This is a genomic window from Streptomyces sp. NPDC059787 (assembly GCF_042732315.1).
In the GTDB taxonomy this organism is placed as follows: Bacteria; Actinomycetota; Actinomycetes; order Streptomycetales; family Streptomycetaceae; genus Streptomyces; species Streptomyces atrovirens.
Map to the genome: position 1 here is coordinate 260,231 of NZ_JBHWHX010000002.1, position 43,003 is coordinate 303,233.

The 43,003-nt window shown below is 72.7% G+C and carries 37 protein-coding genes and 2 pseudogenes (1 of these 39 only partly in view); 15 read left to right on the forward strand and 24 right to left on the reverse strand.

Annotated features, from left to right (window positions below; translation table 11 throughout):
• On the forward strand, positions 1-993 hold the 3' portion of the coding sequence (aspS, locus tag ACFV5H_RS03165; RefSeq protein ID WP_385192472.1) for an aspartate--tRNA ligase. It extends 771 nt beyond the left edge of the window; only the last 993 of its 1,764 coding nucleotides appear in the window; its start codon lies off the left edge, out of view; it ends in the stop codon at positions 991-993.
• Between the two features lie 140 nt (positions 994-1,133).
• On the opposite strand, the gene ACFV5H_RS03170 is transcribed toward aspS, so the two are convergent.
• Both ACFV5H_RS03170 and ACFV5H_RS03175 read right to left on the reverse strand, forming a co-directional pair.
• On the reverse strand, positions 1,134-1,499 hold the full coding sequence (locus ACFV5H_RS03170; protein WP_085572288.1) for a PH domain-containing protein: 366 nt from the start codon (positions 1,497-1,499) through the stop codon (positions 1,134-1,136).
• A 123-nt stretch (positions 1,500-1,622) separates the two neighbouring features.
• Complete coding sequence (locus ACFV5H_RS03175; protein WP_385052481.1) at positions 1,623-1,763, reverse strand: hypothetical protein; 141 nt, start codon at positions 1,761-1,763, stop codon at positions 1,623-1,625.
• 315 nt (positions 1,764-2,078) lie between these two features.
• Here ACFV5H_RS03175 and ACFV5H_RS03180 point away from each other — a divergent pair, with 315 nt between their 5' ends.
• Positions 2,079-3,422: a polysaccharide lyase family 1 protein gene (locus ACFV5H_RS03180; protein ID WP_385192475.1), complete on the forward strand. Its 1,344-nt coding sequence runs from the start codon at positions 2,079-2,081 to the stop codon at positions 3,420-3,422.
• 191 nt (positions 3,423-3,613) lie between these two features.
• On the opposite strand, the gene ACFV5H_RS03185 is transcribed toward ACFV5H_RS03180, so the two are convergent.
• The 4 genes and pseudogenes from ACFV5H_RS03185 to ACFV5H_RS03200 form a co-directional block, all read right to left on the reverse strand.
• The gene (locus ACFV5H_RS03185; RefSeq protein WP_385052475.1) at positions 3,614-4,510 is read right to left on the reverse strand and encodes a hypothetical protein; all 897 of its coding nucleotides are present in this window, start codon (positions 4,508-4,510) and stop codon (positions 3,614-3,616) included.
• Between the two features lie 179 nt (positions 4,511-4,689).
• Positions 4,690-5,274 (reverse strand): annotated as a pseudogene (locus tag ACFV5H_RS03190) (helix-turn-helix domain-containing protein); the annotation flags it as partial.
• Positions 5,275-5,322: 48 nt separating this feature from the next.
• Positions 5,323-6,939, reverse strand: coding sequence for a methionine--tRNA ligase (metG, locus tag ACFV5H_RS03195; protein ID WP_385192477.1), 1,617 nt, complete (start codon positions 6,937-6,939; stop codon positions 5,323-5,325).
• A 99-nt stretch (positions 6,940-7,038) separates the two neighbouring features.
• Positions 7,039-8,757, reverse strand: a complete 1,719-nt coding sequence (locus tag ACFV5H_RS03200) for a VWA domain-containing protein (protein WP_385192479.1) — start codon at positions 8,755-8,757, stop codon at positions 7,039-7,041.
• A gap of 253 nt (positions 8,758-9,010) precedes the next feature.
• On the opposite strand from ACFV5H_RS03200, the gene ACFV5H_RS03205 reads away from it, so the two are divergent.
• On the forward strand, positions 9,011-11,080 hold the full coding sequence (locus ACFV5H_RS03205; protein ID WP_385192482.1) for a PhoX family protein: 2,070 nt from the start codon (positions 9,011-9,013) through the stop codon (positions 11,078-11,080).
• A 24-nt stretch (positions 11,081-11,104) separates the two neighbouring features.
• Here ACFV5H_RS03205 and ACFV5H_RS03210 read toward each other — a convergent pair whose 3' ends face one another.
• Positions 11,105-12,031 (reverse strand): LysR substrate-binding domain-containing protein, encoded by a 927-nt coding sequence (locus tag ACFV5H_RS03210; protein WP_385052464.1) that lies wholly within the window; start codon positions 12,029-12,031, stop codon positions 11,105-11,107.
• Between the two features lie 203 nt (positions 12,032-12,234).
• On the opposite strand from ACFV5H_RS03210, the gene snpA reads away from it, so the two are divergent.
• Positions 12,235-12,921, forward strand: a complete 687-nt coding sequence (gene snpA / locus ACFV5H_RS03215) for a snapalysin (RefSeq protein WP_385192485.1) — start codon at positions 12,235-12,237, stop codon at positions 12,919-12,921.
• A gap of 174 nt (positions 12,922-13,095) precedes the next feature.
• On the opposite strand, the gene ACFV5H_RS03220 is transcribed toward snpA, so the two are convergent.
• The 3 genes from ACFV5H_RS03220 to ACFV5H_RS03230 all read right to left on the reverse strand — a co-directional run bounded on the left by ACFV5H_RS03220 (position 13,096) and on the right by ACFV5H_RS03230 (position 15,821).
• The gene (locus tag ACFV5H_RS03220) at positions 13,096-14,094 is read right to left on the reverse strand and encodes an endonuclease/exonuclease/phosphatase family protein (protein WP_385192487.1); all 999 of its coding nucleotides are present in this window, start codon (positions 14,092-14,094) and stop codon (positions 13,096-13,098) included.
• Entirely contained in the window at positions 13,986-15,047 is a 1,062-nt protein-coding gene (locus tag ACFV5H_RS03225) for a hypothetical protein (RefSeq protein WP_385192490.1), read from the reverse strand. Before ACFV5H_RS03225 ends, ACFV5H_RS03220 begins: the two co-directional genes overlap by 109 nt.
• Positions 15,048-15,374: 327 nt before the next feature.
• Positions 15,375-15,821, reverse strand: a complete 447-nt coding sequence (locus tag ACFV5H_RS03230) for a hypothetical protein (protein ID WP_385052454.1) — start codon at positions 15,819-15,821, stop codon at positions 15,375-15,377.
• Between the two features lie 108 nt (positions 15,822-15,929).
• Between ACFV5H_RS03230 and ACFV5H_RS03235 the strand changes: the two genes are divergently transcribed.
• Both ACFV5H_RS03235 and ACFV5H_RS03240 read left to right on the forward strand, forming a co-directional pair.
• Positions 15,930-17,132: a PP2C family protein-serine/threonine phosphatase gene (locus ACFV5H_RS03235; protein WP_385192492.1), complete on the forward strand. Its 1,203-nt coding sequence runs from the start codon at positions 15,930-15,932 to the stop codon at positions 17,130-17,132.
• 63 nt (positions 17,133-17,195) lie between these two features.
• The gene (locus ACFV5H_RS03240; RefSeq protein ID WP_385052449.1) at positions 17,196-18,278 is read left to right on the forward strand and encodes a hypothetical protein; all 1,083 of its coding nucleotides are present in this window, start codon (positions 17,196-17,198) and stop codon (positions 18,276-18,278) included.
• A 192-nt stretch (positions 18,279-18,470) separates the two neighbouring features.
• Here the strand turns inward: ACFV5H_RS03240 and ACFV5H_RS03245 are convergent, their stop codons facing one another.
• Positions 18,471-18,635, reverse strand: coding sequence for a hypothetical protein (locus ACFV5H_RS03245; RefSeq protein WP_385052446.1), 165 nt, complete (start codon positions 18,633-18,635; stop codon positions 18,471-18,473).
• Between the two features lie 97 nt (positions 18,636-18,732).
• Here ACFV5H_RS03245 and ACFV5H_RS03250 point away from each other — a divergent pair, with 97 nt between their 5' ends.
• From ACFV5H_RS03250 to ACFV5H_RS03260, 3 genes are all read left to right on the forward strand, one after another.
• Positions 18,733-20,076, forward strand: a complete 1,344-nt coding sequence (locus ACFV5H_RS03250; protein ID WP_385052445.1) for a tetratricopeptide repeat protein — start codon at positions 18,733-18,735, stop codon at positions 20,074-20,076.
• 67 nt (positions 20,077-20,143) lie between these two features.
• Entirely contained in the window at positions 20,144-20,887 is a 744-nt protein-coding gene (locus ACFV5H_RS03255; protein WP_385052442.1) for a GAF and ANTAR domain-containing protein, read from the forward strand.
• Between the two features lie 27 nt (positions 20,888-20,914).
• Positions 20,915-21,190 (forward strand): hypothetical protein, encoded by a 276-nt coding sequence (locus ACFV5H_RS03260; RefSeq protein WP_385052440.1) that lies wholly within the window; start codon positions 20,915-20,917, stop codon positions 21,188-21,190.
• A 30-nt stretch (positions 21,191-21,220) separates the two neighbouring features.
• Here the strand turns inward: ACFV5H_RS03260 and ACFV5H_RS03265 are convergent, their stop codons facing one another.
• Positions 21,221-22,033 carry a hypothetical protein gene (locus tag ACFV5H_RS03265; protein WP_385192495.1) on the reverse strand — a complete coding sequence of 271 codons (813 nt, stop codon included), beginning with the start codon at positions 22,031-22,033 and terminating at the stop codon, positions 21,221-21,223.
• Positions 22,034-22,330: 297 nt separating this feature from the next.
• Between ACFV5H_RS03265 and thrS the strand changes: the two are divergent.
• Both thrS and ACFV5H_RS03275 read left to right on the forward strand, forming a co-directional pair.
• Positions 22,331-23,554: pseudogene (thrS, locus tag ACFV5H_RS03270) on the forward strand (threonine--tRNA ligase); the annotation flags it as partial.
• Positions 23,555-23,800: 246 nt separating this feature from the next.
• Positions 23,801-25,504 (forward strand): glycoside hydrolase family 13 protein, encoded by a 1,704-nt coding sequence (locus ACFV5H_RS03275; RefSeq protein ID WP_385192497.1) that lies wholly within the window; start codon positions 23,801-23,803, stop codon positions 25,502-25,504.
• Between the two features lie 42 nt (positions 25,505-25,546).
• Here ACFV5H_RS03275 and ACFV5H_RS03280 read toward each other — a convergent pair whose 3' ends face one another.
• Positions 25,547-25,933, reverse strand: a complete 387-nt coding sequence (locus ACFV5H_RS03280; RefSeq protein WP_385052433.1) for a hypothetical protein — start codon at positions 25,931-25,933, stop codon at positions 25,547-25,549.
• 188 nt (positions 25,934-26,121) lie between these two features.
• Here ACFV5H_RS03280 and ACFV5H_RS03285 point away from each other — a divergent pair, with 188 nt between their 5' ends.
• Positions 26,122-26,886 (forward strand): carboxypeptidase regulatory-like domain-containing protein, encoded by a 765-nt coding sequence (locus ACFV5H_RS03285; protein WP_385192500.1) that lies wholly within the window; start codon positions 26,122-26,124, stop codon positions 26,884-26,886.
• Between the two features lie 2 nt (positions 26,887-26,888).
• On the opposite strand, the gene ACFV5H_RS03290 is transcribed toward ACFV5H_RS03285, so the two are convergent.
• Positions 26,889-27,260: a DUF6479 family protein gene (locus tag ACFV5H_RS03290; RefSeq protein ID WP_385052428.1), complete on the reverse strand. Its 372-nt coding sequence runs from the start codon at positions 27,258-27,260 to the stop codon at positions 26,889-26,891.
• Positions 27,261-27,996: 736 nt separating this feature from the next.
• Here ACFV5H_RS03290 and ACFV5H_RS03295 point away from each other — a divergent pair.
• Both ACFV5H_RS03295 and ACFV5H_RS03300 read left to right on the forward strand, forming a co-directional pair.
• A complete protein-coding gene (locus ACFV5H_RS03295; protein WP_385052425.1) occupies positions 27,997-28,377 on the forward strand; it encodes a MerR family transcriptional regulator in 381 nt (126 codons plus the stop codon).
• 241 nt (positions 28,378-28,618) lie between these two features.
• The gene (locus ACFV5H_RS03300; protein ID WP_003969786.1) at positions 28,619-28,822 is read left to right on the forward strand and encodes a cold-shock protein; all 204 of its coding nucleotides are present in this window, start codon (positions 28,619-28,621) and stop codon (positions 28,820-28,822) included.
• 143 nt (positions 28,823-28,965) lie between these two features.
• On the opposite strand, the gene ACFV5H_RS03305 is transcribed toward ACFV5H_RS03300, so the two are convergent.
• Complete coding sequence (locus ACFV5H_RS03305; RefSeq protein WP_385052423.1) at positions 28,966-29,286, reverse strand: antibiotic biosynthesis monooxygenase family protein; 321 nt, start codon at positions 29,284-29,286, stop codon at positions 28,966-28,968.
• Positions 29,287-29,364: 78 nt separating this feature from the next.
• Positions 29,365-30,174, reverse strand: coding sequence for a hypothetical protein (locus ACFV5H_RS03310; RefSeq protein WP_385192502.1), 810 nt, complete (start codon positions 30,172-30,174; stop codon positions 29,365-29,367).
• A 234-nt stretch (positions 30,175-30,408) separates the two neighbouring features.
• On the opposite strand from ACFV5H_RS03310, the gene ACFV5H_RS03315 reads away from it, so the two are divergent.
• Positions 30,409-31,554, forward strand: a complete 1,146-nt coding sequence (locus ACFV5H_RS03315; RefSeq protein ID WP_385192505.1) for a sugar ABC transporter substrate-binding protein — start codon at positions 30,409-30,411, stop codon at positions 31,552-31,554.
• A gap of 66 nt (positions 31,555-31,620) precedes the next feature.
• On the opposite strand, the gene ACFV5H_RS03320 is transcribed toward ACFV5H_RS03315, so the two are convergent.
• The 8 genes from ACFV5H_RS03320 to ACFV5H_RS03355 form a co-directional block, all read right to left on the reverse strand.
• The gene (locus ACFV5H_RS03320) at positions 31,621-33,198 is read right to left on the reverse strand and encodes a carbohydrate-binding protein (protein ID WP_385192508.1); all 1,578 of its coding nucleotides are present in this window, start codon (positions 33,196-33,198) and stop codon (positions 31,621-31,623) included.
• Positions 33,199-33,433: 235 nt separating this feature from the next.
• Complete coding sequence (locus ACFV5H_RS03325) at positions 33,434-34,639, reverse strand: acyltransferase family protein (protein WP_385052412.1); 1,206 nt, start codon at positions 34,637-34,639, stop codon at positions 33,434-33,436.
• A gap of 365 nt (positions 34,640-35,004) precedes the next feature.
• On the reverse strand, positions 35,005-36,384 hold the full coding sequence (locus ACFV5H_RS03330) for a UDP-glucose dehydrogenase family protein (protein ID WP_385192510.1): 1,380 nt from the start codon (positions 36,382-36,384) through the stop codon (positions 35,005-35,007).
• Positions 36,385-36,519: 135 nt separating this feature from the next.
• Positions 36,520-37,692: a nitrous oxide reductase family maturation protein NosD gene (locus ACFV5H_RS03335; RefSeq protein ID WP_385052406.1), complete on the reverse strand. Its 1,173-nt coding sequence runs from the start codon at positions 37,690-37,692 to the stop codon at positions 36,520-36,522.
• On the reverse strand, positions 37,689-39,593 hold the full coding sequence (locus ACFV5H_RS03340) for a right-handed parallel beta-helix repeat-containing protein (protein WP_385192513.1): 1,905 nt from the start codon (positions 39,591-39,593) through the stop codon (positions 37,689-37,691). The genes ACFV5H_RS03335 and ACFV5H_RS03340 overlap by 4 nt, the downstream gene beginning before the upstream one ends.
• A 23-nt stretch (positions 39,594-39,616) precedes the next feature.
• The gene (locus tag ACFV5H_RS03345; protein ID WP_385052400.1) at positions 39,617-40,999 is read right to left on the reverse strand and encodes a glycosyltransferase family 2 protein; all 1,383 of its coding nucleotides are present in this window, start codon (positions 40,997-40,999) and stop codon (positions 39,617-39,619) included.
• A gap of 285 nt (positions 41,000-41,284) precedes the next feature.
• Entirely contained in the window at positions 41,285-42,418 is a 1,134-nt protein-coding gene (locus tag ACFV5H_RS03350; protein WP_385192515.1) for a hypothetical protein, read from the reverse strand.
• Entirely contained in the window at positions 42,415-42,828 is a 414-nt protein-coding gene (locus ACFV5H_RS03355; RefSeq protein WP_385052394.1) for a hypothetical protein, read from the reverse strand. The genes ACFV5H_RS03350 and ACFV5H_RS03355 overlap by 4 nt, the downstream gene beginning before the upstream one ends.
• Between the last annotated feature and the right edge of the window lie 175 nt (positions 42,829-43,003).

The window sequence follows — 43,003 nt, forward strand, 5'->3', positions numbered from 1 at the left end:
ACCGAGCTGTTCGAGGAGTTCGGCAACGGCCGTCATGTGACGTCCCCGTTCCCGCGCATCCCGTTCCGCGAGGCGATGCTGAAGTACGGCTCCGACAAGCCGGACCTGCGCGCCAAGCTGGAGCTCGTCGACATCACCGACATCTTCGAGGGCTCGGAGTTCAAGGCCTTCGCGGGCAAGCACGTACGTGCCCTGCCGGTGCCGGACGTCTCCGGCCAGCCCCGCAAGTTCTTCGACCAGCTCGGTGACTACGCGGTCTCCCAGGGCGCGAAGGGCCTGGCGTGGGTGCGCGTCGGCGAGGACGGCGCGCTGTCCGGCCCGATCGCGAAGTTCCTCACCGAGGAGAACGTCGCGGAGCTGACCAAGCGGCTCTCCCTGGCCCCCGGCCACGCGGTGTTCTTCGGCGCGGGCGAGTTCGACGAGGTCTCCAAGATCATGGGCGCGGTGCGGGTCGAGGCCGCCAAGCGCGCCGGCCAGTTCGAGGAGAACGTCTTCCGCTTCTGCTGGATCGTCGACTTCCCGATGTACGAGAAGGACGAGGAGACCGGCGCGATCGACTTCTCGCACAACCCGTTCTCGATGCCGCAGGGCGGTCGGGAGGCCCTGGAGACCCAGGACCCGCTGTCCATCCTCGGCTGGCAGTACGACATCGTCTGCAACGGCGTCGAGCTGTCCTCGGGCGCGATCCGGAACCACGAGCCGGAGATCATGCTCAAGGCGTTCGAGATCGCGGGCTACGACCGTGAGACGGTCGAGGAGAAGTTCGCCGGCATGCTCCGCGCGTTCCGCTTCGGCGCCCCGCCGCACGGTGGCATCGCGCCCGGCGTGGACCGCATCGTCATGCTCCTCGCCGACGAGCCCAACATCCGCGAGACCATCGCCTTCCCGCTCAACGGCAACGCCCAGGACCTGATGATGGGCGCGCCGACGGAGCTGGAGGAGGCCCGCCTGAAGGAGCTCCACCTGACGGTGCGCAAGCCTCAGCCGAAGTAACCCCGGCAGTGGTGAAGGGGCCCGGAACCGACTCGGTTCCGGGCCCCTTCCACGTGCAGGGGTCCGCAGGCCGCCGGCCCCTCCGGGGTGAAGAGGCCGAGGGCCTCCCGACGCTCTTGTGAGGCGTTCACCCGGTCGGGTCAGCGGGCCACGAACTGGGTGAGGATCGCCTGGACCTCGTAGATGTCGACGCCCTTGGTGAAGGTCTTCTCGATGGGGGCCGGGGTGCCGGATATCCAGATCTTCAGTTCGGCGTCGAGGTCGAAGGTGCCGGCCGTCTCCACCGCGAAGTGGGTGATGCTGCGGTACGGGACGGAGTGGTACTCCACCTTCTTGCCGGTGATGCCCTGCTTGTCGACCATGATCAGGCGGCGGTCGGTGAACAGGATGGTGTCGCGGATCAGCAGGAACGCGGCGTGCACCTGCTCGCCGTGGCCCAGCAGACGGGCGTAGTCCTGCTGCGCCTGGGCCGGGTCGACGGTGTGCGCGTTGCCGAAGAGTGCCATGGAACGAGTCCCCCCACGTGAGTGGTGACGGCCGGACCTCGGCCGTCTTCACATGATCTTCGCAAAACGCGGGGCCCGGGAGAAGGTCCCGTCGTCCCCCGGGCCCCGGCTGTAGCGAGCGTGTTACGCGGTCGGCTTCTCTTCGAGACGCGGGAGGAGGACCGCGCCCTCGGTGACCGTCGAGCCGGCGGGCAGGTCGCCCCGGGCGCCGGCCTCCTGGACCTTCTGGCCGGCGAGCGCGCCCGGTGGGGACCACGTCGTCATGCTCCTCGCCGGTATGGCGACCGCCCACGGGCCTTGGCTGTGAAGGACGGCCCGAGTGCCTCCGCGCCACCGTCGGCGTCGTGGGGCGGCGCACCGGGGCGCGCGAGCACGTCACCGTCTCCGGCAGCGCACCGCACCCGCCACCCGCGGTGAGCTGGAGGTGAGCGGAACCGGGTGGGGCGTCGTGGAGGCGGACTCGGACGACATCGCGTGGCGGGAAAGGCGGGCAGGAAAAATCTCCGCACGCGGCAACCCTTCACCGCGCGGCGGCCACTGACAGGGCGTAACCCCGCTCCTCCCCCGTAAGGAAGCCTCGTGGCTGCTCGTTCCCACCGCCGGTCCCTCCGCTCCCGTCGTGCCGCAGTCGTCTGCGCGGCCGTCGTGGCCGCGGGCGCCGGCGCCGGTGTCCTCGTGATGAACGCCAACGCCGGGACCGTCGACCTGTACCACCAGACGCTCGCCGCGAAGGACGGCTGGGCGTCCTCCGGTACGGGCACCACCGGCGGCACGAAGGCCGACGCCGCCCACACCTTCACCGTCTCCACCCGCGCGCAGCTCGTGAAGGCGCTGGGCTCGGCGTCCGACACCACGCCCCGCATCATCAAGGTCAACGGCATGATCGACGCCAACACCGACGACAGCGGCAAGAAGCTGACCTGTGCCGACTACGCCTCCGGCACCGGCTACTCGCTGTCGGCCTACCTCAAGGCCTACGACCCGGCCACCTACGGCCGCTCCAAGCTGCCCTCCGGCACCCAGGAGACGGCGCGCGCCGCCGCGCAGGCCAAGCAGGGCAAGAACATCGTCCTCAAGGTCCCCGCCAACACGACGGTCGTGGGAGTCCCCGGCACGAACGCGGGCCTCACCGGGGCCATGCTCCAGATCCAGAACGTGGACAACGTCATCGTCCGCAACCTGACCTTCGCCGCCACCGAGGACTGCTTCCCGCAGTGGGACCCGACCGACGGCGACGACGGCAACTGGAACTCCAACTACGACTCGGTGTCCCTGCGCGGCGCGACCCATGTGTGGGCGGACCACAACACGTTCACCGACGCGCCGCACTTCGACAGCGCCAACCCGGAGTACTTCGGCCGCGAGTACCAGATCCACGACGGCGCCCTCGACATCACCAAGGGCTCCGACCTGGTGACCGTCTCGCGCAACCAGTTCACCAACCACGACAAGACGATGCTGATCGGCAGCAGCGACACCGACAGCGTCGGCAAGCTGCGCGTCTCCCTCCACCACAACGTGTGGAAGGGCATCATGCAGCGCGCCCCGCTGGCCCGCATCGGCCAGATCCACATCTACAACAACTACTACGACGTCACGCCCCTCAACGGGTACACGCCGCAGTACAGCATCAACTCCCGCGCCAAGGCCCAGGTCGTCGCGGAGAACAACTACTGGAAGCTGCCGTCCGGCGCGAAGGCCGCCAAGCTCCTCAGCGGTGACGGCACCGGCTCGGTCAAGGGCTCCGGCAACCTCGTCAACGGCACGGTGACCGACCTCGTCGCCGCCTACAACGCCGCCTCGTCCAAGGACCTGAAGACCACGGTCAACTGGACCCCGGCCCTCACGGCGGGTCTGGAGGCCTCGGCGGGCAGCCTGCCGACGTCGCTGGCGACGACGACGGGGGCGGGCGTGCTCCAGTAGCACCCGAGACGCGCGAGGGCCGGGAGACCACGAGCCCCCGGCCCTCGCGCACCCATGTCGCGCGGTCCGCCGCGCCACGGACCGTGAGGGGCCCGGGACGCGTTCCCGGGCCCCTCACGGCGTCCGCCGGGCGGTCCGAGGACGCGCAATCCCCGGCGGGCAGCGCGGGGAGGCCCCTCCGACAGCCGTGACTACTCGTCCTCGAAGATCTCTGCGGCCGTCGGGACCGTGACGGCACGCCGGTGCCAGTGGCGCAGGATTTCGGGGTCGCCACAGTCGGTGATGCGTTCCCGGACCGCTTCGGGGACGTCGATGCCGCGCACTTCCAGGATGTCCAGGACGTCCTCGGCGGCGCGGCGCGCCTCGCCCTCGGCCCGGCCTTCGGCCCGGCCTTCGTCTCGGATTTCCTCGGAGAGGGGTGACTTGTAAAAGGAGAGGTCCACGGCCACCAGTTTCCTCCACAGTTGTGCGGCCGGGTGCTTGCCCAGGCCTTGTGCGATGAGCTCGATGATCGGGTCGGCGATGCTCTGCGGTGTGTCCCGCAGAACGGTCGTCATTGACTTGAGTATGGCCCCGGCGTCCGGATGCGTGGCGTGCGTGATCGCGGACAGCGTGGCGAGGGCGAGGTCCTTGCGGACTTCGGCCGGGTCGGTGATCACCGGCATGTTGTGCGGTCCCGCGACCAGCGGCCGCAGGGTCAGCAGGGGCCACTGACGGGGACCGAAGCTGACCTCGCGCGCGGCCCATTCCGCGGTGGCGCGGTCCTGGCAGACGACCAGCAGGAGTGGCTGCAGCCGGTACTTCGTGAGCAGGTACGAGGTGTAGTACGCCCAGCTGGCAGGCTTCTGGGGGTCCTTCCCGCCCTGGGCCTCGACCGCGAGGAGCAGCGGCTCGCCGTCCTCCGCGTCCAGCCGCAGGAGCGTGTCCACGCGGCGTTCGACGGGGCTGGTCTCGGTGAGGTCGTTGGGCAGGACGGTGACCGAGGTGGGTGGGGGGAAGTCGATGCCGAGTACCTCGGAAACCCCGGAGAAGAGGCCCGGATGTTCCTGGAAGATGCGGTGCATCGCCTCGTGGGGCGAGCTGACCATACGGATTCCTGTGAGAGTGAGATGGCGAGAGAATTGCCTCTAGCACATGCCAATACGTGTTCCGCATGGAGCGTAGGTCTGTAACCAGGGCCTGCTGGAGCGCAGTTGATGATGTTCACCTGGACGGGTGAAGGCGGCTACGAGCCGATTTCCGGCGGGCGCCGGGTCTGGCCGGCTCGTCAGGCGACCGTGGGCGGCGGTTGCCGGAGGGCGAGGCAGCCCTGGCAGTGGTGGAGGTCGGGGCCGCGGTAGGCGTGGTCGCAGGTGTCGCAGGTGTCGCAGGTGTCGCAGGTGTCGCAGGTGCGCAGGGGGTACCGGACGGGCGCGGGCGGTTCGGGGGCGTGGTACGGCGGGAGGGGCGGGAGTTTGGCTGTCAGGCGGTGGGCCAGGAAGGCGGCGGGCCGGATCAGGGGCTCCTGGGGCAGGTCGTCGGCCAGGGCCTTGCGTATGGCGGTGGGGGTGAGGTCCCGTTCCAGCCAGGCGACGACGCCGGGGGCGAGATGTTCGGCGTCGGTGGCGGAGAGCAGCAGGCGGGGGTCCTCGCGACGGAGGCCGGCGAGGACCTCGGTGGCCGCCCGGAGGAGGTCGGGGGAGGTGTACGCGGGCTTCGGTACGGCGGGGAGGGCGCGGCGGCGCGGCGGTTCCTGTTTCGGGGCGGTGGCCGCGCGACGGGCTGGGAGCTTGGGCGCTTCGTTCGGTGCGGACGGGGCGTCGCGTCGGCCGGGCTGGTTGCAGGAGACGGTGCGGGTGACGATGCGGCCGGAGGCCCGGAAACGTGACGTTTCCGGGCCTCTGGACGTACGTCGTGCGTTCTACGCGGTCGGCTTCTCCTCGAGGCGCGGGAAGAGGACCGCGCCCTTGGTGACCGTCGAGCCGGCGGGCAGGACGCCCCAGGTGCCGGCCTCCTGGACCTTCTGGTCGGCGAGCGCGCCGAGGCCGGGCTCCGCGCCGAGGGAGTCCCAGAGCTTGGCGGAGGTCTCCGGCATGATCGGGTTGAGCAGGACCGCCACCGCGCGGAGGGACTCCGCGGCCGTGTAGAGGATCGTCGCCAGGCGGGCCCTGCCCTCGTCGGACGTGTCCTTCGCGACCTTCCAGGGCTCCTGTTCCGTGATGTAGCCGTTGACCTGCTTCACGAAGTCGAACACCGCCAGGATGCCGCCCTGGAAGTCCAGCTCCTCGCCGATACGGCGGTCCGCCTCCGTGACGGCCTTCGCCAGGCCGTCGTGGATCGCCCGCTCCGCCTCGCCGTCGGCCGTCGCCGCCGGCAGCTCGCCGCCGAAGTACTTGCCGACCATCGCGGCCACGCGGGACGCCAGGTTGCCGTAGTCGTTCGCCAGCTCGCTGGTGTAGCGGGCGGAGAAGTCCTCCCAGGAGAAGCTGCCGTCCTGGCCGAAGGCGATCGCCCGCAGGAAGTACCAGCGGTACGCGTCCACGCCGAAGTGCGAGGTCAGGTCCTGCGGCTTGATGCCGGTCAGGTTGGACTTGCTCATCTTCTCGCCGCCGACCATCAGCCAGCCGTTCGCGGCGACCTTCCCCGGCAGGGGGAGGCCCTGCGCCATCAGCATGGCCGGCCAGATGATCGCGTGGAAGCGGAGGATGTCCTTGCCGACCAGGTGCACGTCGGCGGGGAAGGTGGCCCCGAACTTCTCCGGGTTCTCGTTGTAGCCGACCGCCGTGGCGTAGTTCAGCAGCGCGTCGACCCACACGTAGATGACGTGCTTGTCGTCCCAGGGGATCGGGATGCCCCAGTCGAACGTCGAGCGGGAGATGGACAGGTCCTGCAGGCCCTGGCGGACGAAGTTCACGACCTCGTTGCGCGCGGACTCCGGCTGGATGAAGCCCGGGTTGGCCTCGTAGTGGGCGAGGAGCTTCTCGCCGTACTCGCTGAGCTTGAAGAAGTAGTTCTCCTCGCTGAGGATCTCCACCGGCTTCTTGTGGATCGGGCACAGCTTCTGGCCCGCGTACTCGCCCTCGCCGTCGAGCAGCTCGCCGGGGAGCTTGTACTCCTCGCAGCCCACGCAGTACGGGCCCTCGTAGCCGCCCTTGTAGATCTCGCCCTTGTCGTACAGGTCCTGCACGAACTCCTGGACGCGGTCGGTGTGCCGCTTCTGCGTGGTGCGGATGAAGTCGTCGTTCGCGATGTCGAGGTGCTCCCACAGGGGCTTCCAGGACTCCGTGACGAGCTTGTCGGCCCAGGCCTGCGGGGTGACCCCGTTCGCCTCGGCCGTGCGCATGATCTTCTGACCGTGCTCGTCCGTGCCGGTGAGGTACCACACCTTCTCGCCGCGCTGGCGGTGCCAGCGGGTGAGCACGTCGCCTGCGACGGTCGTATAGGCGTGGCCCAGGTGAGGAGCGTCGTTGACGTAGTAGATGGGGGTCGAGACGTAGTACGCCTTCGCCCCCTGCTTCTCGGATCCAGTGGCCGCCATGGTCGAAATCCTACTGGCCCCGGAGAGGTCGGCTCACACGCGTTTCGGGGGGCGGACGGGATGCCCGTCCGCCCCCCGGGGGAGGGTGAGGAGGCGCGGCTACGGGCGCCAGGCCGCCAGGACGCCCTCGTAGAGCTCCTTGTCGGTGAGCTCGCGGGGGGCGGGGCCCGCGTGGAAGAAGGAGGTGTTCCCCGTCTTCAGCTTGCGGAGGTAGTCGAAGGCCTTGTTGTCGTGCTCACCGAAGGCGACGAAGGAGAAGAAGACGGTGGGGTGGTTCTTCGCCGCGTCGGTGAGGGACCGGGTGGCGGGGGTCTTGGCGTCGGGGGCGCCGTCCGTCTGGAAGACCACCAGGGCGGGGGTGCCGGCCGGCTCCTCGGCGTGCTTCGCGAGGACGGCCTCGACGGCCGCGTGGTAGCTGGTACGGCCCATGCGGCCGAGGCCGGCGTGCAGCTCGTCGATCTTGTTCTCGTGGTCGGTAAGGGTCAGCTCGCCGGTGCCGTCCAGTTCGGTGGAGAAGAACGTGACGTGGAGGGTGGCCCCGGTGTCGACGTGGGCGGCGAGGGCGAGGGTCTGCTCGGCGAGGGCCTGGGCGGAGCCGTCCTTGTAGTACGGGCGCATGCTCGCGGAGCGGTCGAGGACGAGGTAGACCTTGGCACGGGTGCCGGTGAGGTCGTGCTTCTCGAGGGTGGCGCCGGCTGCTTTGTAGGCGGTGGTGAGGGTGGTGTCGCGGAGCTCTGTGGGGGGTGTGGCGGGGGTCGGCTTCGCGGTGGGCTGCTCGGCCTCGCCTTCGGCTTCAGCCTCGGTTTCGTTCCCACCCGCACCGCCCGTGCTGCTCTCGTCGTCGGGTGCGGGTGGCCCCTGTGGGGCGTCCTCGCCGTCGGCGGCCGCAGGCTCGGTGACAGCCTCGGCCTCCGGCTCGGCCTCAGTGGTGGCCTCGGGCTTCGCCTCGGCCTCTGCCGTCGGCTCGGCTTCCGGCTCGGGTGCGGCCTCGGCTTCGCCTTCGGCCTCGGTTTCGTTCCCACCCGCACCGCCCGTGCTGCTCTCGTCGTCGGGTGCGGGTGGCCCCTGTGGGGCGTCCTCGCCGCCGGCGGCCGCAGGCTCGGTGACAACCTCGGGCTTCTCTTCTGCCTCGGCCTCAGGCTCTGCCTTGGCCGTCGGTTCCGGCTCGACCTCGGGCTCCGCCTCGACCTCGGGCTCCGCCTCGGCCTCGGGCTCCGCCTCGGCCTCAGGCTCCGGCTCGACCTCGGGCTCCGCCTTGGCCTCAGGCTCTGCCTTGGCCGTCGGTTCCGGCTCGGCCTCAGTGGTGGCCTCGGGCTTCGCCTCGGCCTCTGCCGTCGGCCCGGGTTCCGGCTCGGCCTCGGGCTTTGTCTTGGCAGCCGGGTCCGACTCGGGTTCCGGCTCGGCCTCGGGTTCCGGCTTGGCGGTCGGCTCAGGCTCGGGTTCCTGCTTGGCTTCCGGCTCGGGCTTCGGTTCGGGGGCCGGGGGCGCCTTGGCTTCCTGGGTGGGGGCCGGGGGGTCGTCCGAGCGGGTGGGGCCGGGGACCGTGATGTTGTCGAAGGCCGCGGAGACCAGGTCGTGTTCCTCGCGGGGTTCCGGGACCGAGGCCGTGCGGGGTGCGGGGGTGGGCTCGGGGGACGGGGACGGGACCTTCGGGGCCGCGGGTGCCTCCGCGGCGGGCTCCGGGGCCGGCTCCGTCGGGGCGGGCGATGACGGGGACGTGCTCGCCGTCTCGGCGGCGTCCGCCGCACCCTCCGCTTCGGCGGACCTCGCTTTGCGTGACCGGCCGAACGCGTTCCGCAGGAGAGTGAGAATGCCCATGTGCGCAACCCTTCGCGTGAGTTGATGCCCGTCAATCCCTGGCCAGGACGGACACGTAAGGTTAGCGGCCCGCAAGGGCGATCTTGGGCAGGGTTGGGTTTGCGGAATCGTATATGTCAAGGGTGCGATTCGGCCCGGTGCGACTTCCCAGATGCTGCCGCAGGTTCACGCACCGTTCACCCGGCCGCCCGGCTACCGCACGTATGTACTCCTACGGTCACGCTGACACCACGGGTACCCAAGGAGAGAGAACGTGCGAAAGCTGCTGCCGTTGATCGGAACGCCGTCCGGTTCCCACCCCGGCGGCCGGTCCGCCATGACCTGCCGCTTCCGGTGTGGTGACGCCTGCTTCCACGAGGTGCCCAACACCAGCTCCAACGAGTACGTCGGTGACGTCATCGCCGGCGCCCTCAGCCGCCGGTCCATGATGCGCGCCGCCGCCGTCGTGACGGTGGCCGCCGCCGGTGCCGGGGCGGTCGGCGTCGCCGCCGCCCCCGAGGCGCAGGCGGCGCCCGCCGCGAAAAGCCACGGCCACAAGGCCAAGGGCGCCCGCGGTCTGCGGTTCACGCCCGTCGCGCCGAACACCGACGACGCCGTGACCGTGCCGGAGGGCTACCGGCAGAACGTCGTCATCCGCTGGGGCGAGCCCATCCTGCGCGGCGCGCCCGCCTTCGACGGGGACAGGCAGAGCGCCGAGGCGCAGGCCGGGCAGTTCGGGTACAACTGCGACTTCCTCTCGCTGCTGCCCCTGCGCGGCGAGCGCGACCGGCAGCTCCTCGTCGCCAACCACGAGTACACCGACGAGATCCTCATGTTCCGGGACTACGACCCGGAGAACCCCACCCGTGAGCAGGTGGAGATCGCCTGGGCCGCGCACGGGCTCGCCGTCGTCGCGGTGGAGGAGGAGCGGCGGAGCGGCAAGCTGACGCCCGTCACCCGGCACCGGCTCAACCGGCGGCTCACCGCCACCTCCGAGTTCCGGCTCACCGGCCCCGTCGTTGGGTCCGACCTGGTGAAGACCTCCGCCGACCCGCGCGGCACCAAGGTGCTCGGCACCCTCAACAACTGCTCCGGCGGCACCACCCCGTGGGGCACGACCCTGCACGGCGAGGAGAACTTCAACCAGTACTTCGCCAACGGCGGCAGCGCGACCGACAAGCGGTACGGCATCGGCACCGGCGCCACCGAGCGCAAGTGGGAGCGGTTCGACAAGCGGTTCGACCTCGCCCAGGAGCCCAACGAGGTGCACCGCTTCGGCTACGTCGTCGAGCTCGACCCGTACGACCCCGACTCCACCCCGCGCAAGCACACCGCGCTCGGCCGGTTCAAGCACGAGGCCGCGACCGTGCGGCTGACGCACGACGGGCGTCCGGTCGTCTACACCGGCGACGACGAGCGGTTCGACTACTTCTACAAGTTCGTCGGCAGCAAGAAGATGCGGCACGGCAACAGCCGCTCCGCCCGCGAGCACAACCTCTCCCTGCTCGACGAGGGCACGCTGTACGTCGCCAAGCTCACCGGTGACTCGCCCGCCATCGAGATCGACGGCACCGGCAAGCTCCCGAAGGACGGCGAGTTCGACGGCAGCGGACAGTGGATCCCGCTGGCCACCGCCACCGCCGACGGCGCCGTCTCGCACGTCGAGGGCATGACCGCCGAGGAGGTCTTCGTCTTCACCCGCCTCGCCGGTGACAAGGTCGGCGCCACCAAGATGGACCGGCCCGAGGACATCGAGCCCAACCCGGTCACCGGCAAGGTGTACGTCGCCCTCACCAACAACTCCAACCGCGGCAAGACGGGTTACGCCGCCGCCGACGAGGCCAACCCGCGCAACTCCAACAAGCACGGTCACGTGCTTGAACTGACCGAGCGCTGGAACCGGCCGGAGAGCACCCGCTTCGCCTGGTCGCTGTTCCTGGTCGCGGGCGACCCGGAGGACCCGGCGACGTACTTCGCCGGGTTCCCGAAGGACTCCGTCAGCCCGATCTCCTGCCCGGACAACGTCGCCTTCGACGACCACGGCAACCTGTGGATCTCCACCGACGGCAGCGCCCTCGGCTCCCACGACGGCCTCTTCGGCGTCGCCACGCGCGGTGACCGGCGCGGTGAGCTGAAGCAGTTCCTCACCGTGCCCAACGGTGCGGAGACCTGCGGCCCGGTCATCCAGGACCGGCGGGTGCTGGTCGCCGTGCAGCACCCGGGCGAGGTGGACGGGGCGACCGTGGACCAGCCGGCCAGCGCCTGGCCCGACGGGCCCGGCACGTACGTCCGCCCGGCCGTCGTCGCGGTGTGGCGCGCGGACGGCCGTGACATCGGCGTCTGACGTGCCCCTTCGGGGGTGGCCGGATCAGGGACCCGGAACCAGGTCCTGATCCAGCCACTCCCGGTACGCCGGTGCCTGCCGCGCCACCTCCCGGTACGCCTCGGCCAGATCGGGATAGACGCCCTCCAGCTCCGACTCCGTGCGCGCCGCCAGCAGCAGCCGTACGCCCAGCGGGTCGCCGTGCAGCCGGCGGACCGCCGTCTCGGGGCGGGAGGGCGAGGTCGGCTGGCACACGGTGACGACCTCGCCGATGGCGACCAGGGACGCGGCCGTGTGGTAGTCGCCGTGCAGCACGCGCGGGCTGATCCCGGCGGCGTGCAGGACCCGTCGTACGGCGTCCCACTCGCCGTCGACCGCCGGGTCGATCATCCAGCGGTCGCCGGCCAGGTCGGACAGGTGGACCACCGGGCGCGCGGCGGCCGGATGGTCGGCCGGGAGCGACACGCACTGCGGTTCGCGCTCGACGAGGACCCGGGTGCGCAGACCGTCGGGTACGCGCAGCGGGAAGCCCTCGACCTCGTGCACGAACGCCACGTCCAGCTGGCCGTCGGCGACCATGCGCAGCAGGGCGTTGGCGGAGACGTCCATGTGCAGGGTGGGTTCCTGCCAGTGCCGGCGCAGCCGTCGCAGCCAGCCGGCCAGGGCCCGGCTGGCGGTGGAGCCGATGCGCAGCTGCCGGCCGCCGACGGCGGCGGCGCGGGCCTCGGTGACCAGCGAGCGCAGTTCGGTGACGAGTGGGCGGGCGCGGCTGAGCACCAGCCGGCCCAGCGGGGTGGGACGGCAGCCGGTACGCGTGCGTACGAACAGGGCACCGCCCAGCTCCTGTTCGATGCGCCGCAACTGCGTGCTCAACGAGGGCTGGGCCACGCCGAGTTGGCGTGCGGCGCGGTGCAGACTGCCGGTGTCGGCGATCGCGCACAGCGCCCTGAGGTGCCTGACCTCAAGCTCCATGCCCTGGGAGGGTAAGGCGGAAGTTCAGGTTTCACCAGACACACAAACCCCGTCCGTTCAGGCGGAGTCGGGCGCGCGCGGCCGGGTGGCCGGAGTCGGGCGATAGGGCCGTCCTATCACCGGTTGCCATCATCACAGCCGCCGCACAGGCGCACACACTCCTCGGTGACATGTGACTCGACCCCCACCGCAAGGAGTCATCGATGCGTATGCGCATGCCCATGTCCGTGCTCACCGCCGCCGGTCTGAGCCTCACGGCTCTCGGCCTCGGCATCACCCCGGCGACGGCGGCTCCCGCGCCCGTCGACACCGGTTCGTCCGCCTCGTACGCCGCCTACGACGGGTCGTCGGAGGAAGCGGCGGCCAACAGGGCCTTCTTCGAGGCCGTGCTGAAGTCGGCGGCCGAGAAGCGGGCCGCGAACCCGACGAGCGCGGCCGCCGTCACCGTCGTCTACAACGCCTCCCGGGCGCCGTCGTTCGCCACGCAGATAGCCCGCAGCGCGCAGATCTGGAACAGCTCGGTGTCCAACGTGAGACTCCAGGCCGGCACGTCGGGTGCGGACTTCTCGTACTACGAGGGCAACGACTCGCGCGGGTCGTACGCGTCCACCGACGGGCACGGGCGGGGGTACATCTTCCTCGACTACCGGCAGAACCAGACGTACAACTCGACGCGGGTGACCGCGCACGAGACGGGGCACGTGCTGGGTCTTCCGGACCACTACTCGGGGCCGTGCAGTGAGCTGATGTCCGGGGGCGGGCCCGGGACGTCGTGCACCAACGCGTACCCCAACTCGGCTGAGCGGTCGCGGGTGAACCAGTTGTGGGCGAACGGGTTCGCGGCGGCGCTGGACAAGGCGGAGAAGGCGTTGCAGAAGTCCTCGCGGTAGCCGGTAGCCGGTAGCCGCACGGTGTTGTGGCGGCCGGGGGGTGTTGCGCAGCCCGGCGTTCGCGGGGTGCCTCCCCCACTCTCGGCTTCGCTCGAGCGGGAGGTGCCCCCACCGCCCACCCGTGCCGCCCCAGCGGCACGATTGCCCGCAGTTGGGCGGCGGGGGTGCCCGCAGTTACGTGGCGTGCAGGGTCAGGTCGACCAGTAGGGCTCGGTGGTCGGTGTCCTTGAGGTCCAGGAAGCGGGCTCGGGTCGCGGTGAACTCCTCGGAGACCAGGACGTGGTCGATCTGGGTGCCGAAGGCCGGGGTGGTGCGGGAGGGCCAGGTCGGGGTTCGGTCGGCGCCGGTGAGGCGGGCCGCGTCGCGCAGGCCGGTGTCGAGGATGCGGCGGAAGGCCGCGTGGTCCTGGGAGGCGTTGAAGTCCCCGGCGAGCACGGTCGGGGTGTCCCGGTCGGCGGCGGCCGCGTCCCGCAGCCGGCCGAGCTCCCGCTGCCACAGGCCCACCTGGTCGGGCAGCGGCGGCACGGGGTGCGCGAGCTGGAGCCGTACGGCGTGCCCGTCGACGTCGGCGACGGCACCCGGCATGCCCATGGTGCCGGGGACGCCGTCGGTGGCCCGCAGCGGGAAACGGCTGAGGACGACCGAGCCCTCGGAGCCGTCGCCCTCCACCGCCTCCCGGTGCGGGTAGGTGTCGGCCAGCTCCCGCCGCAACGCCGCGTCGCAGGTGTACTCGCACTCCTGGACGAACACGACGTCCGGTTCCGTACGGCGTACGGCGTCGATCAGCGCGCCGGTGGCCTGCCCGAACTCCACGTTCGAGGTCAGCACCCGCAGCTCGGCCACGGGCGGCCCCGCGGGATCGCCGGTCTTCCCGTACGGCTCGATGAACCAGGCCAGCAGCCCCAGCAGGGCCACGCCCCACACCGCGCCGGTCCACCACCGGGCGAACAGGGTGAACAGCAGCCCGACGGCCGTGGGCACGAGCAGCCAGGGCAGGAAGGCGAGGAGCTGGGGCACGGGGGTGACGCCGTCGGTGTCGGCGGTCCGGCAGCCGACGACCACGCTCACCCCGGCGAACAGCAGCCCCGCGCACCGGGCGCCGAACCGCCGCCGTCCCCCCGTCCGCCCCGCCCCGTCCCCGGTGACCGTCGGGTCGGCAGTCGCAGTGTCCAACGTTCCGGCCTTCCGCTCGCGGGTGCGATGCCCGGATTCTCCCTCAAGGACGAGGGGGTGTGGCGGGTGGTCGCGGGAGACGGGGGTGCGCGGCGGCTGCCGTGGCGGCCGGCCAGCCAGGAGGCCAGGGCCACCGTCAGGCCCAGGGCGAGGAGGAGCCAGGACGCCGTGCGCAGGGTGGCGGTGAGGGCGTCGTAGACCGCGCCCACCGCCGGACGGTGGACGCGGTCGGGCAGGTCGGCCAGGGTGAGCCGGCGGCCGACGGCGACCGCGAGGACGAGCAGGGCGCCGCCCAGGGCCGTGCCCAGACCGGTCGCGGTGAGCGCGCGCCGGCGGCGGGCGGCGACGGCGATCCCGGTGGCGGCGAGGACGACGGCCGCGAGCGGCAGCCAGAAGGCGGCGGCGTCCAGCACGTGGTACCCCTTCCGGAGTCCGGCCACCTCCCCGGCCGGCACCACCGCGACCTCGGTGTGCTCGACGGGGATGCGGTGGGCGAAGGGCAGGTGGTCGGCGGCGAGCCGCGCGCGTACCTGCGCGGTGACGGGGGCGAGGTCGACGGTGACCGGGCCGGGGGCGGCCGCGTCGTCGCGCAGGGCGTGCAGGACGGCGTCGTGGACGGCCCTGTTGCCGGCCTCCCATGCGGTGCGGAACGCGTCGGTGCGGGTGAAGGAACGGATCGCTTCGCGGACGAACGGTCCGAGGGGAGTGGTGTCGGTCGTCTCCGCGTGCAGTTCCCGTACGACCTCGTCCCCCACGGCGTCGGCCACGGCGTCGCGGACGTCGGGGTCGGTGGCGAGCGGGGCCATGGTGTCGACGTAGTGGCCGGTGTCGGCGAGGGCGGCCGCCCAGGCGGCCAGGGTGCCGCAGGGGGTGAGGAGGCAGGTGAGGGTGAGGAGTGCGGCGGAGAGGGCGGCGCGGAGGCGGGTGCTGTGGGGGGCCACGTTCTCAGTCAAGGCGGAGGGTGTGGGGGGCGCGAGTGGTGGCGGCCCGAACGGGCGGTTGTGCGGGGTGCTCCGCGTCGGGGTGGGGCGGGGGGTGTTCGCGCTGCCCGGCGCTTACGGGGCGCCGTCGCGCCCACCCGTGCCGCCCCAGCGGCACGACTGCCCGCGGGAAGGCGGCGAGCGATTGCCTGTGGGAAGGCGGCGAGCGGCTGCCTGTGGGAAGGCGGCGAGCGATTGCCTGTGGGAAGGCGGCGAGCGGCTGCCTGTGGGAAGGCGGCGAGCGGCTGCCTGTGGGAAGGCGGCGAGCGGCTGCCCGTGGATCACGGGGTGGGGGGCGGCCTACCCGACCCGGTGGCCCGTCGCGTCCTCGTGGGTGTAGAAGCGGTAGAACATCGTCACGAAGACTCCCGCCGCGACCAGCAGGCCCAGGATCGTGGAGCGCAGGACGCCGGGGCTGGGGGCCTGGATGACCAGGAAGCCGAGCGCGCTGCCGATGAGGGCGGCCCAGAGCACCGCGTGCAGTTCGCGCCGCACCTTCGGGGCCAGGGCGAGGAGTGCCATGAACAGCAGCGAGAACACGAGGCCGGCGAAGAAGCCGTACAGGAAGTTCTCCACGGTGATCGGCCCGCCGTAGCGGCGGTTGGCCGCCACCCAGTAGCCGTACAGGACTCCGAGCAGGACGGGTATGACGACCTTCGCCGCCAGGTGGGTCCGTGCGCTGAAGATGTCGGGGGTCGTACCGCCCCGCTCGATCGCGCCCCGGGGCCGGGATGCCGCGTGCGTCATGGGAGCACTCCTCTCTCCTCGCCCCCGCCTACCAGGGCACACCTCCCCGGGCCGGCCGGCAACCGGAGACCGGATGCGGGCCGCACGGTGCCGTGTTTCGCTGGGGCCGTGAGTCAGGGCAGCGGGGGACAGGGCCCGCGCGACGTCGTGCACCGGCACGAGACGCTGCGGCTGAGGGGCCGCAGCGTCGCCTGGGTGCCGCCGTTGCTGCTGCTCGTCGCCATCACGCTCATCGACTACAACACCGGCGGGGAGTTCCGGACCGTCTCCTGGATCGTGCTGGTGCCGGGCATCGCCGCCGCGATCTGCGGGGTGTGGGGAACGGCCCTGTTCGCCGTGCTCGCGATGGTCACGTACACCGTCGTGGACAGCGCCTGGCCGCACCAGTTCCAGGCGGGGCTGCCCGACTTCATCCTCGTCGCCACCGGCGGCGTCCTCGCCACGCTGGCCTGCGCGGTGCGGATGCGCGGTGAGCGCCGGGCGCTGCACATGAGGGACGTCACCGAGACCGTACGGCGCACCGTGCTGCGCCCCCTGCCGCCGGACTGGGGCGGTCTGGAGCACGCCGGGATCTACCTCACCGCGGACGCCCAGGCCCGCGTCGGCGGCGACTTCTACGACATCCAGCCGGGCCCGTACGGCACCCGGGTGCTGGTCGGTGACGTCCAGGGCAAGGGGCTGGGCGCGGTGGAGACGGCGTCGGTGCTGCTCGGGGCGTTCCGCGAGGCCGGCTACCACGAGGCCGACCTGACGGACGTCGCGGACCGGCTGGAGACCCGGATGCTGCGGCACCGCGAGTACACCGCCGCCCTCGGCCGGGGCGACCGCGACCGGTTCGCCACCGCCGTACTGCTCGGTTTCCCGGCGGACCGCACCGACGTGGTGGACGCCGTCGTCTTCGGGCACGAGCCCCCGCTGGCCGTCGGCCCCGACGGCGTACGGTCCCTGCCGGCCGACGGGGGTCTCCCGCTCGGCTGCCGCGACCTCGCCCCCGGACGGCCGCCGGTGTGCCGGGTGCCGGTCGCCGACGGTGAGACGCTGCTGCTGGTCACCGACGGCGTGACCGAGGCGCGGGACGGTGCCGGCGACTTCTACCGGCTCGCCGACGACCTGGCCCGGGCGGTGGCGGCGGACCCGCGGGTCGCCGCGCCGGGCCGGCTGGTCGCCGTCGTACGGGACGGGACGCTGCGGCACAGCCGGGGGCACCTGGTCGACGACACCACGGCCTTCGCGGTACGACGGATCCGTGTGCCCCGCCTGTCCCGCGCGCCGGGGGGCGAAGGCCTCGAAGGGGGACGTTCACCCTACTGACACCACCCTTCGCGGCCGCAGCGGTTACCGTGCTGCCGTAGGTGATCGACAGGGGAGGGGACCATGCCCGGAACCGTGCTGCTGCTGGCGGCCTCGCCGCTGGGCCGCGGGCGGCTGGTGGACGCGGCGTCCGTGCTCCCGGTCCTCGCGGCGGTGCCGCCCGCCGTGCTGTCCGGCGCGGAGACCGCGAACGTCGTCGAACTCGCCGACCCGCTGGAGCCGCAGGCCGTACTGACCCGGCTGCGTGCCGCCGCCGCGGCGCCCGGACCGCTGACCGTGTACGTCGCCGGCCAGCTCCAGCTCGACCGACGGCAGCGGCTGCCGCACCTCGCGCTGGCCCGGACGACCGCGCCCACCGTGCGGTACACCGGACTGCCGTGGCACTGGTTCCGGGAGGAGCTGCGGCTGCGTCCGGCGGGCGCGACGACGCTCTTCCTCGATCTGCACGCCGACCCGGAGACCTGGCAGGCGCTGAGCGCGCCGCGCCCGCCGGGCCCGTCCCCGCTCGACTGCGGCCCCGACAACGCCGTCTACGGCCGTGTCGCGCCCCCGCCGCCGTCCCGTCGCGGGGTCGCGGCACCGGCGTACATGAAGGCGGTCGCGACGATCCTGCGCAGCGGGTGGCGTCCGCCGGACGAGGAGCTGCACCAGCAGGCGCTGACGCGGATCGCACCGGAGAGCGCGGGCACGGATCTGCTGCTGGCGCGGCCCGGTCCGGTGCCGGGCGATCCGCACGCGGCGGTCACCGCCGCCGTGCGTTCCGGCCGGCACGCGGACGCCGACGCGCTCGCCGCGCGGCTGGAGCAGGCGGCCGGTCTGGCGCACGGGCCCGCCTCCGAGGAGGCGCTGCACTGGACGGAGGTCCGGGCGGACCTGGCGATGCTGGCCGGGGACGCGGCGCGCAGCTGCCGTACCTGGCTGACCGTCGCGAGCGCCCGGCTGACCGCCGGGCAGCCGGCGGACGCGCCCGCCGTCGAGACGGCCGTGGACCGGGCACACCACCAGTGGGGCCGGATCGGCGACCCGGCCAGGGCCCGCGAACTCGGCACGGTCCTCGCGGAGCTGCGCGGCCGGGTACCGGGACGCCGCGAGGGCGCCCTGGACCATGTACGGCGACAGCTAAGGCAGTTGCAGACGCAGAGCTGAGTGCCGTACGGGCCGGAGCGCGGCGCGTACGGCCGGACGCCACCGCACGGCCCGCCCCGCTGCTCCTCGACCACGCCCCGCCGGGCGGCGGGAGCCCAGGCCGGGCGGGATTCCCCGCCGGGGGTGGGCCGGAGCCCCGTGCCCGCGACGGTCCTCGTCACCCGCGTGCCCGTGCGGCCGGGGTGCGTGTCCCTACCGGACCGCCTCCGCCACCGGTGTCGTGGTCCGCCGGTCCGGTTCGGGGTCGGCGGCCTTGGCCGGGCCCGCGTTGGCCGCCAGGACCAGTGCCGCGACCGCGGCGACGGCCGCGGCGAGGCCACGGGCGTAACGTTCGGTGGTGCGTGTGGGTTCCAGCACGGCGGCCTCCCAACAGCGACGGGTTAAGCACGTTTAATTCGCGGTTTAACCTAGGGGCTGTCGGACACGAACGGCAAGGGGCACTGGGGGAGTTGGCGTGGGGGAACGGGACGAGCCGGCGACCATCGGGCGGCGGGTGCAGCAGTTGCGGGTGGAGCGCGGGCTGACCCAGAGACAGCTGGCGGAGCCGGTGTACACGCCCGCGTACGTCTCCACGCTGGAGGCGGGCCGGGTGCGCCCCTCCGACGACGCGTTACGGCATCTCGCCGACCGTCTCGGAGTCGCGTTCGACGAACTGGCCACCGGGCGTTCCGCCCGGCTCGTGACCGAGCTGCACCTGCGGCTGACCGAGGCGCAGCGCACGCTCGCCGTCGGTGAGACGGAGGCCGCGGTGGAGCAGTACGCCGGGCTGCTCGCCGAGGCGGAGGCGCAGGGCCTGGCCGAGGAGCAGGCCGCCGCGCTGCTCGGGCTCGGTGAGTGCGCCCTGGAGACCGGCGAACTGGCCGAGGGACGCGAGTACTTCGAGCGGGCCGAGGCCCGGCTCGCCGAGGCACCGCTGCCCGCACGGGTGCCGGCGCTGCGCGGACGGGCCGTCGCCCACTACCTCGCGGGCGAACTGCGGTACGCGGTCTACCTCCTCGAGTCCACGATCGACGAACTGAACCGGGGCGGCCTGCACGACCCGGACGCGCTGCTGCTGCTCTACGCCAGCGCGATCGGCCCGTACATGGACATGGGCGCGCACGCGCGGGCCGCGCAGGCGGCGGAGTTCGCGCTGGCGCTCGCGCCGCAGTCCGGTGACCCGGCGCTGGTGGCGCGCATGCACCGGTCGGTGGCCCGCACCCTGCTCGCCGAGGGCCGCCTCGCCGAGGCGGACGCCTCGCTGGCCAAGGCGGCGGAGCTGTACCGCGGGCTGCAGCTCCGTACCGAGCTGGCCAACTGCCACTGGATGCGCGGCTACGTGTACGCGCAGAACGGCGAACTGGAGCGCGCCGAGGAGGAGATGCGCGAGGCGCTGGCGATGCTGTCGGCCAAGCGGGCGTCCCTCTACAGCAGCCAGGTGACCGTCGAACTGGCCGACGTACTGCGCCGGCGCGGCAGCACCCGGGAGGCGGCGGCCCTGCTGGAGGACGTGCTCGGCGGGCTCTCCCCCGAGCGGGGCGCGGTGCACGCGGCGGCGGCGCACCGGCTGCTCGGGATCATCGCCGAGGACGCCCGCGACGCCGAGCGGGCCGAGGAGCACTACGTGCGCGCGATGAGCCTGCTGGAGCGCGCGGGCGCGGCCGGTGACCTCGCCGACCTGTGCCGCCTCCTCGGTGACCTGCTGCGCCGCACCGGCCGCGTCGAGGCGGCCCTGGACGCCTACCGCACCGGCCTGGGCCACCGTACGGCCCCGGGCACGACCACGCTGGGCCCGGCGCCCGCCCAGCCCCCGGTCTGACCGTTTCGGGGTGCGGAGGGCCGGGTAGTCGGGGCTCACTTCGGGGGGTCAACGGCCGAAGGAGGCGGTGGGCGTGCGGCCCGGGGACGACCCTGGGGGCGAGCCGGACAGGGGCGACGCGTGGGTGCTCGGCGCGATCGCCGCGGAGCTGCGTGGCGCCGAGCCGGCCGCCGTACCGGGGCGGCTGTGCGCGGTGGCCGTCGAGCTGCTGTCGGTGGACGGCGCGAGCGTGTCCCTGCGCGGCGACGGTTTGCTGCCCGTACAGATCGGCGCCTCCGGTCCGCAGGCCGCGCGTCTGGCCCAGCTCCAGGCCACCCTGGGCGACGGCCCCTGCCGCCACGTCCTGGAGGCCGGCGCGCCGGTCCTCGCCCGCGACCTCGCCGCCGCCGGCTGCGCCGACCGCTGGCCCGTCTTCGCCCAGCAGGCGCTCGACGCCGGAGTGCGCGCCGTGTACGCGCTCCCCCTGGGCAGTGGCGCCGTCTGCGTCGGCTCCCTCGACCTCTACCGGGGCACCCCCGGCGGACTCACCGACGGCCAGCTGCGGGTGGCCCGGCTCGTCGCCGGCGTCATGACGGTGGCGCTGACGGACCTGCCGTACGACCTCCGGGGCGACGACGAACCCTGGCTCAGCGGACTGGCCGCCGACCACGACCGTGTCCACCAGGCCGTCGGCATGATCATGGCCCAGCTGGGCGTCGGCGCCGACGAGGCCCTGGTCCGGCTGCGCGCCGACGCCTTCGCCCACGGCCGCACGGCCCTGGAGGTGGCCCTGGAGGTGGTCTACCACCGCCGCCGCTTCGACACACCCTGACCGCGCGACTGCCTACCCTTGACGGTCATGGACACAGCCATCCTCTTCCTCACCTGCGTCGTGGTCCTCGGCGTCATGACGATCCGGAACCACCTCTCCCGCGCGGACCGCCGCGCCGCCCGCGTCGAGCGCAAACTCGACACGGTGATGCGGCACTTGGGCCTCCACGAGGAGATCCCGGGGAGGGACGAGATCCTCGCCCTCGTACGCCGGGGCAAGAAGATCCAGGCGATCAAGCTCTACCGCGAGACCACGGGCGCGGACCTGGTCGAGGCCAAGCAGGCGGTGGACCGCCTGAGCTGACCGCCGGCCGGCTTCCGTCGGGGACCCGCCTCAGACCCGTACCCGCGCCTGCCGGCCGACGTCCGCCAGGCGGTCCGCGCCGAGTTGGGTCATCGCCTGGGTGACCTCGGGGAGGACCGCGCCGAAGCCGCCGTTGGTGAGGGTGATCGTGTCCTCGCCGACGCGGACCGCCGCGAGGTTCACGGTGAGGTGCGTCGGGGCTCCGTCGGACGCCTTCCCGGTCATCGTCAGCCGCAGTCCCGCCCGCGCGTCACCGGCCTCCGGGAGCGGGAGTTCCGCCACCTCGACGAGCTGGTCGCCGGCCCGGGTGGCCGTCGCCTCGAACCGCTCGCACTTCTCCGGCAGCGTCCTCAGCCAGGCCAGGACGCGGTCCACGTCGGCGGGCGGGTGCGCGGCGACCTGGTAGCGCAGCTGGGATTCGTTGTAGGCGTCGTCGAGCGTGGCGGTGGCGTCCGGTCCGGACGGCGGGCCGAACGGCTCCTCCGTGTAGAGGGTGTCGAGCAGCCGGCGGCAGTCGGCGTCCTCCGTCTTCGCCTTGAGCATCCCGTCCCGCCAGGTCGCCGCGCCCCGGCTCGCCGTCCACGGCTCCCCCAGGTCCGTCTCCGTGATCAGCGCCGCCCGCAACTGCTCCTCGCTCAGTGCCTGAGCGGAAGGTGAGGGCCGGGCGGCGGGGGAAGCCTCGGGAGCCGCGGGCGCGGAGACCGACGGCGGTTCGGACACGCCCGCGGGCAGTGCGCGCGGCACCTCCCGGTCGCCGGCCACGCACGCCGCCGCGGTCAGCAGGACCGTCACCGACAGCGCGGCGGCGAGGAGGGTGCGGGCGGCGGCCGGGGCATGGGTCATCGGGGTGCCTCCTGGGGGAACCTGGCCGTCCACGAGCGGCCGTGCTCCTACGGCACCACCGGGCCGCCCGCCCCACCAGCGCGGCGGGTCGTTCGGGTGAGCCGCCCGGAGGGAAAACGGCTCGCCCGCCGCCCGTCCCCCTGTTAACGTCGTCGGCATGCAGCGCGCCCACTCGTCCCGCACGACGACGCCGGACCAGGTCCCGGCGCGCTGACAGCTGACCACTGACGAAGCCCCGGGGCGAGTGCCCCGGGGCTTCGTCGCGCGTGGTGCTCGCCTCACGACCACGAGGAGCCCACCGTGCACGACCACCGACGCCTCGGCCGTGAGCTAGGCCTGTTCGACACCGATCCGCTGATGGGCGCGGGCCTGCCGTACTGGCTGCCCGACGGCGCCGTCGTACGGCACACCCTGGAGGAGTACGTCCGCGAGGCGGAACGCGCGGCCGGGTACCGGCACGTGTACTCGCCGGTGCTCGGCAAACGCGAGCTGTACGAGATCTCCGGGCACTGGGACCACTACAGCGAGGACATGTTCCCGCCCATGGAGCTGGGCGCGGAGCAGGTCGTCCTGCGGCCGAGCCTCTGTCCGCACCACGCCCTCGTCTACCGCTCCCGCTCCCGCAGTTACCGCGAGCTGCCGCTGCGCCTGGCCGAGCTGGGCGGCATGTACCGCTCCGAGCCGTCCGGGGTGCTGGGCGGACTGACCCGCGTACGGGCCATCCAGCTCAACGACGCGCACATCTTCTGCACCCTGGAGCAGGCCGTGGAGGAGGCCCGCGCCGCCCTCGCGCTCATCTCCCGCGCCTACGCCGACCTCGGCATCCGCGCCGCCCGCCACCGCCTCTCCCTGCCGGGCGGCGGCGGCAAGTACGTCGCCGACCCCGCCCTGTGGGAACGGGCCACCGCCCTCCTGCGCGAGGTCCTGGACACCTCCGGGGTCGAGTACGAGGCCGCCGAAGGGGAGGCCGCCTTCTACGGCCCGAAGATCGACGTGCAGATCACCGACCCGGCGGGCCGCGAGTCCACCCTGTCCACCGTGCAGATCGACTTCCACCAACCGGAGCGCTTCGACCTGCGCTACACCGGCCCCGACGGCGCCCGGCACCGCCCCGTCATGGTGCACCGCAGCGTCATCGGCAGCGTGGAACGGGCGGTCGCCCACCTCCTGGAGGAACACGGTGGCGCCCTCCCGGTGTGGCTGGCACCGGTGCAGCTCGCGGTGCTGCCGGTGGGCGAGGCTCAGGAGGAACGGGCGTACGACGTCGTACGGCGGGCCGGCGGGCTGGGCCTGCGGGCGGAGGTGACCGGAACCGGCGAGGGCAGCCTCGGCGCCCGGATCCGCCGGTCCCGGCTGGTCCCGTACCAGGCGGTCCTCGGCGCCCGGGAGGCCGGGGACGGGCTGCTCGCCGTACGGCTCAGGGACGGGAGGCGGCCCGGCGCCCTGCCCGTGACGGAGCTGCTGCGGCGGATCGCGGAACGGTCCGACCTGCGGGGCACCGCGCTCTGGGACCCCGCCTGAACCACCGGCACACCGCGGACGGGGCGGTGAGGAAGCCGCCACCGGGAGGAGCCGGCGGACCTCCCGGTGGCGGTGGTGGTCGAACACGCCGATGGGCGATCGGCCGCAAGTTCGATTCCGGCGGCCGGGGCGAACGTGCCGTACGCCACACCCGCCGGGAATGGCTCCACGCTTCCGGTGTGTTCGCTTTTACGGTGTTGTGGACAGATTCTCCGCCGGTACCCGCACGCACCCAGAGGAGACCGCGTGACCGACCGCACCCCCATGCCCGACCCCCGGCCGCCGCACCCCGCCCCCGACGCCACGCCCGACCTCTCCTCCAGGAACCCCGACTGGTGGCGGCAGGCCGTCGTCTACCAGGTCTACCCCCGCAGCTTCGCCGACGCCGACGGCGACGGACTCGGTGACCTGCGCGGCATCACCCGGCGCCTCACCCACCTCGCCGCCCTCGGTGTCGACGCCCTCTGGCTGAGCCCCTTCTACCCCTCCGAGCTCGCCGACGGCGGCTACGACGTCGCCGATCCGCGTGACGTCGACCCGCGCCTGGGCACCCTCGACGACTTCGACGCGCTCGTCGCCGAGGCCCACCGGCTCGGCCTGAAGGTGATCGTCGACATCGTCCCCAACCACAGCTCCCACCGGCACGTCTGGTTCCAGGAGGCGCTGCGCGCCGGACCCGGCTCCCCCGCCCGCGACCGCTACGTCTTCCGCGACGGCAAGGGGGAGCGGGGCGAGCTGCCGCCCACCGACTGGCAGTCCGTGTTCGGCGGCAGCGCCTGGCAGCGGGTCCCGGACGGACAGTGGTACCTGCACCTGTTCGCCGCCGAGCAGCCCGACCTCAACTGGGGGAACCAGGAGGTCCGCGACGACGTCCGCACCACCCTGCGGTTCTGGTCCGACCGGGGCGTGGACGGCTTCCGCGTGGACGTCGCGCACGCCCTCACCAAGGACCTCGACGAGCCGCTGCGCGACCTCGGCGACCACGCCTCGGGCGGTGAGGCCGCCCTCGCCGACTTCCCGCCCGGCACCCACCCCTTCTACGACCGGGACGAGGTGCACGAGATCTACCGCGACTGGCGCAAGATCCTCGACGCCTACTCCCCGCCCCGGATGGCCGTCGCCGAGGCCTGGGTCCCCGGCGCCCGGCGCGCCCTGTACGCCCGTCCGGACGAACTGGGCCAGGCGTTCAACTTCGAGTACCTGCAGGCCGGGTGGGACGCGGAGGAGCTGCGCCAGGTCATCACCGACTCGCTGGAGACCGCGCACGCCGCCGGCGCCTCGGCGACCTGGGTGCTCTCCAACCACGACGTCGTCCGGCACGCCTCCCGGCTGACGCTGCCGCCGGACACGGACGAGAACGCCTGGCTGCTGTCCGGCGGCCACGCCCCCGCCGTCGACCCGGACGCCGGACTGCGCCGGGCCCGCGCCGCCACCCTGCTGATGCTGGCGCTCCCCGGCTCGGCGTACCTCTACCAGGGCGAGGAACTGGGCCTGCCCGAGGTCGCCGACCTGCCCACCGAGGTCCTCCAGGACCCGATCTGGGAACAGACGGGGCACGTCCGCAAGGGCCGCGACGGGTGCCGGGTGCCGCTGCCGTGGACGACGACCGGTCCGTCGTACGGCTTCGGGGCGGCCGGTGCCTGGCTGCCGCAGCCGCCGTCCTTCGCCGCGTACGCCGTCGAGGCGCAGGACGGTGTCGAGGGCTCGACCCTGGAGCTGTACCGCACGGCCCTGCGGACGCGCCGCAAGCTGATCGACGGCGAGACGCTGACCTGGGCGGAGGAGACCCCGGCGGGGGTCCTGCAGTTCGACCGCGGCGACGGCTGGCGCTGCGTGACCAACCTGTCCCCCGACCCGGTCGCCCTCCCGGCGGGCGAGGTCCTGCTGACCAGCGCACCCCTGGAGGACGGCCGCCTCGGCCCGGACACCACGGCCTGGCTCGGCCGCTGACCCGCACACCGCCCCGGTCCCGGCCCGCCGGCGCCGGGGCGGTCAGGGCGGGGCCGTGACCGGCCGGTCCTCCGGGGGCTCCCGGGACGGCTGCGGATGGTCGTCGGCCTCCAGCAGCGGGGCCCGGTGGCGCTCCGGACGGTGCAGGCCCTCCGGCGGGACGCGGCTGCGCGGCGCGTCGGAGACGCCCGGCAGCGGTACCGGACGGCGGGCGACCAGGTGTCCGACCCAGTGGCGTCCGCAGTGCTCGCAGGACGGGGCGCCGTCGGGGGTGTACGGGGAGGGGACGGCGGTGTTGTCCCGGTAGAAGTACTCCCACTCCTCCCCGCGGCCGTCCATGTTGCGCTGGACGTCGTAGTCCACGCTCCAGTGGTGCCAGCACGTGCCGCACGTGAACTCGACCCGTTCGACGGCAAGCTCGGTGATCACGCCGGAACACCTCCCGTGCCCGTTCCGCTGTCTTTCGTTCCACTGTGCTCCTCCCGCCGTCCGGTCCGGAAGCGGGTTCCGCGCCCGGCCCACCCGTACGGCCGTCCAGTGCGGGCGGCCCGCGCGGGCACCCCGGCAGAATCGGCTCCGGGGGTGTCCGTGACGGCCGTACAGGGAGCCCGCCGACGATGAACAGGTCCAGCAGGAGAGCGGCGGCCGCCGTGCTGACGGCGGCCGGGATCCTCACGGGTGCGTGGCCGGCGGGCGGGGCGTCCGCCGCCGACGGCGCCCCGGCGGCGCGCGACCGGATCCTCTGGGGCGCCGTGACGATCCCGCCCGGCCGGGACGGCATCGTCGAGGCCGCGGGACTCGCCGGCTCCGCCCTCGGCGCCGGTTCCACGCTGACCCTGACCGCCCCCGCCGGGGCCCGGGTGACGGGTGTCCCCCTCGACGCCCCCGGCTACCGGGGCGCCGTGGCCGGCGGCGGCCGCACCGCGGTCTACACCGCGGTCTCGGCGGAGCGGCCCTGGCGGGCGGGTACCTTCCCCTTCGTGCTGGCGGTGCCCGCGGACGCGGTGCCCGGGACCCGGCTGAGCGGATGCGTCCTGCGGCTCGCGGACGCGGCCGGCACGGCCCGCGCGACCGGCGGCTGTCAGGTGACCGTGGGGCTGGCCGAGCCGACCCTGACCCGCCCGGAGTCCGGTGTGCCGCTGGGCGCGCGGCCGGCGATCGCCGGTACGGCCCACCCGGGCGCTCAGGTCACCGTCTCCGACAAGGACGGCCACGAGGTGTGCACCGACACCGCGGGGGCCGACGGCCGCTGGAGCTGCGCCCCCGGTCCCGCCCTCCCGGACGGCCCCAACCGGCTCCAGGCCACCGCCGCCCTGAACGGCGTGAGCGCGTCGGGCGAGCAGATCCAGATCACCGTGGGGGACGCCGCCCCGGCCCGGTGACGTCACACGTTTCCGGGGCCTCCGCTGCCGAAGGCGCCGCTGGATCCGGGCGCCCAGCGCTTGCGTTGCTGGTCCTTGCCCGTTCTGGACCCGGAGTGGTGGAGCTCGTAGGGCATGAGCCGTGAGCCGGTCCTCGACATGTCCGGCATCTCGTCCGGCTCCCGGATCTCCCGCATCTCGCGGACCGCGCCGCCGTCCGGCAGCCTCGGCTGGTCCTCGGCTGTGGGGCGGGGCTCCTCCCGGTCCATGTACCGCATCCCGACACGTACGGCCCAGATCAGCGCGCCGGCCACGACCAGCCCGCCGATGAAGGCCCCGAAGACGGCCCACCTGTGTGTGTCCGCGGCCAGAACTGCATACGTTGCCGTGTTCATGTTTCCGAGTATGGACGAAGAAATGAGATAAAGCGCCCGGAATGTCCGACCCTGTCACGCTCGTGGCCCGCCCCGGCGGGCGCCCGCCGGGGCGGCGTGACAGATTGCGCCCAGAGGAAGGCCGGGACGGGCCGTCGCGTCCCCACGTGTGCAGCTCGGGGCCCGTCCCGGCCTTCCTGCCCCGCGCTCCTGCCCGTCGGCACCGGCGATTCCGCCGCCCCGCCCACCGGAGCCGGAGGGACGCCCGACGCGGTCCTCGCCGGGCAGGGGCTCGACGCCCCAGGCCGTCATCGTCCGCCCGCCGACGTCGGCGGGGCGCTCCGCGCGGCCGGGGCCGGTTGCCGGGGGCGTGGTCCTCGCCGGGCAGGGGTTCGACGCCCCGTCGGCCGGCATCGTCCGCCGGGCCGGTATCGGCGGCGCGACGCTCCACCGCCGCTTCCCCATTCGTGCCGCCCTCGTCGACGTGGCCTTCCGCGACCGGCCGAGGGGCACGGCACCGGCGAGCCCGTGGCCACCCACCCACCTGCAGGACGTCGGGATCCCCCGGTCCGGTGACGTCCCCGGCGCGGTGGGCCCGTACCGCACCCGCCGGAAGGAGGCACGCCGCCGTACGCGTCCTGGTGCAGGACATCTGCCGCCGCCGCGGCAGATTTTCCGTCGAGCCGACTAGAGTTCCCCCGTGGGGAACCCGTCCCCGTGGCGGACCGTGCCCACCGTGGTCCGCGGAAAGGTGCGTATGCCCTCGGAAAGTCAGCCGTACGCCGACGGCCGGCAGCCGGACCAGGACCGGCTCCCCGTCGCCGACCGGCTCGACGACGACCATTTCCCGGCCTACACCATGGGCAGGGCCGCCGAACTGGTCGGAGCCACACCCGCTTTTCTCCGCGCCCTGGGCGAGGCGCGGCTGATCGTCCCGACGCGCTCGGGGGGCGGCCACCGCCGCTACTCGCGCCACCAGCTGAGGCTGGCCGTCCGGGCCCGCGAACTGGTCGACCAGGGCACACCGGTCGACGCCGCGTGCCGCATCATCAGCCTCGAGGACCAGCTGGAACAGGCCGAACGCGCCAACGAGGAGCTGCGCCGGCGCGACGTGGGGGCGATCCACGGGCACCGCTGAAAATCTGTCCCCGCCGAAACAGGATTTCCGCTCCCGCTGAAGAAAATCTCTTTCCCTAAACACGCCACCGGCGTTTTATTCCAGTGATTTTCCTCGCTTGCCGTTGACTTCTTCCGTGCTAGGCTGACGTCAGTTGCAGTTGTGGTTGCCAGTTTGCTACCGGGTCTCCGGGCAGGTGATCATCGCGACGATGAAGGGATTCGTAAAGTGCGAGTCCCGGCACTGTCTCAGGAGAATTGATATGGCCACCGGTACGGTGAAGTGGTTCAACTCGGAAAAGGGCTTCGGCTTCATCGAGCAGGACGGCGGCGGCGCCGACGTCTTCGCCCACTACTCGAACATCGCCACCTCCGGCTTCCGTGAGCTCCAGGAAGGCCAGAAGGTGAGCTTCGACGTCACGCAGGGCCAGAAGGGCCCGCAGGCGGAGAACATCGTCCCCGCCTGATCACCGGCGCAGGGATTGCAGGAGCAGGGGCCCGCACTTCGGTGCGGGCCCCTGCTCTTTGTTTTCCGCCCCCTTTTCATGTGCATTTCACGTGGGGGCAATTCGCCGTCCCCTCGTCCGGGCCGAGGGGGGCGGCCACGGCGTCAGCCCTGCTTGGGCGCGGCCTGCTGGACCACCTCGAAGGACCACAGCGTGGCGTCCGTGGCCGCCGGCCGGGGCTTCTCACCGGAGGCCCCGCCGTGGGCGGCCTGGCCGCGGCCGGCCATCCAGCGCTGGAAGTCCTCCTCGGTCCGCCAGCGGGTGTAGACGAGGTAGGTGTCGGTGCCCTCCACCGGACGCAGCAGCTCGAACCACTCGAACCCGTCCGAACCCTCCACCGCCCCCGCCCGCGCGGCGAACCGCTGCTCCAGCGTCTCGCGCTGCTCCGCCGGGACCGTGAGTACGTTGATCTTGACGATGCTCATGTCCCGATTGTTCCGCAGGGCCGGTCCGGGCCGCGCGGCGGGGCGTGGCCGGGGCGGGCGCGTCGCCCCGGCGGGAGGTCAGCCGAGGCAGATCACCAGGAGGCAGAGCCGGGAGGGGTCCGGCTCGGTCGCCGGCGGTGCGGCAGGAGGGGAGGGGGCGGGCTGGGAGCTCTCGTCCTGGCCGGTGTCGCCGTCGGCGGCCGGGGGTGGGGACGCCGGCCGGGTGGCCGTCCCGGAGCCCGGCACGGATTCCGGTCCCGGCTCCGTGTCCGAGCGTGAGCCGGAGCGGGAGACGGGGTCCGGGGAGGTCGTACGCGGCTGTGACGGTACCGCCGTCTCCGGGGCGGCGGCGCCGTCCGTGCGGGTGCGGGAGGGTGCGGTGGGTGCCGGTGCGGCTTCGGTGTCCGTCCGCCCGCGCCTGTCGTCGGCCGAGGGCGACCGCGCCGTACGGTCCGGGGAGGGGGCCGGGGCGTCCAGGTCGTCGTACCGGTCCGCGGGGGCCTCGGCGCCGCCCATGCCGCGGAGATCGGGTGCCGTGGCGGCCTGGGCGCGGTCCGTGCCGCCCCGGTCCATGGAGGCGAGGGTCAGCCCGCCGCCGACGAGGGCGACGGCCGTCGCGACCAGGGCCCGCCGCTGGGTCTTCTTCCAGCGGACCAGTTGCCGCCGCCGCGCCGCCCGGCCCGTCCCGGTGGGCCCGGAGGTCCGCGGCGCGTCGCCGGGAGGCGGCGCCGGGGGAGTGACGACGGCACCGGGCGCGGTGGCCGTCGCCGGTCCGGGGACGGTACGGCCGCCGATGACGGCGGGCGCGATGTCGGGGGCGTAGGCACCGCAGCCCGGGCAGACCAGGGCGCCGTTCAGATGCCGGCGACACGTGGAGCAGTAGTCCATCCGCTGTCTTCCTGAGTTGGCGTACCGACTCCGACGCCCGCCGGGGCGAGGGGTGCGGAGCGGGGGACAGCCACGCTAACGACGCTTTCGGCCCACTGTGTGCAGTCTGTGTGCCGCTCCTGCGCACATTCTCCGCGCAGTCCGCGAGAGTGCCGTGAGCATGGCTGCCGCACCCCCGCACAACGGACACAGTCACCTGGTCGCCCCGTCGCACTCGCCCGGAAGGCCCCCCACGTGAACCCCCGCACCACCCCCCGCACCCGCGCCGCCTCCGTACACCGCCCCGCCCTGCTCCTGACCGCCGGCCTGTCGGCCCTGTCGCTCACCGCGTGCGGTGTCGTCGGCGCGGTGGGCGACGACGCGTCCGCGTCACCGAGCAGGAGCTACGACATCACCGTGGGCCTGCTGCTGCCCGACAAGGACACGGCGCGCTTCGAGAAGTTCGACCGCCCCCTCATCGAGGACCGCGTCTCGTCCCTCACCAACAAGCAGGGCGAGGTCGTCTACGCCAACGCCGAGGGCAGCAAGGACAGGCAGAGCGAGCAGTTCCGGAAGATGGTCGCCGACGAGGTCGACGTGATCGTGGTGAACGCGGTGGACTCCGGGGCCGTCGCGCCGGACGTGGAGAGGGCGAAGGCGGCGGGCATACCCGTCATCGCCTACGACCGTCTCGCCGAGGGCCCGGTCGACGCGTACGTCTCCCACGACAACGAGCTCGTCGGCCAGGTGCAGGGCCGCGCCCTCGTGAACGCGCTCGGCGAGAACGCCGAGGACAGCAAGGTCGTCATGGTGAACGGCGCGCCCGCCGACCCGAACACGGCACTGTTCCGCAAGGGCGCGCTCGGCGAACTGAACGGCAAGGTGGACATCGCCAAGTCGTACGACACCAGGAAGTGGCTGCCCGAGGTCGCCGCGGAGCACATGCGCGAGGCGGTGAAGGAGGTCGGCGCCGGGAACATCGCCGCCGTCTACTCGGCGAACGACGGCATGGCCGGTGCCGTCATCGAGGTGCTCCAGGACGCGGGTGTCACCGACCTGCCGCCGGTGACCGGGCAGGACGCCGACCTGGCGGCGGTGCGGCGGATCGTCTCGGGCGAGCAGTACATGACGGTGTACAAGTCGTTCCTGCTGGAGGCGACGGGGGCCGCGGACATGGCGGTGGCGAAGGTGCAGGAGCGGTCGATCCAGTTCGACGCGCTGGCGCGTGACGTGGTCGACAGCCCGACGCGCAAGGACATCCCGGCGATGCTGGTCCCGGTGGTCGCCCTCACGAGGGAGAACATCGAGGCCACGGTGGTCCAGGACGGCGTCTACACCGTCGGGGACATCTGCACCGAGGCGTACGCGGCGGACTGCGCGGAGATCGGCCTGACGTCGTAGGGAGCCGTGGGAAGGGGAAACGGCCGGCCCCGGTTCCCACCGGGGCCGGCCACCGCGTCACGGTCCCTACAGCGTCACGACCCGCCCGCCGAGGGTGACGACCAGCCGCCCGTCGGAGGCGAAGGACCAGCCCAGCGCGCCGGAGTAGGTCGCGCACCGGGAGCCGTTGGAGCCGGACCAGAACTGGTTCGAGCTGTCGGAGTTGCCGATGATCCGGTCGTTCGTCCCGCTGCCGCTGCGGCACGAGGTGTTGTTGCGGAACACCGAACTGCCGTCGTCGAAGTTGAAGTTGCGCTCGGCGTTGTCGACGCTGAGGTTGTTCGACACGGTCATCGAGCCCGGGTTGCTGTTGTAGGTGAACCCGTGCTTGCCGTTGTCGTAGGCGATGCTGCGCCGGACGACGTGGTTGACGGCGATGTCCTCGCCGCCGAGCTTGTAGCCGTTGCGGTCGCCGTTGCCGGCCTGCCCGCCGTTGGAGAGGGTGCCGTTCTCGTAGGCGAGGGAGTCCTCGATGGTGACGGCGCCGATCGCGCCGGTGTCGTCCTTGGTGTAGAGGTCCCAGCCGTCGTCGATGTTGTTGTGGGAGACGGCGTAGCGGAAGACGTTGCCGGGTCCTGAGGTGAGCTTGGCGGCGAAGCCGTCGGCGTCCTCGCCGTCGGAGTCGGCGTTGTCGTGCGACTCGGCGCTCAGGATCAGGTTGTTGGACGGCCACTGGCTGCTCGGCGTGTCGGAGGCCATCCGGGAGAGCTGCAGGCCGGTGTCGCGGTTGTACCGGGTCACGGTGCGCTCGAAGACGTTGTTGCTGCCGCCGACGAAGATGCCGTTGTCCCCGGCGCGTTCGACGACGATCCCCTTGACGTGCCAGTACGACCCGTTCACGGCGAGCCCGCGGTTCGACGAACTCTCGCTCTGCGCCGAGAAGTTCAGTACGGGCGTCTCCCCCGGATAGGCGGCCAGCTCCGTACGGTCGCCCGAGGTGCCGTTGTTGCCGGCCGGGATGGTGACGGTCTGGGAGTGGTTGTACGTGCCGCCGCGCAGGTAGATCGTGCCGCCGGGGGTGATGCGGTCGATCGCGGAGGTGAGCGTGGTCGGGTCGGACTGGGTGCCGGACGCGCCGGCGCTGCCGCCCGGTGCGACGTAGAGCGCGGAGGCGGGCGGCGGGGTGGTCGTGCCGCCGCTCGTCTCCACGTCGATGTAGTCGAGGTTGGGCAGTCCGGCGGACGAGGTGGGCGTGAACCGGACGGTGTTGCTGCCCGACCGCACCGGCACGGTGAGCGTCTTCGTCGTCCAGCCCGTCCAGTCGCCGGTGGCCTCGAAGGAGGCGGACGCGACCGTGCTGCCGTTCACCACGATGTTCGCGACGCGTGCGCTGCCGCTGCCGTTGGCGAAGCGCACCTGGACCGTCGCCGTGCCGTCGGCGGAGGCGCTGACGGTGAACTGGGCGTAGCCGCCGGTGCCGTTGGTGCCGTTGCAGAAGCCGCTGCCGGAGTATCCGGCCCATTCGGTCTCGACGGCGCCGGTACAGACCGCCGAGGACCCCTCGGCCTCGTACCGTACGGTGGCGGCCTGCGCGGGGTTGCCGGACAACGCGACGAGCGTACCGGCCAGCAGGCCGGCGCAGGCGAGGGCGGGTCTCAGGTGCATCGTTCGTCTCCAGGTTCGGTCGGCTGGTGGGACGAGTTCCTCGGTGCGTTCGAGTGCATGAACGGAGAAAGCGCTTTCCGGGACCGTAGGGGCCTGCCGTGGGCACGTCAAGAGCTTTGACACTGAATCAGATTCACATCCATGAACCGTCGGTCGTGGGAGCGACGGCACCGGCGCGAGGCCGGCCGCTGCCCTCGGCCACGCCCGCGCCCCGGCCGAGGGCGGCGGCGGGTGATCAGATCCGGGCCGGTGCGGGGCGCCGGGCCCGGCGCAGGGCCGGTGCCTCGATGGCGTAGTACGACAGCAGGGCCAGCAGGACGGTCAGTACGGCCGTGGCCGGCAGGAGTCCGTCCTTCATGCCGAGGGAGGCCAGCAGGCGTACGACGGGGTAGTGCCACAGGTAGATGCCGTAGCTCAGGTTGCGGCCCACCCAGGTCAGCGGCGTGAGTGAGAGCAGCCGGGAGAGTCCCTGGGCGGGGCGCAGTTCGAGGGCCGTGACCAAGGTGGCGGACAGGGCCGCCACCAGCAGGAACCCGACGGTGTACCAGACGGCCGTCCAGGAGCCCGCGCCGGCGGTCACCGGCATCCGCCAGGCCACCAGCGCCAGCAGGCCCAGCGCCGGCCAGGCCAGCCGGCCCGCCCAGGTGCGCAGGGCCGCCAGCCGGGGATCGTCGGCGCGCAGCCGTGCCAGGACCACGGCGACGAGGGCGCCGGCCAGCAGCTGGTCGGCGCGGGTGTCGGTGCCGTTGTAGATGCGGTGGACCGCGTCCGGCTGCCACAGGGCGAAGCGCCACAGCACGGGCAGCGCGCACAGGGCCGCCGTGCAGAGCAGCACCGTGCGGGCGCGGGCGTACCGCAGCAGCACCAGCAGCACGAGCGGCCAGAACAGATAGAACTGCTCCTCCACCCCCAGCGACCAGGTGTGCGCGAGCGGCCCCATCATGTCGCCGTACGGTCCGGACTCCATGGCCCGTACGACGTTGACCAGGAACAGCGCCGACAGCCCCGCCGCCTCCGGGGAGTGGTCGAAACCCCACAGCGAGGTGGTCGTCGACAGGATCGTGCAGACCGCGCACAGGGCCAGCAGCGCGGGGACGAGCCGCAGCCAGCGCCGCCGGTAGAAGGGGAGCAGGGCGACGCCGCCGGTGCGGGCGTACTCGGCGAGCAGCAGCCGGGTGATGACGAAACCGCTGATGGTGAAGAAGAGGTCCACGGCGACCGAGCCGCCCGGCAGTGCGTCCGGGGTCACGTGGTAGACGAGCACCAGTGCGACCGCCACCGTCCGCAGCCCGTCCAGGCCGCTCACCCGTCCGCTGTGCGCCACCGCGGACGGAAAGCCCCGGCCGCCCCTCGCGTCGGGTCTGAGGCGTCCGCGCGGCTCCGCCGCCTTCGTCCCCGTACCGGATTCTTCTGCTGTCGCCGGGCCCGCTTCCTGAGCCATGAACGAGACCGCTCCCCGCTGCCGACTACATGGGAGTAACTCGTTCCGCCTTTCCGGAAACCGTGGACCCATGCCTCTTCCGCACCCGGTCACCGGGTCGGCGGAACGAGAACCACGCACGTGGACCACGCCGAACCGCCCGCGCGCCGCGGCGAGGCCACGAGGAGGTGCCGGCCCGCGGCCGTCGTCACCGCGGTGACGACGCCCTCGGCAGCCGCTCGTGGCCGCTCACCCCCGGGCGTCCCGGGGCACGGACCGGCCCCGGGCCGCCCGGCCGGGCGTGAGCCGGTGGAACGGGGCGGCTCCTCCGGGTTCCCGGCGTGCCGGGTTCCGGCCCGGGGGCCGAAGCGGTACGCACCCTCTCGTCACGGGCGGCCGAGGGCGCGGTACTCCCAGCCGGCGGCGCGCCACCGGGCGGAGTCGAGGGCGTGGCGTCCGTCGACGATGCGGCGGTGGTTCACCACGGCGCCCATGGCCTCCGGGGCGATCTGGCGGAACTCGTTCCACTCGGTGAGCAGGACGACGACGTCGGCGCCGGCGGCGGCCGAGATCGCGTCGGTGCCGTAGTCGAGCTGCGGGTGGCTGCGCCGGGCGTTCTCGGCGGCGGCCGGGTCGACGACGGTGACCTGGGCGCCGAGCCGGTGCAGGGTGCTCGCCACGTCGAGGGCCGGGGCGTCGCGGATGTCGTCGGAGTTGGGCTTGAAGGCCGCGCCGAGGGCGGTCACCCGGACCCCGGTGAGGTCGCCGCCGGCGAGCTCGCGGACGAGGTCGACGGTACGGGCGCGGCGGCGCTTGTTGATGTCGTCCACCTCGCGCAGGAAGCCGACGGCCTGGCCGACCCCCAGCTCCTCGGCCCGGTGCGCGAAGGCCCGGATGTCCTTGGGCAGGCAGCCGCCGCCGAAGCCGAGACCGGGCTTGAGGAAGCGGCCGCCGATCCGGTCGTCGTACGCCAGGGCCTCGGCGAGGCCGGTGACGTCGCCGCCGGTGGCCTCGCAGACCTCGGCCATGGCGTTGATGTACGAGATCTTCGTGGCCAGGAAGGAGTTGGCGGCGACCTTGACCAGTTCGGCCGTGGTCAGGTCGGTGACGACCACCGGGGTGCCCCGGCCGATGACCGGGGCGAAGGCGGCGCGCAGCCGCTCCTCGGCCCAGGCGGAGGCGGTGCCGAAGACCAGCCGGTCCGGGCGCAGGGTGTCGTCCACGGCGTAGCCCTCGCGCAGGAACTCCGGGTTCCAGGCGAGTTCCACCTCGTCGCCCGCCGGCGCCAGGTTCCGGACCAGCTCGGTCAGCCGGGCCGCGGTGCCCACCGGCACGGTGGACTTGCCGACCACCAGGGCGCGCCGGCGCAGGTGCCGGCCGAGCTCGGTGACCGCCGCGTCGACGTGGCGCAGGTCGGCCGCGTCGGAGTCCTGCTGCTGGGGCGTGCCCACGCAGATGAAGTGGACGTCACCGAACTCCGCGGCCTCCTCGAAGGAGGTGGTGAACCGCAGCCGCCCCGAGTCCAGGGTCTTGACCAGCAGTTCGGGCAGGCCGGGCTCGAAGAAGGGGACCTCGCCCCTGCCGAGCCGTTCGATCTTGACCGGGTCCACGTCCACGCCCAGGACGTCGAAGCCGAGGGCGGCCATGCAGATGGCGTGGGTGGCCCCGAGGTAGCCGGTGCCTATGACGGTGAGCCGGGGGGCGGCCTCGGCGGCCTCGCCGGCTCCCGATCCTGCGGTGTCCTCCGGGAGGGTGGTGGCGTCCATGATCATCTCCAAGCGTGTCCGAGCGCTGAGCGGGGGCGGGGTTTTCGGGTGCGGTGGGCCGCCGCGGTGGCCCGCCGTGTGACGGGCCGCCGCGTGAGGTACCGGAAGGGGGGGGGAAGGGCAGGAGCGGGGGCGTCAGCCGGCGCAGTCCGTGTTCGCGAGGCCTTCTGCCGCACCCGTGGCCTTGTTGTCGCAGGTCAGCTTGTTGCCGTTGTCATCGGGCGTGAAGTGGAACCCGTAACCGGGACCGTCCACGTGGGCGGTGTTGCCCTTGAAGGTGTTGTCCTTGCCCCAGCCGTCGAGGATCTCGTGTGTCTGGAACCCGTCCTCGGTGCTGTGGCGGCCGGTGTTGAAGGAGATCGTCCAGCCGTTGCCCTTCACGTCGACCCACGAGTCGTTGTGCGAACCGGACAGGGCGGAGCCGTCGAAGGTGTTGCGGGTGAGGACGCCGCCGGTGGTGCCCTCCTTGATGTCGACGGCCTCGGCCGTGACGGCGCTGATGTGGTTGCCGCTCACGACGTTGCGGTCGCTGTTGTCCGGCTCGCACCGGGTGACCGTGCACCAGTTGGACTCGGCGGTGCCGATGTACACGCCTTCGCCGAACTTCGGCTTGCGCAGCCCGGTGTCGCGGATGGTGTTGTCGCGTACGACGTTGTCCGAGCTGAAGTTGCGCAGGTGGATGGCCTCGTCACCGATCCGCTCCACGGTCAGGCCCTGGATGACGGCGTGCTCGACCCGGTCCGCCATCACGCCCTTCTGGCCGTTGCGCACGGTGAAGCCGACCAGCCGCCAGTGGTCGGCGCCGTCGAGGTGGAAGGCGTAGCCGCCCTCGACGTCACCGGCGTCGATCACCGCGCCGGGGCCGCCGCAGACCCAGATCGGCCGGTCGGCGGTGCCCGCGGTTTCGGCGGTGAACCTGTCCTCGTAGCTGCCGTCGGCGAGGTGGATGACGTCACCGGGCACGGCCTCGTCGAGGGCGTCCTCCAGCGACGCGGCGTCGGTGACCTCGACGGTGGCCGCGGGGCAGGTGACCGCGTCGGCGGACACCCCGGCCGAGCCGGTGGCGGTGGCCCGCGGCGTGCCGGCCGGGTCCTCCCCGGTGGGGATCGGCCCCGTGGCGAGCGCGGACGGTTCCTCGGCGGCGCTGCTCCGGGCGGCCGGAGCCGGGGCCGGGGCCGTGCTCGCCGGTCCGGCCGCCGCGGGCGAGGAGTCCCCGCCGCCGGCGGCGGTCAGGGCCACGACCAGGGCCACGACCGCGACCGCGAGGGCCGCTCCCGCGAGCCACACCGCACGGTTTCCCGCGTTCACTCGGCCATCACCGGAACCCGCTCCTTCTCCGCTTCCGCCTTCGCCGGGGCGATCTCGCGCAGATTGTGTTGGGGCAGCGGTGCCTTGTCCAGGTACGGGTGGGTGCCGGGCGTGCCGTGCCTGCGGCGTCCGCGCCGGCCCAGGGCCGCGGCGAACAGGATGAGCAGCAGGATGCCCGCCCACAGCAGGGTCATCGGGCTGGCGTAGTGCCGGAACTTCACCCAGAACGAGCTGGTGTCGTACCAGGCGAAGGTCTGGTTCTCCTTGACGGTGAGGTCGCCGTGGGCCCGGGTGGTGTCGACGGCGCTGGGGCCGACACCGGCGATGACGTTGTACGAGACCGTGGAGCCGCCGATGCCGCCGACCATGGAGATGCCGTGGTTGCCGGCCTCCTCGACGGTGTTGCCCCGCACCTCGGCGACCGAGTCGCGGACGTAGACGGCGGTGTCGGCCCGCTCGACGATGTTGCCGGTGACCTTGGCGCCCGTCACGCCGTCGCGCACCGAGATGCCCTGCCGGGACTGGCCGATCAGACGGTTGCCGGTGACGGCGACCTTGTCGGCGTCCTTGCGGACCACGATGCCCATGTCGCCGCCGGTCACGGTGTTGTCCTGCACGCCGACGTCCGTGCCGCCGACGACCTCGATGCCGTAGTGGCCGTTGTCCTCGGCGGTGCTGCTGGAGACGGAGTTGGAGCCGTAGCTGCTGACGGACTGGCCGGAGGCGGAGGGGCCGTGGGCCAGCGGCTGGCCGCTGACGGTGAAGCCGTTGCCGCCGTTGCCCAGCGACTTGGAACCGGTCACCCGGACCTGCTGGGTGGCACGTGCCATCACGAAGCCGTCGCCGCCGTTGTCCCGCGCCGTCGTGTTCTCCACGATCGCGTTGACCACGAAGCGGTGCAGTACGAGGCCGTCCTGCCGGCTCTTCTCGATGGTGGTGGACTCGACGGTGACCCCGGTGGCCCCGGAGGCGAACAGCCCGTACACGTTGCCGGAGACGGTGGAGTGGCTGATGTCCGCCGACACGTAGGACAGCTGGGGGGTGGTGAAGCGGCTGTCCGGGGTGGTCAGCTCACCCGACGGGCCGGTCAGTACGCCGCTGCTGCTGAGCCGGCCGTCGTCCTCGTCGGTGAGGGCGTCCGGGCCGCTCAGGCTGCCGGTGTTGGGCCGGTCGGTCCCGGTGAGGCTGAGCCCGCCGGTGCGCCCGCTCCAGAAGCCCAGGTCGGAGACGTCGGCGTACCTCATGGAGAACTGGCCGCCGATGGCGCGGATGTACGCGCGCCCGTCCCGGACGTCGGTGTCCGGCTCGTTCTTCCGGGGGTCCCAGCTGCTGATCCTGACGTGTGCCTGCGCGGCGCCGTCGATCGTGATCCGGCCGCCGAAGGAGACGATGGAGACGAAGCCCTGACGGTTGCTGGCCAGGCGCAGGTTCAGCCCGCCGGGGTTGGCCAGCCGCAGCTTGGCCCCGGAGTTCAGGTAGATGTTCTCCGTCAGCAGATACGATCCGTCGGATTTCCGTACGAAGGTCTGCGGCGCGAGCTCCAGGAGATCGGCGACGGTGTACGGCTTGCTGCGCCGGGTCAGTACGAGGGTGTAGCCGCCGGTGGTCTCGGTCCGGTACGGCTTCGTGTACCGCTGGTCCTTCAGCGGAGCGACCGCGGACACCGCGCGGACCTGGTCGAGCCGGTGGTCCTCGGCGGTGACCAGTGCCGCCTGGGTCTCGGACTCCTCGGCGGTGAACTGCGTCCCGGCCGGGGCGTCCTCGCCGGCGGCCGAGGCGGGGGCGGCCGGGGTGAGCAGGAGCACGGCCGCCATGGGCAGGGCGACGGCGGCGGTGCGCAGGGCAGCCGGGCCGAGGTGGCGGGTGCGGTGCGGGTGGTTCATGAGGTTCATGTGACTCATGCGGTTCTTGTGGTTCATGTGGTTCATGACGGGAAAGCCCCCAGACCGGACGTGGCCTTGGCCGACGTGGTGGCCGCAGCCGGCGTCGTGGCCGGCTCCGCGGCCGCAGCGGTGACCGGCGTCGCAGCCGGTGCCGTGACCGGCGTCGCAGCCGGCGTCGTGCCGCCGAGCGACGCGGAGTTCTGGCCCTCGCCGCCGATGGTGTCGCTGCTGCGGGTGAGCCAGCCCTGCTTGTTCATGGTGAGGAAGGCGTACAGCTTGATCGGGAGCGAGATCATGACGACCACGACCGCGAGCAGCGGCAGCAGGAGCACCTCCTGCGGGTGCCTGCGCAGGTGCGAGTAGCCGCGTACGCCCCGTCCGAGGAGCAGCCAGATCAGCACCAGCGCGATCCCCCGCCCCGTCAGTTCGAGGCGGCTGAGCAGGAGGTAGCCGAGGGCCATGCCCATCGTGACGGGGGTGAGCAGGATCTGCAGCACGGTGATCTTGGTGACCAGCGGCGCGCGCCACAGCCAGCCCTTGTACAGGGCGGTCAGGTAGCAGCGGTAGGAGTTGCGGCTCCAGCGCACGCGCTGCTTGACGAAGGCACGGAAGGAGGAGGGGAACATCGACAGTGCGCGGGCGGAGGACTGGTGGACCGTCTTGTAGCCGGAGGCCAGCACCAGCCAGGTCAGCCGGCCGTCGTCGCCCGCGACGCACCGGCGGCCGAGGAAGAACTCGTCCTCGAGGTTGGTCAGCACGGGGATGATCGCCGCCCGCCGGTAGGCCGCCGTACGGCCGGAGAGGCAGGCGACGGCGCCGGCGCGGCCCATGGCCGGAACGTAGTCGTAGTAGCGGAGGTTGACCAGCCAGTCCGCTATGCGCCGCCAGACGCTGGAGCGGCGCTGGTAGACGTTCTGCTGGGTGCCGACGCCGCCGACCGTGGGGTCGGCGAAGGGCATCTGCACCGCGTCGAGCAGCCCTTCCTCCCAGCGGGTGTCGGAGTCGACCAGGACGACCACTTCACCGGTCGCCGCCCGGATGCCCACGCCCAGCGCCGAGCGCTTGCCGCGGTGCTCGAAGGCGAGTACCCGCACCCGCGGGTCGGTCACCAGCGAGAGCCGGCGGACGACCTCGTGGTCCTCCACGTCCGGGACGATGATCACCTCCGTGGGGTCCTGCGCCAGCCAGGTCTCCAGGCAGTCCAGGAGGATGTCCGGGTCCTCCCGGTAGGCGGGCACCACGACCGAGGTGGTGGTGCGGTAGTCGTTCACCACGGGCCTGGCGAACCGGGACAGCACCGCCCGGTACAGCCACAGTCCCCACACGAAGACGCCGGCGATGCCCAGCGGCATGACGTCCCGCCAGGACGTCTCACCGACGGCTTGCACCAGCCATGACCAGAACGCGTCGAAGGAACTCGACATCAGAGAGGGCCCCCACCCAGTAAGCGACCGGAACGAGCCAACATGCGCCGGGAACGGCGCGTGGCTGAAAGGAATCTAAGGCATCGAACACGACTTCTTCACATTCGATGCGGAAACTTCACATCGTGTGTGACGTCGGGTACCGCGCGGGCCGCGGAGGGCGAGCGGTACGCCAGGCGCACACAAGGATCTTCACGACTTCTCCTCGCATGAGGAGTTTTAAGATTCAACGAGGTTTGGCCGAAAGGGAACCCTCTTTGCTCTTTCGAGACCTGTGAATCGTCGTCAGGCGCGGTGCGTGGGGCGGGCGAGGTCGTGTTCCCGGCTCCAGTGGGCCAGGGCGCGTTCCGTTCCGGGAAGGGCCCGGTGTCCGGGCGACTGCGCGCGGAGGGCGTCGACCAGGGCGGACAGCAGGGCCGCGGCCTGCTCGGGGGATCCGGCGGCACCGGTCATGGCGGCGTGGTTGCGGCGGGCGTCGACGGTGAAGTCATCGAGCGGGCCGAGGAGTTCGGCCGACTCCCGGGCCAGGTCGGCCAGGACGTGGACCAGTTGCGGCAGCCTCGCCGGGTCGGGCACGGGGGTGTCGGGTGACGGCTCGGTGAGTTTCTTGAGCCGCTGGGCGAAGGCGCCCCGGGCACGCAGTCCCGCCGGTGTCCGCCGGGTGCCGTGGGCCGGGTTGGCCGCCAGCGCGATGTGGCCCGAGCCGTCGACGGTCTGCTGGTGGGGCGCGGGGTATCCGGTGGGGAAGAGACCGGTCCGCGGTGCGGGGGTGGTCGGCAGGACCACGGCCAGCCGGTCGTGGAGGTCGGAGAGGCCGAGGTGGCGGGGCCCGTCGGGGACGCCCTCGTCGAGGATCCGGAGCAGTTCCCCGGTGAAGCCGGTGAGTGTTCCCTCGGGCGGGAACAGCGCCTTCTGGGTACGGCCGCACGCGGTGAGCAGGTGGATGCCGTGGCCGTCCGGACCGAGGGCGCGGCCGGAGAAGCAGCAGTCGAGGATCGCGACCTTGTGCCTCGCCGGCGACTCCCGCATCAGACCGGCGACTTCGGCGAACGGCAGGGACGGGTTCGGATCGCCCCCGCCGCCGGACTGGGCGGAGGGGGTGAGCGCCAGGCAGAGACGGTCGTCCCGGCCGAGCAGCCCGTGGCCGCAGTAGAAGAAGAGCAGCAGGTCGAGGCCCGGTTCCCGGGCCATACGGCGCAGGGGGTCCAGTACCTGGCGGGTGTCGGCGGGATCCGGGACCACCGTGGTCCGCCGTGCGTCGAACACCCCCCGGTCGCCGCTGAGGGCGGCCCCGAGCGCCCGGGCCGCGGTCACGGCCTGGGGGATGGGGGGCAGGGAACCGGGTCGGACGTGCCGCCCCGTGCCGACGAGCAGCGCGCACGCGGCGTCAGGGGCGGGACGCCACGTGGCCCAGGTCATTCATCCGCTCCGGGCGGTGCGGCGACGAAACCGGACAGTCGGGCCATGACCGCGGGCAGTTGGTCCTCGTCGTCGACCGCGCCACTGACCCGGGTGCCGTCGGGCCGTACGACCTCGAACTCGATCCGCCGGTAGGTCGGCCGCCGTTGCTGAAGCCAGAGGAAGAACGCGTTGGTGGCCGCGGCGATCACCGCCGCGGAGGCGTTGACGATGTCCACGGCGACGGCGACGTCGCCCTGTTCGCCGGGGGCGGGCGGCGCGGTGCGCAGACCCGCGGTGCCGCCCAGCTGGTCCGTGGCGTTGATCCATTCCGCCAGGTCCCGGTTCAGGGTGTCCACTTGGTCCTGCGACCCCGGAAAGGTGAACGTCAGAGCGTTCTCCGGCGCCTGGGACGCGGGTGTGTCGGGCATGTCCAGTGGCTCCTGTTCGTCGGTCGGTCGCGTCGGCCGGGTGGGCGGCCGGTCGTGTCGGTCGGCTGGTCATGTCAGTCGGTCGTGTCGGTCGGCTGGTCATGTCAGTCGGTCGTGTCGGTCGGCTGGTCATGTCAGTCGGTCGTGTCGGTCGGCTGGTCATGTCAGTCGGTCG

Coding starts and splice junctions, on each gene's coding strand:
- ACFV5H_RS03240 (WP_385052449.1), top strand. CDS start 17,196: ATGCCCGGAACCGTGCTGCTGCTGGCGGCCTCGCCGCTGGGCCGCGGG.
- snpA (WP_385192485.1), top strand. CDS start 12,235: ATGCGTATGCGCATGCCCATGTCCGTGCTCACCGCCGCCGGTCTGAGC.
- ACFV5H_RS03290 (WP_385052428.1), bottom strand. CDS start 27,260: ATGAACACGGCAACGTATGCAGTTCTGGCCGCGGACACACACAGGTGG.
- ACFV5H_RS03345 (WP_385052400.1), bottom strand. CDS start 40,999: ATGTCGAGTTCCTTCGACGCGTTCTGGTCATGGCTGGTGCAAGCCGTC.
- ACFV5H_RS03350 (WP_385192515.1), bottom strand. CDS start 42,418: ATGACCTGGGCCACGTGGCGTCCCGCCCCTGACGCCGCGTGCGCGCTG.
- ACFV5H_RS03170 (WP_085572288.1), bottom strand. CDS start 1,499: ATGGCACTCTTCGGCAACGCGCACACCGTCGACCCGGCCCAGGCGCAG.
- ACFV5H_RS03230 (WP_385052454.1), bottom strand. CDS start 15,821: ATGACGCACGCGGCATCCCGGCCCCGGGGCGCGATCGAGCGGGGCGGT.
- ACFV5H_RS03260 (WP_385052440.1), top strand. CDS start 20,915: ATGGACACAGCCATCCTCTTCCTCACCTGCGTCGTGGTCCTCGGCGTC.
- ACFV5H_RS03330 (WP_385192510.1), bottom strand. CDS start 36,384: ATGGACGCCACCACCCTCCCGGAGGACACCGCAGGATCGGGAGCCGGC.
- ACFV5H_RS03200 (WP_385192479.1), bottom strand. CDS start 8,757: ATGGGCATTCTCACTCTCCTGCGGAACGCGTTCGGCCGGTCACGCAAA.
- metG (WP_385192477.1), bottom strand. CDS start 6,939: ATGGCGGCCACTGGATCCGAGAAGCAGGGGGCGAAGGCGTACTACGTC.
- ACFV5H_RS03325 (WP_385052412.1), bottom strand. CDS start 34,639: ATGGCTCAGGAAGCGGGCCCGGCGACAGCAGAAGAATCCGGTACGGGG.
- ACFV5H_RS03300 (WP_003969786.1), top strand. CDS start 28,619: ATGGCCACCGGTACGGTGAAGTGGTTCAACTCGGAAAAGGGCTTCGGC.
- ACFV5H_RS03175 (WP_385052481.1), bottom strand. CDS start 1,763: ATGACGACGTGGTCCCCACCGGGCGCGCTCGCCGGCCAGAAGGTCCAG.
- ACFV5H_RS03355 (WP_385052394.1), bottom strand. CDS start 42,828: ATGCCCGACACACCCGCGTCCCAGGCGCCGGAGAACGCTCTGACGTTC.
- ACFV5H_RS03265 (WP_385192495.1), bottom strand. CDS start 22,033: ATGACCCATGCCCCGGCCGCCGCCCGCACCCTCCTCGCCGCCGCGCTG.
- ACFV5H_RS03320 (WP_385192508.1), bottom strand. CDS start 33,198: ATGCACCTGAGACCCGCCCTCGCCTGCGCCGGCCTGCTGGCCGGTACG.
- ACFV5H_RS03210 (WP_385052464.1), bottom strand. CDS start 12,031: ATGGAGCTTGAGGTCAGGCACCTCAGGGCGCTGTGCGCGATCGCCGAC.
- ACFV5H_RS03305 (WP_385052423.1), bottom strand. CDS start 29,286: ATGAGCATCGTCAAGATCAACGTACTCACGGTCCCGGCGGAGCAGCGC.
- ACFV5H_RS03310 (WP_385192502.1), bottom strand. CDS start 30,174: ATGGACTACTGCTCCACGTGTCGCCGGCATCTGAACGGCGCCCTGGTC.
- ACFV5H_RS03285 (WP_385192500.1), top strand. CDS start 26,122: ATGAACAGGTCCAGCAGGAGAGCGGCGGCCGCCGTGCTGACGGCGGCC.
- ACFV5H_RS03185 (WP_385052475.1), bottom strand. CDS start 4,510: ATGGTCAGCTCGCCCCACGAGGCGATGCACCGCATCTTCCAGGAACAT.
- ACFV5H_RS03295 (WP_385052425.1), top strand. CDS start 27,997: ATGCCCTCGGAAAGTCAGCCGTACGCCGACGGCCGGCAGCCGGACCAG.
- ACFV5H_RS03340 (WP_385192513.1), bottom strand. CDS start 39,593: ATGAGTCACATGAACCTCATGAACCACCCGCACCGCACCCGCCACCTC.